Origin of the sequence: Tsukamurella soli (genome assembly GCF_039541155.1) — a bacterium.
Classification (GTDB): Bacteria; Actinomycetota; Actinomycetes; order Mycobacteriales; family Mycobacteriaceae; genus Tsukamurella; species Tsukamurella soli.
On the sequence record NZ_BAABFR010000042.1, the window covers coordinates 1 to 40,384 of the forward strand.

Genomic DNA, 40,384 nt, shown 5'->3' on the forward strand with positions numbered 1-40,384 from the left:
AACCGGTTCAGGCACCGCAAGCCATCCCCACCGAAACCACCGACCGAGGCCTGGATCAACGAACCGACACCACAGGCACTCATCCAATCCGCATGACGGATTGTCTCACCGACCTTGACACGTTCCGTGTGGATCCGCGTCGGGGTACGTCGCGGCGGGTCCGCCGCCGACCGCCCGGCGCGACCGTGTCTGGCGTCGGCTCGCGTCCGGGGCTCAGCCGAACTCAGCGCGCGGGCCGGCGCCACGGTGATCTGTCGGTCGGCGTGGCGATCTTGGTGAACACCGCGTTGTAGTGCGCCACGACCGAGGCTGCGTCGACGGGATCGGGTCCGCGTTCGGTGGTCGTCGTGTGCCCGTCGGCGACCAGCATGAGGTCGAACCCGCGGCTGAGCGCTCATCGGGCGGTCGAGTCGATGCATGCTTCGGTCGCGAATCCGAGCAGGACGAGCGTTGTCACTCGGCGCTCGTCGAGTACGTCGGCGAGGCCTGTGTCGAGGAATGCGCCGGGGCTGTCCTTGTCGACCACGGCGTCGCCGGGGGCCGGAGCGGCCGTCTGGTGGATCGGCGGGATGCGACTTCCGAATCGCTGCTGGGTTACACCACCGGGGCGGCGGTGCGGGCGCGGGCGATGACGTCGGCGGCGCGGCAGAGGGTCCCGGCCGCGTCGTGGGCGATGTCCGCGAACGCACCTTGCATGTCGACGACCACGACGGCGCTGTTGCGTGGCACGCGGAACTCCGGTGGACCGAGGGACACGTCGTCCTCCCCCTCGATGGTCGTCGCGAACGGTACCCCTTGCTCGGAGGTCAGTCGGTCGAACCCCGCGGCCGTGCCCTCTCGGCCAGGCGGATCGCGGGACCGGTCGACCGATCAGCCCTATCCAGTCAGCCGGGGCGCGGCTATCCGAGTCCGGCCAGCAGCACGTCCAGGGCGTCGACGAGCTCGGAGCCGGTCACCCGGTACAGGTGCACCTTCACGTTCACGTGCGTGCCGTCGGCGGTGGTGAAGACGACGTTCAATTGTGACGCGTCGAGGTCGATCGACCGGATCTGGTTCCACGGCAGGTGCCGGTGCCGATGCGGCCAGATCCGGGTGATGCCGGCCCGGTCGAACACCACATCCGGCACCCTGCCGAACCCCAGGTCGTAGGCGACCGCGGAGACCGCCAGCACTGCCGCGGAGATCAGCCAGGTGGTCGGCTCGAAGCGGGATGGTGCCAGCCCGCCGCGGTCGCCGTGCAGCTGGGTGAATCCGATGACGGCGCATGCGACCGCCGTCGTGTGCAGTGCGGGGAACAGAGTCCACCGCGCCCACCGGTTCTCGGTCAGGACCAGCTGCCGTCGGTTTGCGACCGCGTCGAGGTCCGGTCCGGGCAGCGGGTTGCGGGCCACCGCGGCGAGGTACGGGGCAAAGACGACGAGGACCACGCCGAGCATGCCCATGCCGATCGCCGAGGAGGTCAGCCAGACGCCGACGCCCATCGCGCCGAACGCGGCGATGAGCACCACGGCTCCGCGCACGATCAGCAGACGACGTCGCACCCGTCGGTCGAAGTCGGCGAGCTCATCCTCGGCGGGGAGGTCGATCACCACCATCTACGCGACACTAATGGTCTGGGGTGCTTCCGGAGCCAGGCAACCCGTACGACGACGCGGCTCAGGGAACCTGCTGCCGGGCTCGACGGCGGTCGCGCCACACGGTCACGACCTGCCCGGCGAACCATCCGAGGCAGCAGATTCCAGCTGCGATCACGGCACCTTGATAGCCCCGCACGGGACCGTGCGGTATCCGGGCGGCGAGCATCAGCGCGCCGGAGACCAGCCACGACGACGCGGCGAGAGTCCTCGAAGCGGACCGACGGCAGTGGTTTCAGTAGCCGCGCCCGAAGCGCCGAGTGTTCGTCATCGCCCCGACTGATCGCGCCGACGCGACCGCGCCCGCGACACGCTCAGCCACAGCAGCGCCGCCCCGGCCAGCACCCCGCACGTCCACCCCGCCGTCACCGCGGCGGGTGCACTGACCGGAGCAGGACCAGCCCACCGATCACGGCGCCGATCGCCAGGACGAGTCGGGCACGGGGCGGCATGTCGTCACGATAGTGCGGCGGTCGCCGCACGCAGCGAACGCCGACCAGGATGTCGACGGTGGCGAGGAGTGGACTGTCCATCGGCGTTATCGTCGTCCGTATGTCGGAGTGGCCGCTGATCGTGCTCGCCGGGGCGGCACTGGCGTGCGGGCTGCTGCTCGTCGTCGCCGGTGTGTGCACCCGCGACGTGATCGGAACCCTCTGCGCGGTGTACATCGCCGCAGCGGGCGGGTGGCAGCTCGTCAAGGTGCGCCGGGATCTGGTCGCCCGCCGCGCCGGGGACTGAACCGAGCGGGTCAGACGGTGCGGCCCGGCGCACGGTGACGGTGGCCGTCCGTTCGAGCCGGGCCGGAGCCGGAGGATCCACCGTGGCGCGGCGCGATCGGGGTCCTCTCCTCGGCGGGTCGGTCAGGCAGGATCAACTCGTGGCCATCACTCAGCAGTGCGCACGGGTGCCGGCGGGCGTGCTGCAGGCGTGCCGTCGGTCCACGGAGGCGGTGGACCGGCTGTGCTCGTTCAGGGCGGTGCCCAGGTCCGACTACCTCGACTTGGACTGGGCGGGCGCGATGCTCGTGCGCGTGTTCGAGCTGGCAGGCGTCGACGACGTCTCGGTGGTCGCGCTGCGGCTCGCGCTCACCAGCCGCGACGAGCTCACCCCGGAGTATCGCGACCACCTGGCCGTGGTGTGGGATCCGCCGATGGTGATCACGCCGGAGGTGGTTGTCGAGGTCGCTGGCGGGCTGAGCGCCGTCGACTTCGACGCGGTGGTCGCTGTGTTGCCCGTTGACGCCGAAGGTGCAGGGCAGATGCTGGGTGTCGACTTCGACGGTCATCCGCGTGGGTATCTGACGGGGCACTTCGCCGCGCTGTGTGACTTCTACGCTGGGGCCGCGCAGCGTGGTTTGGCGATCGTCACGTGGGACGACTGAGCCCGACTACCTTCGGTTCATGATCGAAGTCGGCTCGCGACGGCGGAACCAGCCTGCACCTCCGCACGCGGTGTTCGAGGACCTGACTGCGCCGAACCGCAGCGCGAGCCGGCCGTGGCTGCACCTGCTCGACGACGAGGTCCTGCCGGAGGTGCTCGAAGTACGAGCGCCGGATCATGTGGTGTGGTCGTCGCTGTGGCGGCGGCCGGACGCATGGATCGGCTTCTCGCTCCTGCAGGGCGGGCCCGGCGGCAGCACTGATCTGCGGTGGACGCTCTACGTCGACGAACCGGCCCCGGACGACAGCCTGACAGGGCACATGCGGAAGCGACTCAACACGATCGTCAACGCCGACCTGCGGTACAGCTACGGGCAGTAGTGCGAGCCGCGCCCCTCGGCGCTGGACGTGCCCCGAGCGCACGGCGACCCCGCCCGAACCTGCGGCGGTACGTCCCCGGGCGAGTTCAGGTGGGGGAGCGCCAGCGCCGTGGGAATCCGCTAGCCACGCCCCTCGACTGCTCGTAGTCTCCCCACCTATGAAGCTGTTCGTCGACGACCTCCGCGACCCGCCCGACGCGTCGTGGACGGTCGCCCGGACCAGCGCCGAGGCGATCCGGCTGCTCGACGGTGACGAGCCGGTGGAGACACTCAGCCTTGATCACGACCTCGGCGGCGACGACACGACCCGGCCGCTCGTGCTGTGGCTGTGCGAGACCGGGGCCTGGCCAGCGGTCGTCTACGTGCACAGCGCGAACCCGGTGGGCGTCGAGTGGCTCGTCGGCATGGTGGAGCGGTACGGATCCGGTGTCGCCGATCGGCGAGGCTACGGGCGCGCGTAACCTCGCTTGGCGAACTGGCGGCCGTTCCGCCTGGTGGGTGCAGGGGACAGGACTCGGCGGGGTTCCTCCGACCTACGCTGGGGGTCGTCATGTGTGCGCCGATCGTGTGGAGGGCCCGATGGACCTGCTCGACCGTTTGAAGATGGACGTGCCGGTGGTGCAGGCCGGGATGGGGAACCTGGCGCCGGCGCGGCTGGCGGCGGCGGTCGCCGGGGCGGGTGGGTTGGGCACGATCGGTTTCCGGTCGCTGACGGGGCTGCGGGAGCAGATCGGCCGGTTTCGTGCCGAGGTGCCGGATCGTGCGGTGGCCGTGAACCTGTTGATGCCGTTCGCGACGCGGGAGCACGTCGACGCGGCGGCGGGCGAGCGAGTCGATGTCGCGGTGCTGGCGTTCGGCGGCGATGCCGGGGTGGTCGAGCGACTGCACGACGCGGGCGTGACGGTGGCGGTGCTGGTGGGGACCGTCGAGCAGGCGCGCCGGGCACTGTCGTGGGGAGCGGATGTGCTGATCGCTCAGGGCGTCGAGTCCGGTGGCCACCTGTCGGGCGGCGTCGACGGTGATGTGCTCCTGCGGCAGGTCCTCGGCGTCGCGGGCGGTACGCCGGTGCTGCGGGCCGGTGGGATCGCGACGCGTGAGGATGTCCGGCGGGCGCTGCAGGAGGGTGCGGCGGCTGCGGTGGCAGGCACCCGGTTCGTGCTGACCGACGAGTGCCCGGCGCACCCCGCGTACAAGCAGCGGATGCTCGACGCGACCGGCACGCAGACGACCACGTTGTTCGGTCTGGGCTGGCCGTGCCGCCACCGGGTGGTCGCCAATGCGGCGACCCGGCGGTGGTGCACGGCGGACGGGAGGGCGAGGGCGGTGCCGCGGCTGATCAACTCCCGGAGTGCGCCGCTGGCGCGGTTCGCGCGGGAGGGTGACGATCCGGGCGGGTTCATCGCGAAGCAGCGGGTGGGCTTGCCGTTGTTCAGTCCGGCGACGCCGATCGAGGGGATGCCGGTGGAGTGGGTGGAACGGTCCGCGCTGTACGCCGGCGACTCCGCGCTGCGGATCGACGCTGTGGTGTCGGCGGCGGACGCGGTGGCCGGTCTGGCTCCATAGGTCACGGGAACTCGGTCGCGCACCCGATGTCGGTCCGTGACGTCACCGTCGACTCCGCCCGAGTCGCACCTACCCGGTAAGGGTGCGACCTGCCGTACACGGTGAAGGGTGGCCGCCCGTTCGAGCCAGGCCGGAGCCGGAGGAACCATCGCGGCGCGGAGCGATCGGGGTTCTCACCTCACCGCGGTCGGTCCGGCGAGGTACCGCGTGCCGTCCTCCTGCGCCGCGACGCCACGATCTGGGCGGTGCTGGTGCCGCTGATCACGAGGCCGGAGACGGTTCCGAGCACATCACGCGTGGCGAGGCTGGCGACGATCACCAGTAGCCCGCAGGCGAGCGTGATCGTGAACAGTGTCAGCAGGCCGCGGTCGGACATGAGTCCACCGTACGACGCAGCCGGCGTTGCGACTGTCGGCTCGACGAGGGCGAGCATCGGGGTGTCACCGGCGTGTCCAGGGTTGCCAGCGTCGGTCCGGGCGCGCGTAGAGCCGTGCTGCGGCGGCGCGGAGCTCGTCGGTCGACGTGATCGAGTGCTCGCTCGACTCGCGGTAGGAGCCGTCCGGCGCCGCGAGTTGATGGTGCACCGTCGCCTTCCCGCCCGTGATGTCCCAGTGGGTGGGGAGGGTGGATCTGCTCGTTGAAGGTTCCGGCGGCGACCGCGAGGACCAGCGTCTCCAGGTCGTCGGCGGCGTCCTCCCAGGTCTCGTCGCAGGCGTCGCAGCCGCAGTCGGGGTACGCGACGTGGTGGGTGATCCCGGCGGTGACCTCGACTGCTGGGAAGTCGGTGAACCGCAGCAGCAGCGGCGCGGCGTCGGCTGATTCGGGTGTGACCGTGAGCATCGTGTTCGTCGTGTGACGGCGAGCGGTGTCGTCCGCCGCGACCGGTGTGACCGTGACCGCGTATGTGTCCGCCAGGTGGTCGATCAGCGCGCCGGCGACCGTGTGGAGGTGTTCGAACCGGTCGAGGTTGCTGGTGCGTGAGTAGCTGTCGTCCGGCGGTGAGGCGGCGAGTGGTTTCTCGGTGCCCCGTGGGTTCCCCCCTCGCCGTTTGGCTTTCCCGCCATCACGGAATCGGACGGTGGCGACCTCGGCCGGAGGACCCACTGCGGCGGCGCGGAGCGGTCGGGTCCTCACGCTGGTCCTGCGGACCGAGCGGCGACGGGCGGAACGCCGACCGTCCACCTGTGCGGTGCCTCGGTGGCGGCTCCCAGCCTGGCTCCCACGTGCCGGCGCGGTGGTGGCCGCCGTTTGTCGGCCACAGATCCAGTTCCACGATGTAGCCGGGGAGCTCGGCGGCGACCAGCGGGAGAAGGGCGTGGCCTTGGGTGTCGTACCGCGCGCGGACGGCGAGGTCGTCCCAGCCGGTCTCCCACTGGAAGTGTGCGTCGAACAGATGCTGCCAGTCGTCGAGGTGCACGACCAGGTCCGCGGAGAGGCCGACAGTGTCCGTGTCGATACTGCCGCACGCCCATAGCGGTCTGCTGCAGTAGTCACTCATCAGCCGGATCGTCCGGTCCGGGGCGAAGCTGTAGTCGCGCACCGCGTCGGTCACGGTTCGACAGTACGGGCCGGGAGCGGGAGGCCCATCTGGCGTGGCTGGGCACACCCCCGCCCGCGGGACCCGCGGTTTGCCCACCTCGGGCCGAACCCCCGCGGCTGTGCCGTCTCGGCGGGGCGGGTGCTGGGGCCTCAGCCGGCCCGAACTGGGACGACCACGACATGATATCGAACGGAGCCGAAGACAGCGGTGTGGGAAGGCTACGGGGTCGGTTGCGAGGGCGCGTCGGGGTTTCGGAGCGACTCTTGTGCGTTGGCCGCTGCCCGAACACGTTGCATCTGCCCAACCGATGTCAGCCATCGCTGTGCCTTCTCCGCTCGCCGTTGATCGGCGGGTGACCGACGGAGTCGTCGCTTTCCGGACTCGCGCTCCCGAATGCGGTCGACGTATCCCTGGACAGCCCACCGGACGCTGGTTTCGATGTCGTTCCGACGGTCACTTTCGACGGGGCGCCACAGGCGGACGTGCTGCTGGTTCCCGGCGGCTCCGGCATAGACGAGCTGATCGGCGACGTCGGGGCCGTCGACTTCGTGCGCGCCCAGGCGGGTGGGGCGCGGTACGTGACGAGCGTGTGCACGGGGGCGTTCCTCCTGGGTGCTGCGGGCCTGTTGCACGGTCGCCGCGCGACGACCCACTGGGCGTCACGCTCGATGCTCGCGATGTTCGGCGCGATCCCGACGGCGGGTCGGGTCGTGCAGGACGACAACCTGTTCACAGGTGCTGGCGTCACTAGCGGAATCGACTTCGCGCTCGTGCTGGCGAGCGAGCTGTGCGGCGTTGATGTGGCGCGCAGGATCCAGCTGATGATCGAGTACGACCCTCATCCGCCGTTCGATGCCGGTTCGCCGAACGCTCCCGAAACCGATCACGAGTACGCCGACAAGGTCATGGCCCGCAACCGCGAACTGCGCGAGGAACTGTTTCGAGATGCTGCCGCACGCGCAGGTACCGCCTGAGCGCGCTCACAGAGCCGGCAACAGGCACGGATCCGGACAGCCCATCCAGTGCAGGTGCACGGTGCGCTGCATCAGCAGGTCATGCAACGCTTGGCGGTCGGCGTCGCTCGGTTCGGTCACGGCTGCTCGCCCCGCAGCACCAGGGCCGGCGAGCCACCGGCGCGTAAGCACTGCTTCCACCACGCCTGCGGCGACGGTCACGGCCAGCGCTACTACGGCGCTCGTCAACCTCCTGACGGTAGGTCAACGATGCGTGCGCCGCGCACATATTCGACGCGGGTGCGACCGTAGAGGGTGACCGGCCGCACCGGGTAGGTGTGACCGTGGATCAGTACGCGGGGGCTGTTGTGGTCGACCCACTCGCGCAACGCGTCGATGCCCAGGTGCGCCGGGTCGTCGCTGTCGTTGATCCCCCGCGGTGGGCAGTGCGTGACCAGTACGTCGGCGGTGGGTAGTCTCCTGATCAGACGCTTGTACTCCCTTTGGGTATAGAGCATGTCCCGGGTGTCGGGTTTGTACCGGACGCATCCCTGCAGGCCGGTGAACGAGACGCCTGCCACGACCACTCGCTTCAGGTGTAGGTTCGTCATTCCCAGCTCTTCGAGGTATCTGCCGTCGCAGTGGTTGCCGTACACGCCGAGGGTGGGAACCTGGACGTGATCGATGTCGGGGAGGTCGGAGCGGGTGAGATCCCCAGCGGATATGACCGCGTCTACCCGATAGGCCGCGACGAAGTCGGGGATGCTCATCCCGAGTCGCGGGCTGGTGTCGGCGAAGACGATAAGCCTCATGACCGTCCCCCGATCGGCGTCCGGCGACTTCCCCTTGATCATCCTCGCGCGTCAATCACCCGGCAACACTCCTGTCGGGAGGATCCAACTGCCGCACGCGCATCGCCTGCGGGTGTCGGTAGGTCGTGTCGCCGATCTCGGTCTGGGTCTACTGCGGCGGGTTCGACGTGCCGGTGCGGCCCGACTCCGATGACGGCCTGCTGGGTCTGCGTCCACTCGGCGAGTGCGAGCGGAACGGTCACGCGGCCGACGGCGTCGAGCGGGCGTTCCTCGACGACGGTGCGAGCCGACGTCGACACCGAGCAGCAGTTCGCCGAGTGCGTGCAGTGCGCGGTGTTCGGTGGTCGCCTTCAACCAGGCGGCGACGTCGGTGATGGGGTCTGGTCGGTCTCGATCATCATGGTGTCTCTCTCAGGTAGGCACACGCCGCAGTCGCGGGCGTTTCCGACGAACGGGAGGAGCGGTGTCGGTCGTGCGCAGAGTCTCGCGTGACCCTACGACAGGTCGCCAGCCGTTTTGTGCCACTCGCCGCTGACGGGCATGAAAACCGCACCGGGAACATGGTTTCCGTAGTATGCGGCTTCCGGGACCGATGCCACGGTGAACCCGCAGACCGACACCGTCGTCCCCTCCGAGGCGAGGTGTGGCAGCTGGGCCCGGGTGAAGACTGCCACCTCGATGTTCCGAGCCCGTCGCATCCTTGGTGGCTCAGAGGGTGCCTGAGTCGAGACTGCTCCGGAGATTCCCAGAAGTGAGGTGCGGTCACCTTGGTTGACGAGTGGCCGGGTTCGGGTGTCTGTTGGACGGGTGCGCGGCACGCGTGGTTCGGAATGTAAGGGACTCAGATGGTCGATATCGGGGATATCGTCGTGGCGTGTCGGGTCATCCGCCGAATCCGGTCGGATCCGGAGGCGGAGGTGTTTCTCGTCGAGCGGGTGGATTCTGCGCGGCGTGAGATCCTGACGTTGTTCGGTGCGGAGGTCTGCGAGGACCGCGATTGGGTGCAGAGGGCGATCCGGGACGTGCAGGTTCTGGCGCCGCTGCGGCATCCGAACCTCGTGACCCTGTATGGGCGCGGCGAGTTGGACGACAGGCTGTGGGAGGTCTGTGAGTTCGTGGAGGGAGCCGAGGCGGGGCGGTTGTCGTGGTCGCCGCGATCGATTCCTTCGGAGGCTGCCATCGACGTGGTGTCGGATGTGGCCGCCGCGTTGGATTTCGTGTGGCGGGTTCGCGGGATCGTGCACGGGCGGGTCGATCCGGGCAACATCGTTACTGCGTTCGACCGCGACGGCCGGTTGCGGGTCGCGAAACTGACGGGTTTCGGTTCGGGCCGGGGGAGCTTCGAACGTGGGCGCGCTCTGCCAGCGCGGGTCTCAGCGGTGTCGTTCGTGAGTCCTGAGGTGTTGACCGGCGCGGCGCTGGACAACCGCACCGACGTGTACTCCCTGGGCTGCACGGCGTTCTACCTACTCACCGGTCGGCCCCCGTTCGCGAGTGACTCGCTCGCCGACGAGGTGTTCAGGCATCTGAATGAACCGCCACCGTCGGCGTGGCAGGGCGCGACGAACCTGCCGCCCGCAGTCGATGAGGTGTTCGCCCAGGTGTTGGCCAAGGATCCGGGGCAGCGATACCAGTCCTGCGGTGAGTTCGCCGAGGCGTTGCGGCGCGCCGCTGGACGCGGCGCTGCCAGGCCGGTAACCGGGAGCGACGAGCCTCGTCGGTCGCAGCAGGAGGACAGCGGCGACGAGTCGCAGGGCGCCGGCGGACGCCGATACCGCCGGCAGGTGACGTCTGCCGAAGCCGGGCACGTGATCGGCGGGTTCCGCGTGGTGTCGCGGATCCGGGAGAATGCGATGGCAGAGGTCTTCCGGGTGCAACGCACACCCGGTGCACCCGACGAGGTGTTGACGGTGTTCCGTGCGGAGGCGTGCCGTGACGGCGGGTTCGTCTCGGCGGTCGTGCGGAGCGCCGAGGCGCTCGCCGGTGTGGCTCACCCCAACGTGCTCGCGGTGTCTGCGGTCGGATGGTGGGGCGATCGGCTTTGGTGGGCATCGGAATTCATCGACGGCAACGACTGCGGCATGTATGCCGGGCTCGGCCCCGGCGCGTGGGGGCAGGTGATCGATGTCCTCGCAGGGGCCGCCGCGGGGCTCGGCTTCGTGTGGGAGACGCGGGGCGTCGCGCACGGACACCTGAGCCCCGCGCAGATCGTGGTGGTGCCCGGTGGGGGCCGGGTGCCTGGTCGTGGGTACACGGCCAAGGTCGGAGGCTTCGGGCCGGACGGCGCGTTGGCGCTCACCGCGGTCGTCGGGCTGGGGTCCTTGGACGGCTGGCCGACCCACCTCGTCGATTGGGTGTCGTTCGCGAGTCCGGAGGCGCTCCGCGGCGGTGCCTTGGGCCACCGCGCCGACGTCTACTCGCTCGGCTGCACGGCGATGCACCTGCTCACCGGTGCCCCGCCGTTCGTCGCCGACCGGGTGAACGACGTCAGGAACAGCCACATCGCCAGGCGGCCGCCGTCGGCGCGGCTGCGCGCAAGCCACCTGCCGCCCGGCGTGGACGAGGTGTTGGTGCGGGCGTTGGCCAAGGATCCGTCCGAGCGCTACCCGTCGTGCACCGCGTTCGTCGATGCCCTCCAGCGAGTGGGCGCGCGTACGGTCCCAGACCCGGAGCGCCCGACCGAGGGCGTCCGGCTGCCCCGCTCCGGCTACTACGTGGTCACCTTCCGTGCGGTGGAGGTAGGCCGATACACCACAGCCGACACCGCCGTGGCGGCGGCGAAGTCGGTGATCGACACCGAGATCGGCGCAGCTCCCGATGACGACACGACACCGACGGTCACGTGGCATGCCGGCCCCTCGGCGCGGCCGCAGGAAGTACCGTTCGACGCCGCCGCGTACCGGCGCGATGCGATCGAACGGCGGGATGCTGCCGCGTCCACCGGTGGTGCTGCGTCCGCGCCGAATCCGGTGTCGGACACGCCACTGCCACCGGCCACGGTGTACGGTGCTCCGCCGGTGATCGTTCGTGACGAGCCGTGGCCGCCGTTCCCGGTCTACGGAGGGCCACCGCCGTTACCCGCCCGGCCCGAGCAGCATCGCCCGCGCACAGGCTGGCGACGGTGGCTGCATCTTGGGAGGCCGGAGTGAGCGCGGCGCCACGGCCGCGGCTGCGGCGGACGTACGCGGTGTGGGAACTCACCCTCGCATGCAATCTGGCGTGCGCACACTGCGGGTCACGGGCGGGCACTGCCCGTCCGGACGAGCTGTCCGCCGCCGAGGCTCTGGATGTGGTGGACCAGTTTGCTGAGGTCGGCATCGAGGAGGTGACGCTGATCGGTGGTGAGGCGTTCCTGCGCCGAGACTGGTTGCAGATCGCGGCCGCGATCACCGGCCGAGGTATGCGATGCACCGTGACCACCGGTGGGTACCGGGTGAGCGCCGGGATGGCGCGCGGGATGCGCGACGCGGGGATCAGGCAGGTATCGATCTCGATCGACGGCATGCAGGCCACCCACGACGCGCTGCGAGGACGGGCGGGGTCGTGGCGTTCGTGTCTGCAGACGGCGGGGCACCTGCACGACGCAGGTGTGGCGGTGGCGTGCAACACCCAGGTCAACCGCAGTACGGCGGTCGACCTCCCCGAACTGTACGAGGTGCTGGCCGATGCCGGGGTGATCGCCTGGCAGTTGCAGTTGACCGTTCCGATGGGCAACGCCGCCGACCACCCCGAACTGCTGCTGCAGCCGCCCGAACTGCTGGTGGTCTTCCCGGTCCTCGCGCGGATCGCCCGCCGCTCGATCGTCGACGGGATACAGGTGTACACCGCCAACAGCCTCGGGTACCACGGACCGGACGAGCGGTTGCTGCGATTCCGGGACGAGCCGGGGTCCTGGCACGGGTGCCAGGCCGGGATCAGCACTCTCGGTATCGAGGCGGACGGTGCCGTGAAGGGCTGCCCATCGTTACCGTCTGCCCCGTACACCGGCGGGAACATCCGCAGCCGGCGCCTCGCCGACATCAAAGCGGAGGCGCCGGAGCTGACGTTCAACGTGCACGCGCCGGGTCGGGCCCGTGACGGGTTGTGGGGCTTCTGCCAGACCTGCGAGTACGGCGACACCTGCCGGGGAGGGTGCTCATGGACCGCGCACACCCTGTTCGGGCGTCGCGGCAACAACCCGTACTGTCACCACCGAGCCCTCACGCTGCACGGGCAGGGACTGCGGGAGCGACTGATCCCGATCGAACCCGCGAGCGGCGTACCGTTCGACTACGGTCGCTTCACCATGGTCACCGAACCCGCCGATGCTCGATGGCCCGCCGAATCTCTGCCGCCGCTCACAGCCGACGCCGTCCGCTGGCCCGCCGACTGGCCGACCCCATGAACCTGCTCGGTGGCGTCCGCGAGCCCCTCCGATAGGGGATCCAGACGACCCTTACCTCTGGAACGGACAAGGCGGCGACCTCTGTCCGTCGCGGAGCGGAGGTGGTGGAGAGGTGGGTGCGGTCGTCGATGGTGCTGCCGGTGTGCCGAAGCGAGCGCGGATCGTGTTGTCGGCTGCGGATGGGTCGCCGACAGGACGATCGCGAAGCGGGGTCGGGCAGCTACAGGGTAGGCGGGAAGACAATATGGTCGAGCCAGTCGAACGCTCGACGGTGGAAGAGGGTTCGGGCCCCGCTTTCGCAGTGCTCCCCGGCGCCATCGGCGGCGGCGAACTGGACGTACTCCTTCGCGCAGGTGAGCGCGTGGTGGAGCTTCGGGGCGTTGATGCTGAGGTCGTCGTTCTCGGCTGAGCAGACGAATGTCGGACATTGGATCCGGTCCTCGATGCCCTTCAATGTGTACTGAGGGGCGAGGCGGAAGAACTCCATGGGGTCGGTGAGCCCGTGGACCATGAGGTTGCGCCTCAGCGCCCACCCGGCGGTCGGCCTACCCATGACACCCTTTACGAGACGGTCCAGGAGCCGAAGAAGTGCCGGGTTTCCGTCAGGTAGCTGCTTGGCGAGGAAGCCCGGGAGCCGGCTTGCTGTCGCGTCGAACAGATCGTAGGGGCCGCAGTCGGAGATGCAGGCGGCGAGGCGGTGCTCGACGGTCGCGGCACGGGGCGCCAGATAGCCGCCGAAGCTCAGTCCGATGAGCGCGATCCGCTTCGGGGCGACCGTGACTTGCTGTTCGAGGAAATCCACGACGGGGGTGATGACGTTCTCCCAGTCGGGTCGGAACGGCACGCCGTCGTCGAGGATCATCGCTCCTTGGCCCGGGCCGTCGAACGCCAGCACGTTGTAACCGCGTTCGAGTGAGGCGGCACCGTTGGTGAAGTACAACTCTTCGGCGGTGCCGTCGTAGCCGTTCGTCAGGATCACCGTGGGACGAGGTTCGTCGTCGTCCGCGGCGGGGAAGAAGTATCCCGGCAATGACGAGCCTTCATAGGGAACCTGGACGATCGTCGGCGGATGCGCGAGCAGCGCGGCGCCCTGGCGGAAGGCCTCCACCTCGCGTGTATGTGCGGCGATCAGACGCGGGTCCACGGGAGTTCCCATCGCGAACAGGCCGGCTGTCCGGAAGTAGTTCGACGCGCGGAAGAATGCGCTCCGTGCGCTCGCCACGTTCCCGGCCGACGCGCTTTCTTCTGCTCCTGCAAGCACCCTCGCGGCCTGAGCGGACCACTCGTCGTGCCAACTGGTGAGGCTGGTTCCGGAGATGCGACGTGCGACAGAGAGGCATTCGGCGACGTCGGCGCCACCGTACGGTGCGTACCCGAGCGCGCGCAGGAGCTGTGCCTCGAAGAGGTCGTCGCGCAACAACGTGCCCATGTACGGACCTCGACCCATTCGGCTAACCTGTGTAAACTAACACACGTATGACTATAGATGGTGAGCCTTCGGCTGTAAAGACCTCGGCGGCGAAGCCGACCGAGCGGGTACGCAATCGGCGCGGGAACGGGGTGCGCCTCCGTGAGGAGATCCTCGATGCCGCAGTCGTTCTCATCGACGAGACCGAGGACGCCGCCGCGCTCACCCTCCGGGGCATTGCACGCCGAGCCGGCATCAGCGCACCCTCGATCTACCCGCACTTCGCCGAGTTAGCGACGCTCATCGAGGCCGTCCTCGCGCGAAGCTTCGACGAACTCCGCGACGCGGTGCAGTCTGCGATCGACGCCGAGGACACGCCCCGCGACGCCCTCATGGCTGCGGGGCGTGCCTACGTTCAGTTCGGCTGGGACCACAAGGCGCGCTACCGGCTGATGTTCGCAGCGACCGGCTATGCAGCCAACGCGGTGGACACCTTCACCGTGGTGGAAAGCACGATCCAGGAATGCGTCGAAGCGGGTGTCAGCACGAGCACCGATCCCCACATCGATGCGTGGCTGCTCTGGGCTTCCCTGCACGGCGTCGCCACGCTCGCCAAGCCGGCGCGCGCGGACTACCTCCGGCTCGGCCCACTCGACCGCCCAGCGATGCTCCGCACGCTCATCAGCCGCATCGCCGGGCTCGTAACCGGCTGAGACGTTGACGGAACACGCAGCGTCCGATCGGGCCATCGGTGCTGCTCAGCGGGCAGTTGTCCTCGCCCGGTGTTACGCCGATCCCTCCAGTGCCCGGTGCACCGTCGTCCGCGAGCATCCGCGACTCGCGGTGATCGCGTCCACCGACACCTTCCCAGCGCGCAGCAGCTGGGCGTGCCGACGCTGCTCCTTGGTGAGCGCGGGCGGCCGGCTACCGAACCGCCCCGCTGCGGTGCTGGTGTCGATCTGCTCGGTGATCGAGACCAGCCCGATGCCGTCGCGCTCGAACCGCTCGCCCAGCCGATCAGGTACCGCATCCCGCGGCTGCGGCAACGACATGTCCGACCCGCCTGCGATCCTGCGCGGCATGGACCACCGAAGGCGGTGCACTCCGCGGGGGAGTGGCCGGCGGCCGGGGCGGCGTTGTCGGCGGACGCGCTCGGGGCGCGGGTGGGATGGAGGGGTGCTGCCGCTCAGTGGGTGGACCACGGCGGGGAGGGCGACGGCGATGGACCCGGACCGGGGACAGGTGCGGACCGTCGCGTGGTAGCGCGAGGACCGACCGTCGCCGTGGATGCGGCCTGAGCCCGGGAGTCTGGAGAGAACGGGGCCGGTGGCGGCCTTATAGTTGGCGCCGTGGGGAGTGATCCGGCGCCGGCGCGGTCGGGCGACGGGTGGCGATATCGCGTGCCGACGCGGTTCGTCGTTCGCGCGATGCGGAGCCGCGGTGGGGATCTCGGGCGGGAGTTCTCCTTCGCGTTCGATCGCGAGGGCCGGGGCCTGCGTTCAGAGCTGTGGATCGTGATGCTGGTCGGGGTGGCGGTCGTCCTGATCTTCCACACGTACTTCCTCGACGTTCCCGGCGCGTTGCTGGCGTGGACTCCGCTGCTACTGGTCGGGGTGGGGATCCCGGTGGTGTTGCGGTGGTTGAGCGGCGCGCAGAGTCCGATGCGGCGGTGGTCGGCGGCGATGTTCATCATCGCGGCGTACCTCGACGTCGCGTGCATGATGACGGTACGCATCGTCAGCCTGCGGCATGGGATCGATGCTCTGCCGATCATCGTGCCGGTATGCATCCTCATGAGTCTGATCGTGGCGCAGATCCGCTTCGCCCTGCTGGTACCGGCGATCCTGCTGGGTCTGTCGGGGATCATGGTCGCCGAGCTGACCCTGCTGGCGGTGACGAGTTCGGCGCTGTTCGATCTGACAGCCTCGGTCGGTATCGTCTGTGTGTCTCTGGCGTCGGCGCACGAGTTGGAGAACAGCAGCCGCGCTGCGTGGCTGCGACAACGTGAGCTGGACGAACTGACGAGGCAGGACGGGCTGACCGGTCTCCCCAACCGGCGACACTTGGAGCAGACCCTGATCGACGTGCTCGGCTCGCCGGCGGCGCGGGCTCCGCTCGTGATCGCGATCCTTGACGTGGATGAGTTCAAGGCCTTCAACGACCAGTTCGGTCACCCGGCCGGTGATGCCTGCCTACGCGCGATCGGCACCGTCCTGCGCGATGAACTCGACGGCGCGCATGAGTTCGCGGCCCGGTACGCGGGCGAGGAGTTCGCGGTGCTGTGGCGGGGAGTGGACCCCGAGGCGGCTCGTGACCGTGCGGAGCAGTTGCGCGGCGCGGTCGGTCGGCTGGGGATCACCCGGTCGGGGGGCGCGGGCGTGGTGACCGTGTCGGCGGGGACGGCCGAACTGCGTGCTCCGGCCTCGCTGTCGCCGGACCTGTGGCCTGGGGTGATCCGTGCGCTCGTCGATCGGGCCGACCAGGCGCTGTACCGGGCGAAGGCGTCGGGCCGAGACATGATCGTGCACGATCGCACGGTGGTGACCGCCGCCGACCTGCGCGGGTCGACGACGTCGATCGCGACGGCTCCCGATGCCGACGGGCCGGCATTGCATGCCACAATCTGGGGGCTGCGCTTCCAGCGACGCGACGACGAGACCCGCTTCCGCAGGGCGTTCGAGGTCCAGGGACGCCGGGTGCGGCGCCTCATCATGGTCGGCTTGCTGGTGGTCTGCGCGGCGATCTTCGCCTTCCAGCAACCGTTGCTCGAGGTCCCTCCCGGGGCGGTCACCGTCGGTCGGTTGATCCTGGGCGTCGGGTTGATGCCCGCGGCGACGGTCGCCTTGATCGCGGCCTCGTGGTCGCGCGTGTACCGCTGGTCGTCACCGGTATACGTCGGCTGCGTGGCGGTCATCCTCACTGCTCAGATGTTCGAGCGGGCGATCGAGACCCCGCGGGGGTTGAACCTGGTCCCGTTTCTGATGCCGGTGTCGGTGTTGCTGAGCCTGTGTGTCGTGCGGATCGCCTGCAGCCTGTTGGTCCCCTCGATGGCAGCGTTGACGGCGGCGGTCGTCGTGTGCGAGGTGGCGACCGTCCGGATGACGGGAAACGAGTTCCTGGCGATCCTCACCGCGATCGTGATGGCGTCCGTCTCCGTCCGTTTCGCCTACCAGCTGGAGCGGTCTCGCCGTCTGGACTGGAGTAGGTCGCGGCAACTCGCCGCGCTGAGCCTGACCGACCCGCTGACCCTGATGCCCAACCGGCGCTCGTTCATCGCCGCGCTCCGCGACGAACTGGCCGCCGGCCGCGGGGCTGCACTGGTGTTACTCGACGTCGACCGCTTCAAGGACTACAACGACCGGTTCGGTCACCTCGCGGGCGATGACTGCCTCCGCGCAGTCGGTGCGCAGCTGGCGCGTGCGGCCGACGCGTGCGCCGGCGTCGCTGCACGCCTCGGTGGAGAGGAGTTCGCGGTGATCCTGCCTGCCGGCGGCGTCGGCCTCGCGGAGGTGATCCGCGCCGCGGTCACCGGCCCGGATCCCGACCTCGGCGGGGCGGCGGGCCCGATCACCGCATCGGCCGGGCTCGCGGTGTGGCCGGCCGATGCCGTCGTGAGCGATCCGGACGTCGCCGTCGAACATCTCGTGGAACGTGCCGACCGCGCCCTCTACGAGGCCAAACGGAACGGGCGCGACAGACTGGAGGTCGACGGCGGCCGCGCGTTGGCGGCTGAGCCGGATGATGCCCCGCCGTGACCGACACGCGCACCTAGCCGACGACGGAGCTGCGCGCGTGAAGACGTCGGGGCCGAGAACCGTTACGGTTCGGGAGGTCGCGGACGAGTCGGTATCTGTAGCTCGATCATGTGATCGGCGCACTACGGGCTTCTGAAGTGAACGAAGACCTCCTGGCGACCGCGCCTTCGCGCTCACTCGTTCGCGTGGGTCGGCGCAGCGGATGTGGGTCCTGGGGGATGAGTCGCCCTGTTCGTTGCCGTGCTGGCAACGAACAGATATGTTGCCGGTATGGAAACGAACGAGCCTGAGGGCACTCTCGCCGACATCGCCGCGGCCCGGCGGGCGACGCGCCGGGTCCTGAATCCGACCTGGGTCCGCTACACCGTCATCGTGGTGGTGTCGGGCGCGTTCGCGATGATCGACAACGAGGGACGATCCGGGAACACGTCCGGCTGGATCGTGGACGCCGTGCTGGTGTGTCTGTTCGTCGTGCTCATAGTCGGCCTCAGTCGGCGGGGAGCCTTGCGGACCTCCGGATACGCGCACCCGACGAAGGCGATCGTCATCGGGTTGATCGCGCCCGTTCTCGCCGGGGTGGTGCGCCATCTCGTCACGCCCGGGACTTCGCTGTGTGTCGGGCTGACGTTCGTGGTCCTCGTGGTCGGATACCTGGCGATCCCCGGGGGCTATGACTGGATCCTCGACCGTCTTCCGCGTGGGCGGCGATGAGCGCACCCGAGTCGGCGTTCGATGACCTCATCCACCCTCGCCAGCGCTTGATGCTGTGCGCGGCGCTGACGGTGGCTGAGGAGGTGCGGTTCGACCTGCTCGCGAAGGCGCTGGAGGTGAGCCCGCCCACGTTGAGCAAGCACGTCGCCCGTTTGGCCGAGGCCGGTTACGTGAGCACCCGTCCTGACAAGCTCGACTCGCGTCGCCTGTGGGTCCGGCTGACCGACACGGGCACCGAGGCGTACCGCGGGCACGTTCAAGCTCTACGCGAGCTCACCAGCGAATGACCGCGGCCTGTCGAGGGTGTGTGCTGCCCCTGAACCTCGCCGCGGTCCCTGCTGCAACAGCCGGCACGGGAGCGGAGACCGAGCCGATCGCCGGCACCAACGGCGAGGCTCCCCGTCGGAAACCGATCTGCCTGTACGGGGCGCACAGCGGCATCAGTTGCGGTCCGCTGACCGCTGTCGACACCTCCACGATCCGGTGGGACGATCCGTCGGTCGAGAAGGGAGACGGTGGAGCGCCGGTGTTCGCGGCCGTCGATGCGGGCGGGATCTGCGTGAACGGAGTGCTCAGCGGGGACAACGACTCCGGCGCCGCAGTCGCGACCTACGTCGTGCCGGCGCTCAGCCGCCTGGGGGGTGACCATCGTGCGGTCACCGGGAAGCTGACCCGGATGCCGGGCTCGCCTCACCGAACCGCTTTGTAGACATGGGGAACCATGAAGCGAGTCGCCACAGCGCTCATCGTCGGGCTCGTCCTCCCGCTCGTGCTCACCGCCTGCGGCTCGCCGGCTAACCACCCGGTTCACCGGTGCCATCTGGCTGGCCATGGCCACCTACACCCCGATCCAGGCCCGCGGACCGGCTCTTGACATAGAAGACCCGGCCGTGGTGCACGGCGACCAGCGGCGTCTGCTCCACCTCCACCCGCTACCTGCACGTGCTGGCCGTGGACACCACACAGGCGCCCGTAGCGTGGGAGGTCACCGTGCAACTCGCGTCGGCTGACGGCGTCTGGTATCTCCACGACGTCGGCTATGACCACGAGGTGCGCGGCTGCTGAAGCAACAACGCCGGCGTGTGCCACCGGTCGTCGCCCGTACGTAGTCGCGGGCGCGCACTCCAGCCCGCGCCACTCATAGATATTGTCGGTACCGAACCGTTACGCACCGGGGGTGCCGCGGAAACGTCCACGATGCCCACGTATTTGGTTCGTTCAGATGACAGGTCTGGGCATACCGCCGCGGCCGTCACCGGTTGGCGCGCCCGGAGCGTCCCCGCGTCGTAACCTCCCGTCTCGTGATCGAACTAGTCGCGAGGATGGTGTCAAGCAGTCGGCCCGTCACGCCCTGGTTCTCCGTCGCCTACGCATGGGTTCCGTCCCGTGTGCCGACGGAGGTACCGGTGTGGACGACGCAGGCCGACCTGGTGGGGTATGTGCGGCGAGGCGGTGAGATCCAGGTGTGGTGCGAGCGCGAGAGGTACGGCGTCGGGATCATGACCGACGACGTCGGGCGCGAGGTGCTGCGAGCGCATGAGTTCGGGGTGTGGAACAACTGCCTCGACTGCCTACCGCTGCACGAGGACGGTGGGCAGGGATTCCTGGCTGCGCCGCAGGTGTGCGACGCGTGACGGCGGGCGGGTGCGTCGACCCTGGCCTGGCGTCTTCGTGTTGCTGACGACCTTCCGGTCTCGTGCGCCGTCGCCGGACAGGGCGACGCTCGGGGTCAGCTGGGAAGCGCCTCGATGATGGCGTCGGCGAACTGGCCGCGTGCGGCCAGGTCCACCAGCCACGTGTAGTCGGCTGCCGCGATCGCCTCGTTGATCGTCGACCATTCGGGCAGGTCGTCTTCGTCGGTGTATTTGGCCGGGGGCGCCGTCAGTACGACCGACAGCGGCGCTGCCCCCGTCATGTTGGTGATCGCAGCGGTGACGTCGGCCGGTGTGCTGTCGTCGGCGGCGTCGTTGGCGCCCAGTTCGACTATCACCAGGTCCACACCGCCGAGTGCGTCGTAGAGCTTGCTGTTGATGGTGTCGCCGACCCAGCTCTGGGCGGATACGGCGGTGATTCCGGCCACCCCCCAGGTCAGGGGACGGATCCCGAAGTCCTCGTCCCCTGCGTATTCGATGCATCCCAAGGCGACGCAGTCGTTCCCGGTGGGAAGGGTTGTGCACTGCAGTTCGACCCAGCTGCCGGGGGCGGCGAGACTGCCGCTGGAGATGTTGATGTACGGCGAGTCGGCGTTCGTCACGGTCGCTGTGCCGGTGGATTCGCCGGTCATCGTCACGGTCCAGCCGCCGGGGTTGGTGTTGACGCCGTAGAACTCGACGCTTGTGCAGCCCGCTCCGATCGGGATCCGGATCGGGTCGTCGTCGAGCAGCAGACTGTGGGCGCCGGGGACGTTCGCCCATGATTCGGCCCAGTCGGGCACCACCACGTTCCCGTCCTGTGTGGGCAGCGGGTAATCGCATCCACCGGTGCCGTCCACCGAGTAGCCGTCGAGACTCATCGGGATCCAGCCCCGGCCCCCGGTGGGGAGCCCGAGATGCGCGCGCAACAGTTGGGCGACGCGATCTCCGAACAGCTGGTTGCGGTCGGTGACGCCGACGTCGGGGGTGTTCCGCCATCCGTTCGCCCGGCTGTCGCCGAGCGTGAGGACCGTGATGGGCCGCGAGAAGCGCTGCGCGATCGTATTCGTCCACGCCACCGGAACAGTCGTATCGGAGTCCTCCGTCGAAGGAATCGAGGGCTGCGCGCGAGCCCCTAGAACAACCCTGTGGGTATATCAGCTACTCACCGACGTTCGGCCCCGAAGCGTGAAACTGACTGGCGGCCATGGTATTGCGCTGTGGTTCGAGGCCCGGGGAGCGTGCTTCATGCCAGGAATGGATGTATGGTGTCGAACTCTTCCGGTCCGCCACCGCGGTGCCCGGCGCGCCGGTACCGGGCACGCGGCCGGCTGCGGCATGCGGCTCGCGGTCACTTGCGCAGCCGGTCGTGTCGGGACGACAGGGGCTTGTCTGCCACGCGGTCGGAGCGGGTCGTCACCGCCCCGGCGTGGAGGTGGCGCCATTGTGGCTCGATGTGGCCCAGATGTGCTCGACGATGTCGGAGCGTTGCGGCGGCTGTTCGCGGCCTGAGTGCGTTCGGGGCGGCAGACGGGATGACTCCGATACGCCTGAATCGGGCCCTTTCGGGACAATTTTTCCTGTACTTTCGCTGTATTCCGAATTCGAGTGTCCTGCGAGTCAGTCGTGAGCACGGTTATGAAACTCCGCGCGGCGACGTCCAGGCGCTCGTTCCGATCGATGCCAGGAACATGTTGGAGTTCGGGTGTTCCACAGGTTCGTTGGGCGCGGCACTCAAAGCCCGACAGCCGGCCAGTGTCGTCGGCGTGGAGCCTGATGAGACGTACGCGGCGGAGGCGCGGACGCGTCTCGACCATGTCGCTTGCGCGACGGCCGAGGAGTTCCTCGGCGGCCCTGCGCCTCTGCAGGCTCCGTTCGACTGCGTGATCGCGGCCGATGCACTGGAGCATATGGTCGACCCGTGGAGCGTGATGCGGGACGTCGCGACGCTGCTCGCTCCGGGTGGCTGCGTGGTCATCAGTGTGCCGAACGTGCTGTACTGGCCGGCGCTCAAGCGTGTGGTCGTGGGCGGCAGCTGGCCTCGCGATGACCAGGGGATCTTCGATGCAACGCACCTGCGGTGGTTCACCGAGGCGGATGCGCGTGCTCTCGTGGACAGCGCGGGACTGACGATCGAGACCGTGCAACACAGCTACTGGACGTCATCGCGGCGGCGGCTGGCCGTCATCCGTGCGCTTAGTCGCACGCCGGCGAGCAGGTTCCTGGCTGCGCAGATCTTCATCAGGGCGCGGAAGCCCGCCGTATCGGGGTGACCCGAGCCGGCTCCGGCTGGGACGTTCCGCCTCGGTGATGGTCGATACGACACCAGCTCGCCGCGTTCGAGCCGATGTGTGCGACGAGCAGGATCAGGACGTCGACGACGTGTCGACTCTGCCGCCGGACATAGCGGCACTGCCGGCCCGGGAGCGGTCGTACCTCACTGGCTGAGCCCACCGACTGAGCCGATCGCTCAGTGTTCAGGTTCGCGGCTGTGTGCCGCCTCGGCGCCGCCTCTTCGTGGCGTACATGGCGAGGTCGGCGGTGTGGAGCATGCTCTCGATGTCGCGGGAGTCGGAGGGATGCCCCACGGTGGTGCCGGTGCTCGCGGCCACGCGCAGTTCGGCGCCGTCGATATCGACGGGTTCGTGCAGCACCTCGTCGACCCGTCGGGCGAGGGAATCGAGCCGATCGGTCGTCGTGATGATGAGGAACTCGTCGCCGCCGATGCGCGCCACGATGTCCTCGGCGCCCGTGATGGCGCGGAGGCGGTCGGCGGTGACCTGCAGGATACGGTCGCCGACGCGGTGTCCGTGGGTGTCGTTGATGCGTTTGAAGTCGTCGAGGTCCACGTACAGGAGGTGGACAACAGCTCCGCGACCCCGCTGATGTGATTCGGCGGCGACAGCCTGTTTCAGATGGCGGTAGGCGTGGGCGCGGTTGGCGAGTCCGGTCAGCGTGTCGTGGGTGGCCTCGTATTCGAGGCGCTGCCGTCGGTGTCTGGCTTCTGTCACGTCGGTCAGTAGGTACATGTGGTGCCCGTCGGCTGCCGGGGAGTCGACCTCGCGGACCAGGACATCGGCCCACCAGGTCCGGCCGTCCTCGGCGCGGAGTTCGTGCTCGCCGTCCGCGACAGCGGCGGAGTCGGTATCGGCGCCGGGCACGGCACCGTCGCGGGTGTGCCGCGTGTCGACGAAGAACCGTGCGACGGCCTGCCCGCGCAGCCCCGGGGCCGCGAATCCGAACATGACCTCGGCGGCGGGGTTGCTGTCGGTGACGACGCCGCCGTCATCGGTGATGACGATGCCGATCGGGGACTGTGTGAACACGGTGCGGAAGCGGTCCTCCGACAGGTGGTAGGCCGAGACCGCACGTCGACGGGCGGCGTCGACGGCGGCGTGGATGTCGGACTGCTCTGCCAGGATGCGATCCCGCAGTGCCTGCGTGAATCCGGTCGCGACTCCGGACAGCACAACCGCGAGTCGTGCAGGTGCCGCCGGGCCGGGCCGGGGAGCGCAGTCGCACCTCGCTCCGAAAGCGTGGGAGATCACGTCGAGGGTCCGTGCCAGTGCTTCCGGGGTGGTGCACCCCCGGGCGACGAGTTCCTTACCGACGGCGGCGATCCGGTCCACGTCCGGCGCGTTGGCGTGCCACTGTTCGTGCAGAACGGTCAGCAGCAGGCGCAGCGGCTCCAGGTGCCCGCTCACGCCGGTACCGGTGTAGCCGGTCTCGGTGACCGCCATCGCCCACGCCAGGGCCGTGGCCTCGGGATCGAACTGCGGGGCCGGCGGCTGCCCGCCGGTCACCGAACGGCGCCCGCCAGACGACCTACCCCCGCGTATCCCGGGAAGTGCTCGGGGTCGGTGCCGGTGTCCGCCGGCGAGGCGGGACGCCACAGCGGCACCCGCACCAGCCCCGGTTCGACGAGGTCGTAGCCGGGGAAGTACAGCGAGGCGAACTCGTCGCGGGTGCGGAAGTACATCGGCTCCGCGGTGCGGGCGTAGACGCCCTCGACCTCGGCCGCTACCGTCTCGTTGTCGTCCCTGCTCGCCGCCGAGACAGCCAGATAGCTCCCCGGGGCGCACGCGTCACGCAACGTCGAGAAGATGGTCGCCGGCTGGTCCGTGTCCGACAGGAAATGAGCCAGCGAGAGCACCAGGATCGCGATCGGTTGGTCCAGGTCCAGCAGCCGGTGCAGCTCGGGGTCGGCGAGCAACTCGCCCGGGCGCCGTAGATCCCGGTCGATGATGATCGCGTCGCTCTGCCCGTCCAGCACGGTCGCGCTGTGCGCGAGCGCGACCGGGTCCAGGTCGACGTACACGACCCTGCTGCCGGGTCCGGCGGCGCGGGCAACTTCGTGCGTCGCCCCGACCGTAGGGATCCCCGAACCGATGTCGAGGAACTGTCGGATCCCCTGCTGGCCGAGGAACCGGACCGCACGCTGCAGGAACAGCCGGTTCTGCGCAACGATCCGCATCACATCGGGCTGCGCGGCGATCACCTGCCGGGCCATCTCCCGGTCCACCGGGAAGTTGTGCGCACCACCCAGGAAGTAGTCGTAGACCCGCGCGACACTCGGTACGGACAGATCCACGTCGTCAGCTGATCCCATCACCCGGCTCCTCGATCCACACCAGTTCGTCGCACTCGCGGCTTCAGACGTGCACACCAGGGTGCTCGGCCTCCAAGGCTAGGCCGCGATGCAGAATGTGAGCTTCGCCAGTGACAATACGCGGGCGGCTGGGGGCGGGTCGCGTGCCCTTACTCAAGCGAGGTGGCTGGCATGGGGCGACTTCGGGAACCGATCCTTCACCTGGTGCGTCCGGTGGATCAGGGCTGGGTGCGGGCCGCTCAGCGTGTGCGTGAGCCGCGCAGGAGACGCCGGACCGTGTCGGCGGCGAGACGGTCGGGCTCGTGTGCCGGGGACAGTGTGTTGCTGGCGGCCAGTGTGGCGATGCCCTGCAGGGAGGCGAGCAGGATCACGCCGAATCGTTCCGGATCGTCGATCGCCGCATCGCTGTCTGTGAGGAGGGCGAGCAGGATCGCCGCGCACGCGTCGGAGGCGGCGCGTACGTCGGCTGACGGACCGCGGCTCTTGCGGGTGTACATCACGTCCAGCAGTGCGGGGTGGTCGGTGGCGAACCGGACGTAGTCGAGTGCAGTCCTGGTCAGCCGGTCCTCGAACGCCTCGCTGCCGGACGAGGCCGCCGTCAGTGTGGTGCCCAGCCGTGCGAAGCCCTCGACCGCGAGCGCGTCGAGCAGCGCCTGCCGATCGGGGAAGTGCCGGGCGGGTGCCGCGTGCGAGACCCCGATGTCCCGCGCCAGCGAGCGCAGCGAGAGCGCTTCGACGCCGCCGTCGGCCAGGACCAGTTCGGCGCGGGCCAGCAGCTCGGACCGCAGGTTCCCGTGGTGATACGCCATAGCGTTACCGTACAACAATGTTGGCATTGACAGCATTGTTGCCTCCGTCTACATTAGCCTCCATGAGCAAGGCCGACTGGACCGCATCCGACATTCCCGACCAGACCGGACGGACCGCCGTCATCACGGGTGCCAACGCCGGCCTCGGTTTCCAGACCGCCGCCGCACTCGCCGCGCACGGTGCGCACGTCGTGCTCGCGGTGCGCGATCTTGAAAAAGGCGAGGAAGCAGCCGCCGGGATCACCGCCGAGTCACCGGGTGCCGCGGTCACGGTGCAGCAGCTCGACCTGAGCTCGCTCGACTCGATCCGCACGGCGGCCCGCGAACTGCGCGCCCGCTATGACCGCATCGATCTGCTGGTCAACAACGCCGGTGTGATGTGGACGCCTGAATCCACCACCGCGGACGGATTCGAGCTGCAGCTGGGCACCAATCACCTCGGCCATTTCGCCCTCACCGGCCTGTTGCTCGACCGCATCCTCCTGGTGCAGGGCTCGCGCATCGTCACCGTCAGCAGCGAGGCCCACCGCCGGGCCTCCATCGACTTCGACGACCTGCAGTCGAGACGGAAGTACAGCAGGCCGGGCGCGTACGGGCGGTCCAAGCTCGCCAACCTGCTGTTCGCCTACGAGCTGCAGCGCCGACTGGCCGCGGCGAACGCCCCCACGATCTCCCTCGCCGCGCACCCTGGGGGCTCCGCGACCGACCTGTTCCGCAACGCCGATCCCCTGGTGCGGGCGTTGTTCGACAAGGTCATCGTCCCATTGGTCGCCCAGGACGCTGAGCACGGTGCCCTGCCGTCCCTGCGGGCCGCCACCGACCCTCAGGCGGAAGGCGGCCAGTTCTATGGACCGGACGGCATCGCCCGTATGCGCGGCTATCCCAGGCTCGTAACGTCCAGCAAGAAGTCCCACGACGCCCAGGACCAGCGGCGGCTCTGGACCATCTCCGAGGAACTGACCGGCATCACCTACCCCGTTTGACCCATCCAGCCATGGCGGGGTGGGCGTGGGCGGTGCGTGTTCACCGAGGGGGAGGGGACACTGCCTGCCGAGATGAGATGTGCATGTGAAGCGCCGTGACGTGGCGCGGCCGATGTAGGGGCCGACCGGGACGGCGGCAGGCCCGATGGTATCCGGTGCGTCGTGTCGGTTCGCCGGGGCGTGGTGTTCTGGAGTGCCAGGCGCGCCCCTGTGGGGAGCACGCGCAGGGAGGGCACGGCGCCGTACGTTGGGATCCTCGCAACGGGAGGGTGAGATGGCCGACGAAACAGGGTGGTACCACGTGAGCTCCTCGACGAACCGAGAGTCGATAGCGACACATGGCCTCGATCCGCGGCGGATGGGTGCTGCCCGCGGGATCGCCGGTAGCCGTCAGCCCGAGAGGGAGGGTTGCTTCCTGGCTCGCGGAGAAGCCGGGTGGAGGTTCTTCGTCGACTTGAACAGCACTGGAGGGCCGGTCGATGTGTGGCGGGTCCGCGGAGTAGAGGCGGGTACCTTGGTGACTTCGCTGGAGGGGTTCTGCTACTTCCCCGGAGCGATTCCCGCGGACAGAGTCGAGCTTGTCGAGCAAGACGCGGCGAGGCGGTAGCCGGGCCACCGCGGTGGAGGTCGTAGGAGTTATCACCGGAAGCGGGTGGGGTGTCGGCCGGATGGCCTACACGGCGACCTTCCATCGCGCCTCGATGGGGTGGGTGCACACGGCCGACCCGGTCGGGCGCGTGTGGCTGGAGGGGATGGTGTGACCAGGGTCCCGGAGATCACCGCGCGGTTCTGGGTGATCAGGACCATGTTCACCGCGGCGTGCGTGTTCTGGCCGGACTACCTGTTCGACCATCTCGGCAGGGTGGTGACCACCGCGGGCATCGTCCTGGCGCTGGCGACGGCGCTGGTCGTGCAGCTGCGAGCGGCGCAATACCGACCGTGGCGGTTCTGGGTGGCGATGCTCGCCGTCGGCGTCGCGGGAACGGAGGCGGCGAACGGCCCCCACGTTCTTGGGATGTCGTACCCCATCGTTGCGATGGTCTGGATGCTGATCCTGGTAGCGCTCGTGGTCGGGTGGCAGGCCACGGCCGGAACCGTCTCGCTGCGTCGCGTCGACTCCGCCGCTCGGGAGCGCTGCTTCTGGGCGTGTGCGCTCGCAGCGGGTGCGGTCGGCACCGCCGTGACGCACATGACGCCGCCCTTGTTGATCACGTGCCCTGGGGTGCAGGTCCTACTGTGGGCCGGCGCGGTCGGAGGCCTCGCATTCGCGTACCGGCGCACTGCATGGGTGTCCGCAGCCACGTTCTGGTGCGGGTTCGTCCTCACCCGACCGCTCGGCACGGGCTGCGCGTTCCTGGTCAGTGCTCCGCACCACGGGCTCGGGCTGGGACCGGCCTCGACGACCGGACTCTTCGCGGTGGTGTCCCTACTGGTGATCGGGGTTCCGGCGGTCGCGCGTAGTAGATGATCCGCGACCCGTTCGGTAGCCGTCGGTGGGGCTCGGTGGGCGGTATCGAGCATCAGGGCCCTTCGGCTGGTGCTTGCCCCCCGATCGCGGCGGCTCGCCGTCGGACAACTACCTGGCGCGGGGCGGGGCAAGCGGCACCTACCCGACAGTCGCACTGCCCTCCGGCCGGCCGGCGGCAACAGGGGCGCCGACACTCGTCACCGGCCTTTCCCGCTGTGAAGGACCGGCAGGTATCGGCGTCGCCGTGATCACTACAGGCCGGCCGGCACGATCCTTCCGTTCACCGTCACCTGGACCTGATGAGTCTGGGTGTTGTAGGTGACCTTGCCGTGCTCGAAAGTGGTCTGCATCACCACACCCGTGGTGGTCTCTTCACTGGTGACGGGTCCGAGCGGGCCGGCGGAACCGTTGGTACCGCCGACGGTGACCGGATCGCCCGCAGCGTTGCGTTCGACGTTCCACGCGTCGCGGATCTTGCCCCAGGTCAAGTATGCGGGCGTGCCGGCATCGGCGTTCCGCGCGCTGATCACACCGCCCTCGAACTGCTGGAACACCACACCGCTGGCGCGCGTGCCTCCGTTGTGATCGCCCGTCAACACCAGGCCGAGAAGCTTCTTCTCCGCCGGCGTCGCCGCGGCGTATCGGGCGGCGATGGGACCGGTGAGGGTCACGTCGCGGCCCCCGACCCCCGTCAGGGTGACAGAGCCGGCGGCGGGCACGACCGTCCGCGAGGCGGCCGGGCGCACGGTGGTGCGCGAGCCCGAGGGGCGCGTGGGCGTCGAGGTACGGGGGGTTGCTGCGGCCGACGTGCTGGTGGGGGCACTGCTCGCCGTCGCCGCGACATCGGTGACGGCGTGGCTGCTGCAGCCGGTGGCGATCGACACGGTGGCGATCGCGGTGACCACACCGACAACGCGACGGTCTGCGAACTTCCTCATGGGGACCTTTCAGATCTTCCTTCAGCTCTTCCTGCGGCTCGAAGTGATAGCCCATCGAACCTGAGAACTGGAGTGACTCTATCCGGAACCGTGTGCCCGCACCGGGGAGTCGGTCACTCGCCCGATTCGAAGACCAGTCGCATCCCAGCCCTGCGGGGTGACGGCCGCTGGACTCTAGTGGCGTCGGCGGCCCCGGGGGAACCCAGCGGTACCGGAGCCGCCCGCCCGGCGTCTCAGGCGTGGCCGGCGGTCAGGTGTCCGCCCGGCTGCGACTCGAGTGCACGCTGCTCAGGCGCTCCTCGGGACCTGACGACGCCCACCACGCCGCATCATCGAATCCCGACGGGTCGGGCTCACTTCTTCGTCATGCGGAGCCCTGCGTCCAGGCGGATCGTCTCGCCGTTGAGGTACGGATTCGCCACGATCGCCATCACGAGGTCGGCGAACTCGTCGGGATGGCCGAATCGCGGCGGGAACGCGATCTGGTCGGTGAGGACGTCCCGCGTCGGTTCGGGGACGGTGCTCACGAGCGGGGTCGAGAAGAGCCCCGGGGCGACGGTGACGACACGCACGGCGTGGGTGGCGAGGTCGCGGGCGGCCGCCAAGGTCATCCCGATCACGCCGGCCTTCGAGGTGGCGTAGGCGACCGCCCCCGCCTGACCCTCGTATCCGGCGATCGACGCCGTGTTGACGACCACGCCGCGCTCCCCGCTCTCGGTCGGCTCGGTGGCGGCCATCGCGGCTGCGGCGACCCGGAGGACGTTGAAGGTGCCGCCCAGATTCACGTCGATCGCGAGGCGGAACGCGTCGTAGTCGTGTGGCCGCCCGGCACGGTCGACGATCCGACCGGACGCCCCGATGCCGGCGCAGTTCACCGCCACTCGCAGCGGCCCGGCCGCGGAGGCGGTGTCGACGGCGCGCTGCACCGCCGCCGAGTCGGTGACGCTGCCCGCGGCGAAGCTGCCGCCGAGGCTCTCGGCCACAGCCTCGCCACCGGCGTCCCGGTCGACGATCACGACGTGGGCGCCGGCCGCCGCCAGCCGCCGCGCGGTCGACTCACCGAGGCCGGAAGCCGCCCCGGTCACGAGGGCCGAGGCACCCTCGAGCCGCATCACCGGCCCCTGACCAGCGGCACGCCGGCCGGGTCGATCAGCGCGCCGTGACGCGCCAGGTTGTTGGCGTGGCCCACGTGATGGAGGGCGAACGCGGTGTCCATCGCCTGCTGCAGTCCCTGGGCGTCCTGTGATCGGTTGACCGAGGTCTTCGCCAGTCGAATGCCGAACGGGGGCCGGGAGGCGATACGTTCGGCCAACTCCATTGTGGCCGACTCTAATTCGGCGATCGGTACGACGGTGTTGACCATTCCGTACGAGCACGCCTCCGCCGCGGTGATGGGGGTACCCGTGAACAGCAGTTCCTTCGCCTTGCGGGCGCCGATCTCGAAGGCATGGGCGAAGTACTCGACGCCGTTCACGCCGAACGCGGCGACCGGGTCCGAGAACGTCGCATCGGTGGAGGCGACCACGAGATCCATGGGCCACACCAGCATCAGCCCGCCGGCGATCACGCGGCCCTGGACCTGTGCGATGGTCGGCTTGGGGATCTCCCGCCACCGTCGGCACAGACCGAGGAACGCCTCACACTCGAACGCGTAATGCCCCTCGACGCCGGGCGCGTCGAAACCGCCGCCGACGGTGGCCGTCGGTGCGCCCGGCAGCGTGAACGGCGCCGAGAGGTCGTGCCCGGAGGAGAAGTCGGGCCCGTCCGCAGCCAGGACGATCACCCGGGCGTCATCGTCGGCGGCGGCGCTCGCGAGTGCCGCGTCCAGCTGGTAGAGCAGCGCCGGATCCTGGGCGTTGCGTTTCTGCGGTCTGGCCAGCACCACCCGCGTGATGTGCGGCGCGGGGTGTTCGATGCGGATCCGCTGCTCGTGTCCTGCGTCCATGGGGTCCTCGTTGCGTCGGTCGTGGGATTCGTGATCGGGCGGGTCGGGGTGGCTGCGCGGTCGGGTCAGGTCACCGGTCGACCAGCGTTCGCCCGATGATCTCCTTCATGATCTCGTTGGTGCCGCCGTAGATCCGTTGCGCGCGAGCGGCGGTGTACATCCGGGAGATCGGGTACTCGTCCATATAGCCGTAGCCGCCGAACAGCTGCAGACATCGGTCGACCACCTGGCCCTCGAGGTCGGAGAACCACCACTTCGCCATGGAGACGGTGGTGTCGTCGAGGTCGCCCGCCAGCAGCCGTGCGACGCAGTCGTCGAGGAACGCGCGCGCCACCCGGGCGTGGGTCGCGCACTCGGCGAGTTCGAACCGGATGTGCTGCTGCTGGATCAGCGGCTTGCCGAACGCCTTGCGCTCGTTGACATATCGAGTCGTGATCTGGACGGCGTGTTCGATCGCGGCGGTGGCGGTGACACCCACGAGCAGGCGTTCGACGGGCAGCTGCCCCATCAGCATCGCGAAGCCCCGCCCCTCATCGCCCAGTCGGTTCGACGCGGGCACCCGGACCCGGTCGAAGTGGAGCTCGGCGGTATCCGAATCGTGTTGTCCCATCTTGTGCAGGGTTCGCCCGACCGAGAAGCCCGGGCGGTCGGCCGTCTCGATGACGAACAGCGACAGGCCCTTTCCGCGCTTGGTGGGGTCGGTGGACGCCGCGACGATCACGAGATCGGCGCACGCGCCGTTGGTGATGAACGTCTTGGAGCCGGTGATCAGGTAGTCGTCGCCGTCGCGAACCGCCTTCGTACTCAACGACTGTACGTCCGAGCCCGTGTCGGGCTCCGTCATCGCCAGGGCGCCGATCATCCGGCCGGCGGCCATCTCGGGCAGCCAGCGGGCGCGCTGCTCGTCGGTGCCGTACCGGACCAGGTAGTGCGCGACCACGACGCTGTGCACCTGCACCGGGGCCGGGCTCAGCCCAGCCCGCACGAGGGCGTCCAGCACGGCGAAGTCGTGTGCGACGGTGCCACCTCCGCCACCGTCCGCGGCCGGCACCCCGCAGCACAGGAGGCCCAGTTCGCCTGCCTCGAGCCAGAAGGCGCGGTCCACATGCTGCTGCCGGCGCCACTGATCGACGTTCGGCGTCCCCGCGGCCGCGGCGAACCGGCTCGCCAGATCGTGGAGCGCCGCCAGTTCAGCGTCCGCCGACCGGCTGGTGTGAGCGGGCATCGGTCCTCCATATGTCTTTGACTGATATCGCAATATGTTGACTCTCAACTGCAAGTCTCTCGACCATTGCCCTACATGTCAATAGACGCTATCGTCTGTTGGGGAGCACGGTGGCGTGCATCACAACTACGACAGACGGGTGTGAAGATGGCTGAGAAGTCGCCCCTGGCAATCATTACGGGCGCGGGCGGAGGGCTCGGCGCAGCGTGCGCGAAGGCGCTTGCCGACGACGGATACGCCGTGACTCTGCTCGACCGCGACAAGGCCACGCTCGACGCCGCTGCGGAGGGTCTCGTGGAGTCGGGGGCCGAGGTGGACACGATCGCCGTGGATCTCCTCGACGCCGACGCCGTCACAGAGGCGATCACCGGGTACCCGGGCCGCAGTCGGCTGCGTGCGCTCGTCAACTGCGCAGGGCTGATCTCGCTGGGCGGAATCACCGACATCACCGTCGAGGACTGGGATCGCGTGGTCGGCGTCAAGCTGCGCGGCGACTTCCTCACGTGCCGGGCAGCGGTCCCGATCATGGTCGCGAACGGCGGCGGCGCGATCGTCAACATCTCCTCGATGTCCGGACGCACGAAGTCGGTGCTCACCGCGCCGAACTACGTGGCCTCCAACTCGGGTGTCATCGGACTCACCATGACCCTCGCCGCGCAGGTCGCCCGGCAGGGAGTGCGCGTCAACGCCATCGCGCCCGGCATGATCGACACCCCCATGCTCGGCGCGTACTCGTCCGAGCAACTCGACGGTATCCGGTCGGCAGTACCGATGGGACGGTTCGCGTCCGCCGCAGAGATCGCGGCGGTCGCCTCGTTCCTGGTCTCGGACAAGGCGAGTTACATCACCGGCGAGACGCTCAACGTCAACGGCGGGATGTTCATGGTCTGACGGAACGACCTTCCCGATACCGACCCACCGAACCGTATCCGACACCCACACAACACATTCAAGGGAGAGTGAACAGATGAGCAGCCTCGAGAACTACCAGGCCCGCGTGGTCACCACCGGCTCGACCGCGGACGGGCGCTCGACAGTCGTCGCCGACGCGAACACCACCACCCGCGCCGCGACCCCGACGTTCAGCGTCGCCGACGTATGGCAGGTGGATGCGGTCCCACCGGCCGTCGACGCGGCGGACACGCTGAACGGCACCGTCGCCCTGGACCCGCCGAAAGGCGGGGTCCTGGTGCGCATGGTGAGCTTCCCGCCGGACGCCGAATGGCAGGCGTCGGGGGGCTACGAGGAGGCGATGAGCGCGATCGGCGGCGCCGACTCGCATCAGGGCGACAGCGAGATCGTCGGCCTGCACGCGACGGATACGGTGGACGTGTGCACCGTGGTGGAGGGCGAGCTGGTCGCCGTGCTGCAGGACTCGGAAGTGGTGCTGCGGGTGGGGGACTCGTTGGTCCAGCGCGGAACCAAGCACGCGTGGAGCAACCGCACCGATCGGCCGGCGACCATCGTCGCCACGATGATCAGCGCCACCCGCTGAGATCGGAGAGGCGCCCGTGTATCTGACCCAACCGCTGCACCGTGCGCTGCAGCAGTACCCCGACCGGGCCGCGACCATCGACGGGGCTCGGCAGCGCACGTTCCGCGAGCACGTCGAGCGAGTCGCGCGGCTGGCGGGCGGCCTCCGGTCACTGGGCGTCCAGCCTGGTGACCGGGTGGCGATGATGGGACGGAACTCCGACAGCTATCTCGAGTACCTGATGGCCGTCCCGTGGGCGGACGCGGTGCTGGTGCCCGTGAACACCCGGTGGAGTGAGATCGAGGTCGTCGACAGCCTCATCGACTCGGAGGTCGAGATCCTCCTCGTCGACGATGCGTACGTCGAAACCGGCGTAGCCATCCAGGCGAGATGTCCCGGGCTGCGGCACGTGATCCACGTCGGCTCGGGCGACCACCCCGAGCAGTGGATCGATTACGAGACGCTGCTTGCAGATTCGGCGCCTGTCGAGGACGCGCGGCGCTCCGGGGACGCCCTCGCCGCGCTGTTCTACACCGGCGGTACCACCGGACGTGCGAAGGGTGTGATGCTCAGTCATGCCAACCTGGTCACCTCTGCGCTGGGGTGCGCGGCGACCGGATTCTGGACCACACCGAACGGCAGGTTCCTGCACTCCGCGCCGATGTTCCACCTCGCGGACCTGTGCCTGTGGGCGGCGCACTCGCTCGCCGGGAACACCCATGTGATCGTGCCGGGCTTCGACGCGAGGCGAGTCCTCGACACGGTGGAAGAGCATCGGGTCACCGATCTGTTCCTGGTGCCCACCATGATCCAGATGCTGATCGACCACCCGAGTTTCGGCGACCACGACCTGTCCAGCCTGAAGCGGTTCAACTACGGGGCGTCACCCATCTCGCCCGAGGTGCTGGACCGCACGCTGCGCCTGTTCCCGGACGTCGAACTCGGACAGGCGTACGGGATGACGGAGCTCTCGCCGGTCGCGACCCTGCTCGACCCGGAGACGCACCGCAGCGGAACCAGCCGCCGCTTCTCCGCGGGCCGCGCCGCACCGCACAGCGAGGTCCGCGTCGTCGACGTCGACGGTGTCGATATGCCCCTGGGTGAGGTGGGCGAGATCGTCAGTCGGGGCGGACACGTGATGCTGGGCTACTGGAAGCAGCCGGAGGCCACCGCTGCGGTGCTCCGCGACGGTTGGATGCACACCGGCGACGCCGGCTACCTCGACGACGAGGGCTACCTGTTCGTGGTCGATCGGATCAAGGACATGATCGTCACCGGCGGCGAGAACGTGTATTCGGCCGAGGTGGAGAAGGCGTTGTACGGCCACCCGGCCGTCGAGTCGTGCGCCGTGGTCGGGATGCCCGACCAGACGTACGGCGAACGGGTGCATGCCGTGGTGGTGCTCCGTCCGGGCGCCACGGCGACCGCCGACGAGCTGCGTGCACACGTGAAGACGTTGCTCGCGGGCTACAAGGCGCCGCGCAGCGTCGACTTCGTCGACGCCCTGCCGATGTCCGGTGCAGGTAAGATCCTCAAGCGCCGGTTGCGTCGTACGACCGCGACGAACGGCGCGTGACGGACATTAGAATCGACGAGGTGCGTGGGAACGATCGATGACGACGCGGCAGCCGGGGCGGTAGTCGACGGTGCGCGGGCGGCCACCGACGGTGCGACGCCTGGCGCCGTCCGTCGGCCGCGTGACCGTAGGCAGACGATCGCCCGCAACGCGGGAGCGCTGTTCGCCGAGCGCGGCTTCGACTCGGTCCGGATGGAGGACATCGCCGCCGCGTCCGGTATCACGGCCCGCGCCGTCTATCGACACTTCGCCAGCAAGCAGGCGCTGCTCTCGCACATCATCCGGACCAGCCAGAGCCGGTTCCTCGACGCGGTCGACGCTGCGGGCGGAGCGGATCGAACCGACGGGCTGCAGGCCCGGCTCGAGCGCCTGGCGGCGGCGTCGCTCGACAGCCCGCATTTCGCGGTCCTGTGGCAGCGCGAGGCACGCCACCTCGCCGACGACGACTTGGAGGATGTCCGCGCCCGGCTCAACGGGATGGCGTTGGAGCTCGCGCGCGCGATCCGTGCGGCGGCCCCGGAGTTGTCGGAGGTGCGGGCCGAGATCCGGGCATGGGTGGCGCTGGCGATCCTGTCCAGCCCGGGTCATCACGACGCCGTGATCGCCCGCCCGGCGTACGACCGCCTGCTGGTCGCCGCCTGCCGTGCCGCGATCGCCACGCCCGTCGGTCCCTCGGTCGAGCTCCGGGCGACCGGGGACGGTGCCCGCCGGAGCCGCGGCGGGGCCGGCAGTCGCCTGGTCTCCCGACGTGAGCAGCTGTTGGCGACCGCAGCGGACGCGTTTCGACGCAACGGGTTCCAGTCCGTCGGGGTCAACGAGATCGGTGCCGCCGCCGGAATCGCCGGCCCCAACGTGTATCGATACTTCTCCGCGAAGTCGGACATCCTCGTGGCGCTCACGCGGCGCTACCAGGAATGGATCGCGCACGAGACGTTCCGTGCGGTTCAGGCCGACGGTGATGGGTCGCCGCTGCAGGTCCTGCGCTGCCTCGTCGAGGGCTACACGTCCGTCGCCGCGGAATGCCCCGACCTGGTGGCCGTGGCCGTCACCGAATGGTCGCAGCTTCCCGATGGGGAGGCCGAGCAGTACATCCGCGCCAGAAACGATCACCTGGCCGAGTGGGCGCACTGGGTCACGGCGTGCCGTCCCGACGCCGGACGTGCGGAGGTCGCGCTGCTCGTGCGGATCGCCACCATCCTCATCGACGACTCGGTCCGGATCCCGCACCTGCTGAGACAGCCGGGGATCGAGGACGAGCTCGCCGGATCGGCGCTGAACATGTTGGCGCGGACCGATATCGACGCGACCAGGCCGGCACCGTCCGTGCCGTCCTGACCCGGCTGGGCTGCGCCCGGGTGCGGTCGTACGCTGGTCGCGTGGACCTGGGGCGAGCGCGATTCGACGCCGACGTGAGCGGCACCGTCGGCCCGGTGGAACAGGTCACGCTGGGCCCGCCCGATGCCGGCGAACTCCTGACGCTGCAGCGCGCCGCATACGTGACCGAGGCGCAGGCGCACGGGGATCTCGCGCTGCCGCCGCTCACGCAGACGCTCGATCAGCTGACCGCCGAGCTGGCATCGGACGCGCTCGATGCGTTCGGATTACGCACGCGCGCAGGCAGACTGGTCGCTGCGGTACGGCTTGTCACCACCGCGGACGGTGCGATCGTCGACCTCGGCAGGCTGGTGGTGGCCCCAGACCTGCAGGGGAGAGGGCTCGGGAGCCGGCTGCTGCGGCACGCCCTCGCCGGTCTCGCCGGCTCCGGCACTCGGGTGCGGCTGTTCACCGGGGAGCGAAGCGCGGCGAACCTACGGCTGTACGCGCGCTTCGGATTCGCGGAGACGCATCGCTCGCCCAGTGGCGCCGGCTACGACCTGGTGCACATGGCGCTCGACCTGCGCTGAGGCGGGATGGACGCTCTAGATCAAGTGATCTATAGTCTGATCATGTGATCGGATAGCTCCGTCGGTCGGTGCCACTCGGCATCGCCCACGCTGCCGGGCACCGATAGGAGGGGGCTCCGTGGCCGATATCGTCATCGCCGCGTTCGGTTCGCGCGGCGACATCATGCCGCTGACCGACGTCGGGTGCCGGCTGCAGGAGGCGGGCCACCGGGTGGTCCTCACCTCCAACATCGAACTCGACGGCGAGGTGCGGGAGTGCGGGCTGGATGCCCGGGGCATCGATGCCGGGCTGGACACCGACCTCGACCCGTCGACGGACGACGCGCTCCGGATCGCGCTGCAGCTGGTCAGACCCGCCGGGATGCGGCGACTCGGCCACAACCTGCTCGACGCCATCGGCGACGTCCCCGCCGACGTCCTGCTGCTCACTCCGTTCGCCGAGCTCGCGGGCCACCCGCTCGCGGAGGCCCGTGGAATCCCCGGTCTGGGACTCCGTCTGCAACCGCTGTCGGCCACCAGGGATTTCCCGCCCAGCCTGCTCGGCGCGTGGAGTGGCGGCGGGATGGGAAACCGGATGGCCGGCGTGGCGGCGGCGCAGACGGCCGACCGGGTGTACGGCGCCACCGTCGACGCCTTCCGTACCCGTCTCGGCCTGCCGAGGCGCTCTGCACGGTTGCTCCGAAAAGCCCGGACGGCCGCCGAATGGCCTATCCTGCACGGCGTCTCGCCGTCGGTCGTGCCTCGCCCGGCAGACTGGCGCAGCGGGCTCGACACCGTCGGCTACTGGTGGCAGCGCACCCCCGAGTCCTGGTCTCCGCCCGAGGAACTCACGCGCTTCCTCAGCGATGGACCGTCTCCGGTGTTCGTCGGCTTCGGCAGTCTCGTCATCCCCGACCGCGAGCGCGAACGCCTGATGGCGGTGGTGCGCGACGCGCTTGCCGCGGCCGGGGTGCGGGGCGTCGTGCAGTCGGGGGGCGCCGGCCTGACCGTCACCGGTGACGGCGTCCTCACGATCGGCCCGGTTCCGCACGAGTGGCTGTTCACCCGCGTTGCGGCCGTGGTGCATTCGTGCGGGGCGGGCACCACTGCGGCGGGCCTGCGGGCGGGGGTGCCGGCGGTCGCGGTCCCGTCACCCGGTGGAGACCAGCCGTTCTGGGCTCGTCGGCTTCGGGACCTCGGCGTGAGCCTCGCGACGCTGCCCCGACCCAGGCTGGCGAGCGGTCCGCTCGCGGCGGCCATCACCGCCGCCGTCACGGATCCCGGCTACCGCGAGCGCGCGCAGCGGATCGCACAGTGCATCGCGCGCGAAGACGGTGCCGGGCAGGTGGTCTCGGCCGTCGAGCGGCTACTCGACGGCCCTGCTGCGGTGCGGCGATAGAACATCCGATCCGAAGGAGTCGCAACGGCGGTCGACCCGCAACTCGTGAACGGAATCGTTCGCACCGGAGCCATGGTGGCGGGCGGGATCACGCTCGCCGGAGGAGCGATCGGCGCCGGGATCGGCGACGGTATGGCGGGTTCCCAGCTGATCGCCGGGATCGCCCGCCAGCCCGAGGCCCAGCAGCGGATGGTCGCGCCGTTCCTCATCACCGTGGGGCTGGTGGAGGCGGCGTTCTTCATCAACATCGCGTTCATGGCGCTGTTCGTGTTCGCGACACCCGGCGGTTAGGCGCACCGGCGGCGATCGACGCACACGCCGGGCGGCCGTAGGTTCGAGGGATGGCGGAGCAGTGGCGGGTGCAGTTCGATGCGGAGGTGACCTTCGTGAACGGTGGGGGACTCCAGGCGCAGGGCTTCCGGCTCGATATCGCGGGCGACGACATCGCCGACGCCGACCTGGCGGACTACTTCGCGCTCCGCCACCTGGGGCTGCTGATGGTTGCCACCGTCACCGTCGGCAACAAGGTGCTGCTCCGTGAGGCGCACAAGGGGTCGCGGGGCGGGCCGTCGGACCCCGAGACCCGGCGCGACTGATCCCGGACGGCGCCTCGGCGTCGCCCTTTTTCGGCCGGTTCCGATGTCCGGACGGGCGAATCACACCCGCCCGTGCTCACACCGCACGGGTGGTGGTGGCGCGCGCCGCGCGCACCACGGAAGATGGAGCGGATGAGTCGACACGCGCAGCCGCCCGAACGCACGATCGCGGGCTATAACGTGATCCGCCGCCTCGGCGTGGGCGGTATGGGTGAGGTGTACCTCGTGGAGCACCCGCGCCTGCCGCGCCGGGACGCGCTGAAGCTGCTGGACGTACGCGTGAGCCGCAATGACGACTTCGCGGCCCGCTTCCAGCGCGAGGCCGATCTGCTGGCGCCGCTGTCGCACCAGAACATCGTGCACCTCTACGACCGCGGCCTGTTCGAGGGCAGGCTGTGGCTGACGATGGAGTACGTCGACGGCCCGGACGCGGGCCACATGCTGTCCGCCAACGGGCCGATGCCGCTGCCGCTGGCCACCGAGATCGTGGCCGGCGCGGGCGACGGCCTGGACTATGCCTACCAGCGGCACGGCATCACGCACCGGGACGTGAAGCCCGCGAACATCCTCGTCGAGTTCCACGACGGGCGCATCGCGGCGGTCAAGCTGGCGGACTTCGGCATCGCCAAGGCTGCGGGCGAGGCGACGTCGCTCACCTCCACCGGCACCACCATCGGCACTGTCGCCTACATGTCGCCGGAGGCCATCGAGGGTCGCCCCCTCGACAACCGGACCGACGTCTACTCCCTCGGCTGTTCCGCGTTCGAGCTGCTCACCGGCAGTGTCCCGTTCACCGACGACACCATGACCGCGCTGATTGCGGCCCAGCTCACGAAGCCGGCACCGTCGATCACCGAGCGAGCGCCGCACCTGCCGGGCTACCTCGACGCGGTGTTCGCGCGTGTCCTGGCGAAGAACCCCGCCGACAGGTATGCCACCTGCGCAGACTTCGTCGCGGGCCTGCGTGGTGCGGGCGCGGCGACCACCCAGCTCCCTGGCGCGGCGCCCAAGGTCGCCCCCCGCCCGGCGTCGACGGTGGCGGCGTCGCCCGCTAGGCCGGTGGCCGGCCGGTCCGTGCGGTCGACGCTCGGTCCCGCGACGGGCGGCGCCAGGACCCAGGGCATGCCACCGCCTACCGGTGCGCGCCCCTACCCGACGGGGATGGCACCGCGACCTGCAGGAATGGCGCCCCGCCCCGTGGGCGCCGGGCCGAGCAGGACCGGGACGAACGGCCCCGTCCGAGCACCGATCCACCCCCGTCAAGCGCCGCCGGCCACCCGCTGGGCGTCGACGGTGGCAACGCCAACTTCCACGACACCATCGAGCGCG

Annotated in this window: 47 protein-coding genes; 27 read left to right on the forward strand and 20 right to left on the reverse strand. The window is 69.5% G+C overall.

Translation table 11 applies throughout. From position 1 onward, the window contains the following. Positions 1-223: 223 nt before the first annotated feature. From ABD908_RS14160 to ABD908_RS14180, 5 genes are all read right to left on the reverse strand, one after another. Positions 224-370 carry a hypothetical protein gene (locus tag ABD908_RS14160; protein ID WP_344996865.1) on the reverse strand — a complete coding sequence of 49 codons (147 nt, stop codon included), beginning with the start codon at positions 368-370 and terminating at the stop codon, positions 224-226. Between the two features lie 24 nt (positions 371-394). After that, entirely contained in the window at positions 395-649 is a 255-nt protein-coding gene (locus tag ABD908_RS14165; RefSeq protein WP_344996989.1) for a cysteine hydrolase family protein, read from the reverse strand. Next, on the reverse strand, positions 595-729 hold the full coding sequence (locus ABD908_RS14170) for a hypothetical protein (RefSeq protein ID WP_344996867.1): 135 nt from the start codon (positions 727-729) through the stop codon (positions 595-597). Before ABD908_RS14170 ends, ABD908_RS14165 begins: the two co-directional genes overlap by 55 nt. 170 nt (positions 730-899) lie before the next feature. Beyond that, the gene (locus tag ABD908_RS14175) at positions 900-1,595 is read right to left on the reverse strand and encodes a hypothetical protein (RefSeq protein ID WP_344996869.1); all 696 of its coding nucleotides are present in this window, start codon (positions 1,593-1,595) and stop codon (positions 900-902) included. 404 nt (positions 1,596-1,999) lie between these two features. Then, positions 2,000-2,167 (reverse strand): hypothetical protein, encoded by a 168-nt coding sequence (locus tag ABD908_RS14180; RefSeq protein WP_344996871.1) that lies wholly within the window; start codon positions 2,165-2,167, stop codon positions 2,000-2,002. Between the two features lie 19 nt (positions 2,168-2,186). Between ABD908_RS14180 and ABD908_RS14185 the strand changes: the two genes are divergently transcribed. The 5 genes from ABD908_RS14185 (at position 2,187) to ABD908_RS14205 (ending at position 4,956) form a co-directional block, all read left to right on the forward strand. Next, entirely contained in the window at positions 2,187-2,372 is a 186-nt protein-coding gene (locus ABD908_RS14185; protein ID WP_344996873.1) for a hypothetical protein, read from the forward strand. A gap of 139 nt (positions 2,373-2,511) precedes the next feature. Then, positions 2,512-3,015, forward strand: coding sequence for a hypothetical protein (locus ABD908_RS14190; protein ID WP_344996876.1), 504 nt, complete (start codon positions 2,512-2,514; stop codon positions 3,013-3,015). 19 nt (positions 3,016-3,034) lie between these two features. Further along, entirely contained in the window at positions 3,035-3,394 is a 360-nt protein-coding gene (locus ABD908_RS14195; protein WP_344996879.1) for a hypothetical protein, read from the forward strand. A 157-nt stretch (positions 3,395-3,551) separates the two neighbouring features. Then, positions 3,552-3,854: a cyclic-phosphate processing receiver domain-containing protein gene (locus tag ABD908_RS14200; RefSeq protein WP_344996881.1), complete on the forward strand. Its 303-nt coding sequence runs from the start codon at positions 3,552-3,554 to the stop codon at positions 3,852-3,854. Between the two features lie 118 nt (positions 3,855-3,972). Beyond that, on the forward strand, positions 3,973-4,956 hold the full coding sequence (locus ABD908_RS14205; protein WP_344996884.1) for a nitronate monooxygenase: 984 nt from the start codon (positions 3,973-3,975) through the stop codon (positions 4,954-4,956). A gap of 178 nt (positions 4,957-5,134) precedes the next feature. Here the strand turns inward: ABD908_RS14205 and ABD908_RS14210 are convergent, their stop codons facing one another. Genes ABD908_RS14210 through ABD908_RS14220 form a run of 3 tightly spaced genes read right to left on the reverse strand, consistent with a single transcriptional unit; the run spans position 5,135 to position 6,508 of the window. Then, positions 5,135-5,332: a hypothetical protein gene (locus ABD908_RS14210; RefSeq protein ID WP_344996887.1), complete on the reverse strand. Its 198-nt coding sequence runs from the start codon at positions 5,330-5,332 to the stop codon at positions 5,135-5,137. Continuing rightward, on the reverse strand, positions 5,311-6,138 hold the full coding sequence (locus ABD908_RS14215; protein ID WP_344996890.1) for a DUF6226 family protein: 828 nt from the start codon (positions 6,136-6,138) through the stop codon (positions 5,311-5,313). Before ABD908_RS14215 ends, ABD908_RS14210 begins: the two co-directional genes overlap by 22 nt. After that, positions 6,020-6,508 carry a hypothetical protein gene (locus tag ABD908_RS14220; protein WP_344996893.1) on the reverse strand — a complete coding sequence of 163 codons (489 nt, stop codon included), beginning with the start codon at positions 6,506-6,508 and terminating at the stop codon, positions 6,020-6,022. Before ABD908_RS14220 ends, ABD908_RS14215 begins: the two co-directional genes overlap by 119 nt. 398 nt (positions 6,509-6,906) lie before the next feature. Here ABD908_RS14220 and ABD908_RS14225 point away from each other — a divergent pair, with 398 nt between their 5' ends. Continuing rightward, positions 6,907-7,470: a DJ-1/PfpI family protein gene (locus tag ABD908_RS14225; RefSeq protein WP_344996992.1), complete on the forward strand. Its 564-nt coding sequence runs from the start codon at positions 6,907-6,909 to the stop codon at positions 7,468-7,470. A 6-nt stretch (positions 7,471-7,476) separates the two neighbouring features. Here ABD908_RS14225 and ABD908_RS14230 read toward each other — a convergent pair whose 3' ends face one another. Together ABD908_RS14230 and ABD908_RS14235 are read right to left on the reverse strand one after the other, a co-directional pair. Continuing rightward, positions 7,477-7,698, reverse strand: coding sequence for a hypothetical protein (locus tag ABD908_RS14230; protein ID WP_344996896.1), 222 nt, complete (start codon positions 7,696-7,698; stop codon positions 7,477-7,479). Further along, entirely contained in the window at positions 7,695-8,261 is a 567-nt protein-coding gene (locus ABD908_RS14235; protein WP_344996898.1) for a metallophosphoesterase family protein, read from the reverse strand. The genes ABD908_RS14230 and ABD908_RS14235 overlap by 4 nt, the downstream gene beginning before the upstream one ends. Before the next feature lie 845 nt (positions 8,262-9,106). Between ABD908_RS14235 and ABD908_RS14240 the strand changes: the two genes are divergently transcribed. Then, a complete protein-coding gene (locus tag ABD908_RS14240; RefSeq protein WP_344996901.1) occupies positions 9,107-11,410 on the forward strand; it encodes a serine/threonine protein kinase in 2,304 nt (767 codons plus the stop codon). Then, entirely contained in the window at positions 11,407-12,645 is a 1,239-nt protein-coding gene (locus tag ABD908_RS14245; RefSeq protein ID WP_344996904.1) for a radical SAM/SPASM domain-containing protein, read from the forward strand. Before ABD908_RS14240 ends, ABD908_RS14245 begins: the two co-directional genes overlap by 4 nt. A 220-nt stretch (positions 12,646-12,865) precedes the next feature. Here ABD908_RS14245 and ABD908_RS14250 read toward each other — a convergent pair whose 3' ends face one another. Next, positions 12,866-14,074 carry an alpha/beta hydrolase family protein gene (locus tag ABD908_RS14250; protein WP_344996907.1) on the reverse strand — a complete coding sequence of 403 codons (1,209 nt, stop codon included), beginning with the start codon at positions 14,072-14,074 and terminating at the stop codon, positions 12,866-12,868. A 47-nt stretch (positions 14,075-14,121) separates the two neighbouring features. On the opposite strand from ABD908_RS14250, the gene ABD908_RS14255 reads away from it, so the two are divergent. After that, entirely contained in the window at positions 14,122-14,766 is a 645-nt protein-coding gene (locus ABD908_RS14255; RefSeq protein WP_344996909.1) for a TetR/AcrR family transcriptional regulator, read from the forward strand. A 72-nt stretch (positions 14,767-14,838) separates the two neighbouring features. Here ABD908_RS14255 and ABD908_RS14260 read toward each other — a convergent pair whose 3' ends face one another. After that, positions 14,839-15,105, reverse strand: coding sequence for a hypothetical protein (locus ABD908_RS14260; protein ID WP_344996912.1), 267 nt, complete (start codon positions 15,103-15,105; stop codon positions 14,839-14,841). Positions 15,106-15,402: 297 nt separating this feature from the next. On the opposite strand from ABD908_RS14260, the gene ABD908_RS14265 reads away from it, so the two are divergent. From ABD908_RS14265 to ABD908_RS14285, 5 genes are all read left to right on the forward strand, one after another. Further along, positions 15,403-17,808 (forward strand): GGDEF domain-containing protein, encoded by a 2,406-nt coding sequence (locus ABD908_RS14265; RefSeq protein ID WP_344996915.1) that lies wholly within the window; start codon positions 15,403-15,405, stop codon positions 17,806-17,808. Between the two features lie 270 nt (positions 17,809-18,078). Then, positions 18,079-18,519, forward strand: a complete 441-nt coding sequence (locus tag ABD908_RS14270; protein ID WP_344996917.1) for a hypothetical protein — start codon at positions 18,079-18,081, stop codon at positions 18,517-18,519. Then, positions 18,516-18,806, forward strand: coding sequence for a transcriptional regulator (locus ABD908_RS14275; protein WP_344996919.1), 291 nt, complete (start codon positions 18,516-18,518; stop codon positions 18,804-18,806). Before ABD908_RS14270 ends, ABD908_RS14275 begins: the two co-directional genes overlap by 4 nt. A 20-nt stretch (positions 18,807-18,826) precedes the next feature. Continuing rightward, a complete protein-coding gene (locus tag ABD908_RS14280) occupies positions 18,827-19,228 on the forward strand; it encodes a chymotrypsin family serine protease (protein ID WP_344996922.1) in 402 nt (133 codons plus the stop codon). 592 nt (positions 19,229-19,820) lie between these two features. Continuing rightward, a complete protein-coding gene (locus tag ABD908_RS14285) occupies positions 19,821-20,153 on the forward strand; it encodes a hypothetical protein (RefSeq protein WP_344996925.1) in 333 nt (110 codons plus the stop codon). 95 nt (positions 20,154-20,248) lie between these two features. On the opposite strand, the gene ABD908_RS14290 is transcribed toward ABD908_RS14285, so the two are convergent. After that, the gene (locus tag ABD908_RS14290) at positions 20,249-21,229 is read right to left on the reverse strand and encodes a hypothetical protein (protein WP_344996928.1); all 981 of its coding nucleotides are present in this window, start codon (positions 21,227-21,229) and stop codon (positions 20,249-20,251) included. Positions 21,230-21,685: 456 nt separating this feature from the next. Here ABD908_RS14290 and ABD908_RS14295 point away from each other — a divergent pair, with 456 nt between their 5' ends. Beyond that, complete coding sequence (locus ABD908_RS14295) at positions 21,686-22,423, forward strand: class I SAM-dependent methyltransferase (protein ID WP_344996931.1); 738 nt, start codon at positions 21,686-21,688, stop codon at positions 22,421-22,423. Between the two features lie 204 nt (positions 22,424-22,627). On the opposite strand, the gene ABD908_RS14300 is transcribed toward ABD908_RS14295, so the two are convergent. The 3 genes from ABD908_RS14300 to ABD908_RS14310 form a co-directional block, all read right to left on the reverse strand. Continuing rightward, positions 22,628-23,953: a diguanylate cyclase domain-containing protein gene (locus ABD908_RS14300; RefSeq protein ID WP_344996934.1), complete on the reverse strand. Its 1,326-nt coding sequence runs from the start codon at positions 23,951-23,953 to the stop codon at positions 22,628-22,630. Beyond that, positions 23,950-24,759 (reverse strand): SAM-dependent methyltransferase, encoded by an 810-nt coding sequence (locus tag ABD908_RS14305; RefSeq protein ID WP_344996937.1) that lies wholly within the window; start codon positions 24,757-24,759, stop codon positions 23,950-23,952. Before ABD908_RS14305 ends, ABD908_RS14300 begins: the two co-directional genes overlap by 4 nt. Positions 24,760-24,998: 239 nt before the next feature. Beyond that, entirely contained in the window at positions 24,999-25,568 is a 570-nt protein-coding gene (locus ABD908_RS14310) for a TetR/AcrR family transcriptional regulator (protein WP_344996940.1), read from the reverse strand. 62 nt (positions 25,569-25,630) lie between these two features. Between ABD908_RS14310 and ABD908_RS14315 the strand changes: the two genes are divergently transcribed. Both ABD908_RS14315 and ABD908_RS14320 read left to right on the forward strand, forming a co-directional pair. Continuing rightward, entirely contained in the window at positions 25,631-26,551 is a 921-nt protein-coding gene (locus tag ABD908_RS14315) for an SDR family NAD(P)-dependent oxidoreductase (protein ID WP_344996943.1), read from the forward strand. Positions 26,552-27,308: 757 nt separating this feature from the next. After that, positions 27,309-28,019: a COG4705 family protein gene (locus ABD908_RS14320; RefSeq protein WP_344996946.1), complete on the forward strand. Its 711-nt coding sequence runs from the start codon at positions 27,309-27,311 to the stop codon at positions 28,017-28,019. 251 nt (positions 28,020-28,270) lie between these two features. Here ABD908_RS14320 and ABD908_RS14325 read toward each other — a convergent pair whose 3' ends face one another. Beyond that, the gene (locus tag ABD908_RS14325; RefSeq protein WP_344996947.1) at positions 28,271-28,690 is read right to left on the reverse strand and encodes an LGFP repeat-containing protein; all 420 of its coding nucleotides are present in this window, start codon (positions 28,688-28,690) and stop codon (positions 28,271-28,273) included. Between the two features lie 25 nt (positions 28,691-28,715). Between ABD908_RS14325 and ABD908_RS14330 the strand changes: the two genes are divergently transcribed. After that, positions 28,716-29,021, forward strand: a complete 306-nt coding sequence (locus ABD908_RS14330; protein WP_344996950.1) for a hypothetical protein — start codon at positions 28,716-28,718, stop codon at positions 29,019-29,021. 289 nt (positions 29,022-29,310) lie between these two features. On the opposite strand, the gene ABD908_RS14335 is transcribed toward ABD908_RS14330, so the two are convergent. The 3 genes from ABD908_RS14335 to ABD908_RS14345 form a co-directional block, all read right to left on the reverse strand. Beyond that, positions 29,311-30,069, reverse strand: a complete 759-nt coding sequence (locus ABD908_RS14335) for an SDR family NAD(P)-dependent oxidoreductase (protein ID WP_344996953.1) — start codon at positions 30,067-30,069, stop codon at positions 29,311-29,313. Next, the gene (locus tag ABD908_RS14340) at positions 30,069-30,902 is read right to left on the reverse strand and encodes an enoyl-CoA hydratase (RefSeq protein WP_344996956.1); all 834 of its coding nucleotides are present in this window, start codon (positions 30,900-30,902) and stop codon (positions 30,069-30,071) included. The genes ABD908_RS14335 and ABD908_RS14340 overlap by 1 nt, the downstream gene beginning before the upstream one ends. 70 nt (positions 30,903-30,972) lie before the next feature. After that, positions 30,973-32,127, reverse strand: coding sequence for an acyl-CoA dehydrogenase family protein (locus ABD908_RS14345; protein ID WP_344996959.1), 1,155 nt, complete (start codon positions 32,125-32,127; stop codon positions 30,973-30,975). Positions 32,128-32,274: 147 nt separating this feature from the next. On the opposite strand from ABD908_RS14345, the gene ABD908_RS14350 reads away from it, so the two are divergent. The 9 genes from ABD908_RS14350 to ABD908_RS14390 all read left to right on the forward strand — a co-directional run. Next, positions 32,275-33,018, forward strand: coding sequence for an SDR family NAD(P)-dependent oxidoreductase (locus ABD908_RS14350; RefSeq protein WP_344996962.1), 744 nt, complete (start codon positions 32,275-32,277; stop codon positions 33,016-33,018). Positions 33,019-33,094: 76 nt separating this feature from the next. Beyond that, on the forward strand, positions 33,095-33,622 hold the full coding sequence (locus tag ABD908_RS14355) for a cupin domain-containing protein (protein WP_344996965.1): 528 nt from the start codon (positions 33,095-33,097) through the stop codon (positions 33,620-33,622). Positions 33,623-33,638: 16 nt separating this feature from the next. Continuing rightward, positions 33,639-35,177 carry a long-chain-fatty-acid--CoA ligase gene (locus ABD908_RS14360; RefSeq protein WP_344996968.1) on the forward strand — a complete coding sequence of 513 codons (1,539 nt, stop codon included), beginning with the start codon at positions 33,639-33,641 and terminating at the stop codon, positions 35,175-35,177. A gap of 24 nt (positions 35,178-35,201) precedes the next feature. Then, complete coding sequence (locus ABD908_RS14365; RefSeq protein WP_344996971.1) at positions 35,202-36,512, forward strand: TetR/AcrR family transcriptional regulator; 1,311 nt, start codon at positions 35,202-35,204, stop codon at positions 36,510-36,512. A 41-nt stretch (positions 36,513-36,553) separates the two neighbouring features. Next, positions 36,554-37,081: a GNAT family N-acetyltransferase gene (locus tag ABD908_RS14370; protein ID WP_344996974.1), complete on the forward strand. Its 528-nt coding sequence runs from the start codon at positions 36,554-36,556 to the stop codon at positions 37,079-37,081. Positions 37,082-37,199: 118 nt separating this feature from the next. After that, entirely contained in the window at positions 37,200-38,459 is a 1,260-nt protein-coding gene (locus ABD908_RS14375; RefSeq protein WP_344996977.1) for a glycosyltransferase, read from the forward strand. 45 nt (positions 38,460-38,504) lie between these two features. Further along, positions 38,505-38,750 carry a F0F1 ATP synthase subunit C gene (locus ABD908_RS14380; RefSeq protein WP_344996980.1) on the forward strand — a complete coding sequence of 82 codons (246 nt, stop codon included), beginning with the start codon at positions 38,505-38,507 and terminating at the stop codon, positions 38,748-38,750. A gap of 50 nt (positions 38,751-38,800) precedes the next feature. Further along, positions 38,801-39,055, forward strand: coding sequence for a hypothetical protein (locus ABD908_RS14385; RefSeq protein WP_344996983.1), 255 nt, complete (start codon positions 38,801-38,803; stop codon positions 39,053-39,055). A gap of 132 nt (positions 39,056-39,187) precedes the next feature. Then, positions 39,188-40,384 (forward strand): serine/threonine-protein kinase (locus ABD908_RS14390; protein ID WP_344996986.1); only part of this gene is annotated, 1,197 nt, incomplete at its 3' end.

What these genes read in the sequence shown, in the direction of transcription:
- ABD908_RS14205 (WP_344996884.1), top strand. Translation starts at nt 3,973, where the DNA reads ATGGACCTGCTCGACCGTTTGAAGATGGACGTGCCGGTGGTGCAGGCC.
- ABD908_RS14180 (WP_344996871.1), bottom strand. Translation starts at nt 2,167, where the DNA reads ATGGACAGTCCACTCCTCGCCACCGTCGACATCCTGGTCGGCGTTCGC.
- ABD908_RS14240 (WP_344996901.1), top strand. Translation starts at nt 9,107, where the DNA reads ATGGTCGATATCGGGGATATCGTCGTGGCGTGTCGGGTCATCCGCCGA.
- ABD908_RS14345 (WP_344996959.1), bottom strand. Translation starts at nt 32,127, where the DNA reads ATGCCCGCTCACACCAGCCGGTCGGCGGACGCTGAACTGGCGGCGCTC.
- ABD908_RS14310 (WP_344996940.1), bottom strand. Translation starts at nt 25,568, where the DNA reads ATGGCGTATCACCACGGGAACCTGCGGTCCGAGCTGCTGGCCCGCGCC.
- ABD908_RS14355 (WP_344996965.1), top strand. Translation starts at nt 33,095, where the DNA reads ATGAGCAGCCTCGAGAACTACCAGGCCCGCGTGGTCACCACCGGCTCG.
- ABD908_RS14255 (WP_344996909.1), top strand. Translation starts at nt 14,122, where the DNA reads ATGACTATAGATGGTGAGCCTTCGGCTGTAAAGACCTCGGCGGCGAAG.
- ABD908_RS14210 (WP_344996887.1), bottom strand. Translation starts at nt 5,332, where the DNA reads ATGTCCGACCGCGGCCTGCTGACACTGTTCACGATCACGCTCGCCTGC.
- ABD908_RS14260 (WP_344996912.1), bottom strand. Translation starts at nt 15,105, where the DNA reads ATGTCGTTGCCGCAGCCGCGGGATGCGGTACCTGATCGGCTGGGCGAG.
- ABD908_RS14250 (WP_344996907.1), bottom strand. Translation starts at nt 14,074, where the DNA reads ATGGGCACGTTGTTGCGCGACGACCTCTTCGAGGCACAGCTCCTGCGC.
- ABD908_RS14270 (WP_344996917.1), top strand. Translation starts at nt 18,079, where the DNA reads ATGGAAACGAACGAGCCTGAGGGCACTCTCGCCGACATCGCCGCGGCC.
- ABD908_RS14335 (WP_344996953.1), bottom strand. Translation starts at nt 30,069, where the DNA reads ATGCGGCTCGAGGGTGCCTCGGCCCTCGTGACCGGGGCGGCTTCCGGC.
- ABD908_RS14160 (WP_344996865.1), bottom strand. Translation starts at nt 370, where the DNA reads ATGCTGGTCGCCGACGGGCACACGACGACCACCGAACGCGGACCCGAT.
- ABD908_RS14305 (WP_344996937.1), bottom strand. Translation starts at nt 24,759, where the DNA reads ATGGGATCAGCTGACGACGTGGATCTGTCCGTACCGAGTGTCGCGCGG.
- ABD908_RS14185 (WP_344996873.1), top strand. Translation starts at nt 2,187, where the DNA reads ATGTCGGAGTGGCCGCTGATCGTGCTCGCCGGGGCGGCACTGGCGTGC.
- ABD908_RS14195 (WP_344996879.1), top strand. Translation starts at nt 3,035, where the DNA reads ATGATCGAAGTCGGCTCGCGACGGCGGAACCAGCCTGCACCTCCGCAC.
- ABD908_RS14175 (WP_344996869.1), bottom strand. Translation starts at nt 1,595, where the DNA reads ATGGTGGTGATCGACCTCCCCGCCGAGGATGAGCTCGCCGACTTCGAC.
- ABD908_RS14385 (WP_344996983.1), top strand. Translation starts at nt 38,801, where the DNA reads ATGGCGGAGCAGTGGCGGGTGCAGTTCGATGCGGAGGTGACCTTCGTG.
- ABD908_RS14235 (WP_344996898.1), bottom strand. Translation starts at nt 8,261, where the DNA reads ATGAGGCTTATCGTCTTCGCCGACACCAGCCCGCGACTCGGGATGAGC.
- ABD908_RS14315 (WP_344996943.1), top strand. Translation starts at nt 25,631, where the DNA reads ATGAGCAAGGCCGACTGGACCGCATCCGACATTCCCGACCAGACCGGA.
- ABD908_RS14295 (WP_344996931.1), top strand. Translation starts at nt 21,686, where the DNA reads ATGACTCCGATACGCCTGAATCGGGCCCTTTCGGGACAATTTTTCCTG.
- ABD908_RS14350 (WP_344996962.1), top strand. Translation starts at nt 32,275, where the DNA reads ATGGCTGAGAAGTCGCCCCTGGCAATCATTACGGGCGCGGGCGGAGGG.
- ABD908_RS14275 (WP_344996919.1), top strand. Translation starts at nt 18,516, where the DNA reads ATGAGCGCACCCGAGTCGGCGTTCGATGACCTCATCCACCCTCGCCAG.
- ABD908_RS14340 (WP_344996956.1), bottom strand. Translation starts at nt 30,902, where the DNA reads ATGGACGCAGGACACGAGCAGCGGATCCGCATCGAACACCCCGCGCCG.
- ABD908_RS14200 (WP_344996881.1), top strand. Translation starts at nt 3,552, where the DNA reads ATGAAGCTGTTCGTCGACGACCTCCGCGACCCGCCCGACGCGTCGTGG.